The following is a 57671-nucleotide window of genomic DNA, read 5'->3' on the forward strand; positions in this document are numbered from 1 at the left end:
CCATGTACCACTCGTGGAGTGGTGGCTCATCGAGTGGGACCTGACGGCGGGAATTTGTCGCTGCCGACACCAGGTCCACTCGTGAGGGAGTGGCTTCTCTTAGAGGAGTCGGGGCCAGGCGTGCCAGCATTGGGTGCAGTCGGGGGCTCGGCAGTGCATCCAGCCGTCGCAGGTTTGGTCGGGTTCCCAGATTGTGTGGTCTGCGATGGGGTGTGGGCACTGCGTGCAGATTGCGGGGGTGGCCCATGGTTTGGTGGGGCCGTTCATGGGTGTTGCTCGGGGGCCGGGGTGTCGGTGGGCTTGGGGTGTCGGCGCGTGGCGTAGAAGTCGCGGGCGATGAGGAACAGCGCGGCGAAGGACCAGACTACGGCGTAGACAACGGCGCGGGTCGAGCTCCAGTTTGCGGCGAGTAGGCCGATGGCTACGGCGGCGAGGACGCCGAGAACCAGCATGGTGTTCTTGTAAGTCCCCATCGGGGGATCATTGCACGGTCTCGATGCGAGGGCTGTTCGAGACGGTGTAGACGAGTCTCACCGGGCAGTGGGCCGGGGCCTCGTGCGTCGAGCGAACTTACTCGCGGTCGCGGCGGCGGAGGAGCTCGTTGACGCTGACGGTGCGGCCGTCGCCGCCGCTGTGGCGTCCCTCCTCGGGCTTGCCTGCGCGGCGGGAGGAGCGGAGTTCGGCCATCCAGTTTTCGATGCTGTTGCGGTTCGGCTCGCCCTCGCCGTCGTCGGTGGAATCGGCAGGCGACGGGTCCGGTGCGGCGTGGTGGGCGGGCTGGTCGGCGGGGGCCTGGTCCGGCGGGGTGAATTCGGTGTAGGTCGGTGCCGGGGTCGGGTCGGCGACGCCGAAGGGAGCCACGGACGGCGTGGGTTGGGTCGGCTCGAACTTGGCCTCGGGGCGTCTGGTTGGGTCGAAAGCGACTGCCGGAGGGGTGGGTTGAGGTGTGCGCGGCTCGCTGGGAGCGGCGGCGGGCGGCTCGAAGCTTCCTGCGGTCGGCTCGAAGGGGCGCGGTGGGAAGCCACCTGCGATCGGTTCGAAGGGCCGTGCGGCGGGGGGCTCGAAAGGCCGTGCCGCTGGCGGTTCGAAGGCTCCCGCGGGCGGCTCGAACGCCGTTGCGGGCGGCTCGGCGAACGCCTCGAAGGGGACGCCCGACGACGCGTCGGCATGCGCGGGCGGGGTCGGCCGCGGTCCGGTGGGATCGTGCGGTGTTGCCGAGAACGGGCGCTGCGCGGGCGATTCCGTCGGCGTTGGCCGTGGCCCGGTGGAGTCGTGCGGTGTTGCCGAGAACGGGCGCTGCGCAGGCGGTTCTGTGGGCGTTGGCCGTGGCCCGGCGGGATCGTGCGGTGTTGCCGAGAATGGGCGCTGCGCGGGCGATTCCGTCGGCGTTGGCCGTGGTCCGGTGGGGTCGTGCGGGATTGCCGAGAACGGCCGTTGCGCAGGCGTTTCCGTGGGTGTTGGCCGGGGACCGGTCGGGTCGTGCGGGGTCGCCGGGAACGACGGCCGCTGCATGGCCGGGTCCGACACGAAACTCGAAGGGGGCGTTGGCCGTTGGCGGGTCGGGTCGAGCGGGGCCGGCGCCGGGGTGGTCGGCGCTTTGGGGGCCTTCGGCACTTTGTTGAGGTGCCTGGTCGGCGCTTCGGCTTCGATTTCCTCGACGGTGCGCGGACGACGCGGCTTGCGTGGTCGGTTGGCGTCGGCGATCGCGGGGATCTGCATGGTGACCGGATCGGTGATCGGGGTGGTCTTGACCAGGTCGACGAGTTCGCCGCCGCCGGGGCGTTCGTCGTCGAGGATGGGCTCGCCGAGGCCGATCTTCTCCTGGATCTTCTTCATCCAGGCGGGCGCCCACCAGCAGTCGTCGCCGAGCAGCTTCATGGTGGCGGGCACCAGCAGCATGCGCAGGATGGTGGCGTCGATGAACAGCGCGGCGATCATGCCGTACGCGAGGTACTGCATCATCACCAGGTCGGAGAACGCGAACGCGCCGGTGACGACGAGCAGGATGAGCGCGGCGGCGGTGATGATGCGCCCGGTCTGCGCGGTGCCGATCCGAACGGCCTCGGTGGTCGACGCACCCTGGGTGCGCGCTTCGACCATGCGCGACAACAGGAATACCTCGTAGTCGGTCGACAGGCCGTAGATGACGGCGATGATCAGCACCAGCACCGGCGACATGATCGGCTGCGGGGTGAAGTTCAACGTCTGTGCGGCATGCCCGTCGACGAAGATCCACGTGAGGATGCCGAGCGTTGACCCGAGCCCGAGCGCGCTCATCAGCGCGGCCTTGATCGGTAGCACCAGCGAGCCGAATGTCAGGAACATCAGCAGCGTGGTGACGAACAGCACCAGCGCGATCATCCACGGCATCCGGTCGAGCAGCGCGTCGATGCTGTCTTTCTGGATGACGGGCTGTCCGCCGACGTACATGGTGACGCCGTCGGGTATGTCGATCGAGCGCAGATAGTCGATGGTCGGGTCGGCGTCTTCCGAATCCGCCAGTGTCGCACTCGTTCTGAAGACGGTTTGATCGTTGGTCGATCGCGACGGCACCTCGAAGCTGCCGGCGAGGCCCGGCGCGTTGTTGGCCTCTTTCCACACCTTGCCGACGTCGTTGCTGTTCTCCGCGACGAACACCAGCTGGATGGGGTCGGACTTGCGCAGCGGGAAGATGGAGTCGAATTTGGCCTGCGCCAGGCGAGTCGAGTTGTCCGGCGGCAGGTATCGCTCGTTGATGCCGCCGAAGGCGAGGTTCTTCACCGGGATGATGAGCAGCAGCAGGCCGATGCAGATCGGGATGGCGATCTTGAGCGGGTGCCGCATCACCCAGCGGGTGATGTTGCCCCAGAAGCCGTTTTCCACCTGCTCGGCGGTCTGGGTCTTGCGGAACTTCTTGAAGCCGAGCATGTCCACCTTCGGCCCGAGCACGCCGAGGATGGCGGGCAGGATCGTGATGGAGGTCAGTGCGGCGAGCGAGACCGTCGCGATGGAGCCGTAGGCGATCGACTTGAGGAAGCCCTGCGGGAACAGCAGCATGCCGCCGAGGCTGGCGATGATCATGGTCGCGGAGAACACGACGGTGCGGCCAGCGGTCATCACCGAGCGGCGCACCGCGGCGGGCGTGCTGTAGCCCTCGGCGAGTTCCTCACGGAACCGGCTGACTATGAAAAGCCCGTAGTCGATGGCCAATCCGAGGCCGATCATCGAGACTACGGGCGCGACGAACGAGTTCACCTCGGTGAATCTGGTGATGAACAGCACGATGCCCTGTGCGCCGATCACGGTGAGACCGCCGACGATCAGCGGCAGGCCCGCGGCGACCAGACCACCGAAGATGAAGAACAGCAACACCGCAACGGCGGGGATGGCGAGGATCTCCATCCGGTGCTGGTCTTCGGCCATGGTGTCGTTCAGCGTGCCCGCGACCGCCTGCAGGCCTGCGACCTGAACGTCAACGCCCGGAATGCCGAAGACACCCTTCACTTTCCGGAAGTTGTTCAGCATTTCCGTGTCGTTGTCGCCCTTGATGGCGATCGACGCGAAGGTGTATTTCTTGTCCTTGGAGCCGAACACGATCGGCGAGGACTGCCCGGTCTTGGTCGGCCAGTACGCGCCGTTGATCTTGCTGATCTCCGGGTACTGCTCGGGCAGGCGATTCAGGCTTTCGAGGACCTTCTCCTTGAAAGCCGGGTCATCGATCGTCTTGCCCTCCGGCGCGGTGTACAGCACGATCACGTCGCTGCTGTGGTCGCGTCCGAACGAGGCGTCGGCGATCTTCGCGCCCCGCGAGGACTCCGAGGTCGGATCGTCCCATCCGCTGGAGCTGAGGTGGTCTCCCAAGCCGAGGCCGTATCCGCCCAGCGCCAAAAGAGCGGCTGCCACGATGCCGATGACGGCAAAGCGCAGCCGGAAGACCAGATCGCCCCAGCGTGTGAACACTTTAAGCGACTCCTTGCGCGGGGCGAGAGGTGAGCAGCGCCGACAGCGGCCGGAACGGCTGCAGCCAAGCGCCCTCGTCGGGCAGCGAGTCGAGGCTCACCCTGGGCAGCGGTTCACGGAACACGCCCGGGATGTCCTCGAGATCGATGAACTCGAGAGTATCGGATGTGACGGCCCAACTCGCATGCTCGCGGAAGCCGAGCACCTGAACGGGGATTCCGGCGGCGGCGAGTTCTTCGAGCGGTTCACGGAATGCCTGGCCGTCGGCCGAGGCGACCATGATGCCGGCCAGCCCGGCGCCCCGGCTGCGCAGTTCGATGTGCGCCAACATGTCGGCGTCGACGTCGGAGTCCTCGTCGATCTTCGGCTTGGCGAAGACCGCGTACCCGACGTTGCGCAATGCTTCTACCCACGGCCGCACCACATCCGCGGTGCCCGGCGCGATGTTGGTGAAGACGGTGGCTTCAGGTTCTACCCGGTGCACGGTGCCGACGGACAGTTCGGCGGTGCGCGCCAATAACCAGCGGCCGAGCGCGTCGAACCGCGGACGATAAGCGGCGGTCGGCCGCCCACCGAGGATGGCCCCGAGGCCCATGTCGAGGTTCGGGGCGTCCCACACCAGCAGGACCCGGCGCACGTCCGGCGTTACGCCACCCAGACCTTCCGATCCGGTTCCCTGCACCTCCCCGGCAACATCGACCACCTCGTGGGCCATCTCACTGACACTCATATTTTGATCTTCCCCCATATGAGCTCTGTGATGGCGCTACCGGCACGATGTGCCTTGCCTTCGAATTTCGTGACCGGCCTTTCGAAGCCGATCGGCGCGGTGTCTCGATGCTCCGCGCTGACCCCTCCCGTGCCCTCATTCATGCCTTTGAGCAGGGGTTCTTCCGCGCCGACCGCGGCAATGTGTTCTGCGTAGTCCGCGTGGTCGGTTGCGACATGCAACACGCCGCCCGGTCTGAGTCGATTGGCGATCAACGCGAATGTCGTGGGCTGCAGGAGTCGGCGCTTGTGGTGTCGCGCCTTCGGCCACGGGTCGGGAAAGAAGACTCGGACGCCAGTCAGCGACTCTTCAGCAATCATGTTTTCGAGCACGTCGACGGCGTCGCCGCGCAGCAGGCGGATGTTGTCGATCTGTTCACGTTCGATGCGCTGCACCAGTTGCGCGAGCCCGGGCTGGTACACCTCGATGCCGATCAGGTTCAGGTGCGGTTCGGCCTGTGCCATCGCGGCCGTCGCTGTGCCCGTGCCGCAACCGATTTCGATGACGAGTGGCGCCTCGCGGCCGAACCAGGCGGCGGCGTCCAGCGGTTCGTCGGCGACGTCGCGGCCGATCGTCGGCCACATGCGGTCCCACGATTGCTGTTGGGTCGGGGTCAGCGCGCCACGGCGGGACCGGAAACTGGTCACGCGTGGGTACAGGCGGGAGCCGGTGCTGTTCCGTTGCCTGCGCGCAGGAGCACGGTCGGCGGCGGAGCCAATGGGGTTGCTTTGCTCAGCCGGGGCCGATCCTGTGGACGGCGGGCCCGGAACTGACTCGGCAGTATTGTTCGCGGCGTCGTTCACGGCGTCCATTGTCCAGCATCGGAGGAGTGATGCGGCAATCGACTGTGTGCTTACCGCCCAGCGGGAGGTCAGGCGGCGCGTGCGGTGGCGATCCTTGCCACCGGTTCGCTCTGCTGCCGCAGCGGGCGGCCGAGTGCGACCTTGGCTGCGGTCACCACCATTTCCAGCAGGCCACGTGCGCCCGTCGGTGACGCGGCCACCGACCACACGGTGGTGTCCCCGCCATCGCCAACCGGTTGCCCGGCCAGCCGGTCCGCCAGCCATTCCAGGCTGAGCGGGGTGGAGAGCGGCAGCAGCGAGAAGTGCTCGCTCAGCCGGTCACGGACGTAGGTGACCAGCGCACCGCCGCGGCGATAGCGGTCGACCTGACCGTCGACGCCGTCCATGTGGATGACCTGGTCGTGCACCGGCTGCAGCACCAGCAGCGGGCAGGTCGGCGTCGAATTGCCAAGGCGCAGATCGTCGAACATCGCCTGGAACTCCGGGGTGGCGATCACCTCGTCGAGCGGGCGGCTCAGGTAGTCGTCCATGCGCTTGTTGGCCAGGCCGAAGATGGCGCCGAAGGGCGTCGAGCTCTCCGCACGGGCGACGAACCGGTGGCCGTCGAGGGTGAGTTCGTTCTGCAGCACCGCGCCGAGCGCGGGATACAGCCTGCGCAGGGCCGCGATCACGATGGCGGGCAGGCCCGCGTACTTGCCGCCGTTCAACCGGGCGAACACCTGGCCCGGATCGCCGACCGGTGCGCCGAGCACCGCGCCGACGATATCGAGCTCCGGTGCGTAGCTCGGCGCCATCTCGACCGTCCATGCACTGGCCATGCCACCACCGGAATAGCCCCACACCGCGATTCGAGTGTCCTGGCGCAGGCCGAGCGGCGTGAACCGCAGGGCCGCACGGATGCCGTCGAGGGCGCGATAGCCGGGTTCGCGTGGGGCGCCGAAGTTTCCGCGCGGACCCTCGTGATCGGCGATGGTGACGGCCCAGCCGCGGCGCAGCGCGTTCGCGACGAGCAGCCATTCGAACTGGGTGACCGAGCCGAGCGCGCGGGCGCCGTAGCGCAATGCGTAAGAAGGAGAACACCGCTCGGCGACCGCGTCCATCGCGGTCTGAAAGGCCAACAGCGGCCGGTCCTCCCGAGGATCGGCGTCGAGGGGCAACAGCACCGTGGTGATCGCGACCTCGGGTGTGCCGTGCATATCACTGCTGCGATAGAGCAGCTGCCAGGCCGAGACCTGCTGGGGCACAACACCGAACAGAGCGAGTTCGATCTGCCGGGTGCGCAGCACCGTGCCTGGTGGTTGTGCCGCATAACCCTTCGGCGGCCGGAGGAACGGGTCGGTGCTCGGTAGCAGCGGTTTTCGGTCCGCCGCTAGGGCGGGCTCCGATTCGACACCACCGATGGCGTCGGCCGTCATGGCAACCTCCTCATCGGGTTCCGTCGGAACCCGTCGGTATGAGGTCGTTGCCGCGTTCGAAAAGCGAAGTTGCGCACTGGCACTGGCGCCGACCACTGCCAAGCAGGGTAAATGACCGGCGGCGGGTCTGGGAAGACGGGGATAAGGGGGTTTTCCAGCACTAGACTCCGCGGTATGCGCAGACCGACAGTGTTCATCACCGGCGCGGCAGCCGGGATCGGCCGGGCGACGGCACTGCTTTTCGCTGCGCAGGGGTATCACGTCGGCGCCGTCGACATCGATGAGGTCGGGCTGACCAGGCTCGCGGCCGACATCACCGGCAAGGGCGGCAGTGTGCACACCGCGGTACTCGATGTGACGAACGACACCCAGTGGGCTGAGCGGCTTGCCGAGTTCCACGCGGACGCCGGACGGCTGGACATCCTGATCAACAACGCGGGAATCCTGCGCGCCGGTTCGTTCGAGACCTTGGCGCTGGCCACGCACCAGGCCATCCTCGACGTCAATATCGGCGGTGTGCTCACGGGAACGCACACCGCCTTTCCTTATCTCCGTGACACTCCCGGCGCCCAAGTGGTGAATCTCTGCTCTGCCTCGGCGATCTACGGCCAGGCCGAACTCGCGAGCTACGGCGCGAGCAAGGCCGCCGTCAAAAGCCTCACGGAGGCACTGGATCTCGAATGGGAGCGGCACGATATCCGGGTGATCGCGATCTGGCCGTTGTTCGTGGACACCGCGATGGTGGACGGGGTCGAAACCGGAACGACGAAGTCGCTCGGTGTGCGGCTCACCGCAGAGGACGTCGCGTCGGGCATCTGGGCGGCCACCCGCAAGCGCGGACGACTGCCGAGGGTGCACTACGAGATCGGCGCCCAGGCCAAGGTGTTGGCGACCGCCGCCAAGTACGCGCCGAACTGGGCGGTGCGTACCGTCAACAAGTACTTCAGCGGCAGCTGACCGGTTATCCACGACTTCTGCAAGAATTGCGCACCGTAAAGGGGGTGCAGCCCATGCCGACAGGCACGGAGACCGACGGACCGTTGCGCGAACGCGGCGTACCAGCGCGCGAACAGGACCAGCTCGACCAGCTCCTCGCCGATCTGCGGTTCGGTACCGGGCAGGACACACAGATCGGCTACGCAGCGATCGCCGCCGTCACTGCCTGGCGCAAGCCGCCACGCATCCAGGTCACCGGCCGCGCGCACGCGGGCCGGACATCGGTGCTGCACGCACTCGCGCTCATGTCCGCCGTCGAGACCGATCCGGTCGACGAACCGGACGCGCCCGATCCGGTGCTCGACGCCGACATCGTCGTCTATGTGCTGTCCACCGCGCCATCGCCCGCGGATCGGCGGGTGCTTGCCACGCTGGCTCCGGAGCGCACGGTCGTCGTGTTGAACAAGGCCGACGCGATCGGCGGGCGCTGGGCCGACGCGGTCGCCGCCGCCGAGCAGTACGGACGAGAGCTCGGCATGCCGGTGCTTCCGGTGGTCGCCTCGCTGGCCGTGCGCACCAAGTCGGGTGCGATGACCGACGACGACCTGGCTGCCCTGCGCAGAATCGACCCGAATGCCGATGCGTCGCTGATGCTTTCACCGGACCTCTTCGTCGCGCCTGGCCCTGATCTCGCCGACCGCGAGCAGCTGCTGCAACGCTGGGATCTCTACGGCGTCGCCTGCGCGCTGGCCGCACTCGACCACGACCTCATGCTCGCGCCGCAGACACTGCTGCAAATCCTGCACGGCGCAAGCGCAATCGACGCGGTGCACCAGCTGCTGCATCGCCGCTACGAGCAGGTCTCGGCGCTGCGCGGCGGCGAACTTCTCGACGAGCTGGCCAGATTGGCCGCCCGGGCGGTGCCGGCGGACGGCAGCCATGCCCGAGATATCTTGGAGGCCTACCTTTTCGGTGATCACGCGCGGTGGCTCGGCCTGTGCGCCGGGCTCGCCCATCCCAGCGTCGCCCACCTGGCCGCGGGGTATCGGGCCCCGGCACCCGCCGACGCCGATGACGCAATGGCCCGCGCGGACCGTTGGCGTGCAGTAGTTTCCAGCGATATGCCTCCCGTGGCCCGCCGTGCGGCCCAACGCGTCCATGACGGTTACATCCGACTATGGGAACGGATGAGCAGTGCCGGTCTCTGAACCCCCGCTCGACCCGACACTCGACGCCGAGCGGCGAGCGCACGCGGACACCGAGCCGATGCACGGTTCCGCGCAGGGCACCGGACCGGTCGCCGGCGGGGACCGCTCGCTCAGCTTGCCCGGCGACACGGCAACGCCGCCCGACCTGGCCGCAGGCCCATCGGCCGAGGTGGAAGCCGTGGTGGCGCGCTGGAATCCGCAGGGCACGGCGCTGTTGCGCGCGGTGCGCGGCAGCGGCGCCGCGGGCACGGTCATGCTGATCGGGCCCGCCGACGCCGCAACCACCCTGTTGCGGACCGAGCTGGCGCGGTTCGAGCCCCGGATAGATCTGTCCGATCCGGTGGCCGACGCGAACGCCGCGGTGGAGACGACCTCGCCGTCCGGGACCGCACCGGCGGCGGTCGCGCTGGTCCTGCTCGATGCCGGAACCACGATCGGCGCCGACACCTTGCGCGTCATCCACCGGCTGCGCGCGGACGGCACCCGCATCCTGCTCGCGATGAACGGCATTCACGCGCATCAGGATTGGCGCTCGGTGCAGACCCGCGACCTGGACTTGCTTGCCGCACAAGAGATGAACGACCTCGACATCGTGCCCGTCTCGGCCAGACTCGCGGCGGCCGCGCGCACCGCGGGCGATGCCGGACTGATGGACCGATCCGGGTTGGGCGCGCTGCACGCGGCGCTGGCCGCGACGGCCGCAGGCGCCGAAGCCGACGGCGGTGACCGGATCGCGGCCGTGACCGCGCGGGTGCTGTCCGATACCAGGCAGCGGGTCGTCGAACAGGTGGCGACGCTGCGCTCCGGCGGCGAACCGGCCAGGCTGCGCGAGGAACGCGCGGTGCTGCTCGCAGGCCGCGACGGCGGCCGCGCCACAGCCATGTCCACGCTGCGCGGGCAATTGCATCTGGCGCGCGTCGACCTGATGACCGAGGTCGGCGCGCGAATCAGGGCGCTGCACACGGTGACCCGCGGCGACCTCGACCGGCTCGGCCGTGCTGCGCTCGGCGCCTATCCCGAGCGCCTGCAGCAGGCCGTCACCGAATTGACCGGCGCGGTCGACCTCGCCATCGACCGCAGGCTCGCCGAACTGTCGGCGCAGATCGACGGCGCCGACGAGCAGACAGCACCCAGCCCGCCGCGCCGCCGCGACCCGGCGCCGCGGGTCGGGCCCGACCCCGACCCGCGCCACCGTGGTGTCGAAGATCACCTCATGATCGTGCTCGGCGCGTCGGCGGGTGTCGGCCTCGGCAGGTTGCTCGTTTCGCCCCTTTCGCTGGTGCCCGCCTTGGATTTCGCGAGCGTGCCGGTGACCCTGCTGCTCGGCGGCGGCGCAGCGGCCTGGGTGGTGCGGGCGCGCGGCCAGCTCGCCGAGCGCGCACACATGCGTCAATGGGTCTCCGACGCGCTGGTCAACGTAAAGGCCCAGCTCGAGCAGCGGGTCGCGACGGCACTGGTGGAAACCGAAACCGCGCTGGCCGACCGGGTCGTCCGGGTGAGCGCGACGCGGATGGTGGACACTGATCGTCGAGTCGCGGAAGTCGAGGCCCGTTTACGGCGCACGGTTGCCGAACAACCCGGACAACTTGCCGCGTGTGAACGCGATATCGCGATCCTCGATCGATGGATCTCCTCGTTTGACTAAGTCTTAAGAATGGGTACAAAGTGACGAACCCGATTCCGTAGGGGCCGTCACAGCGCGTTAACCTCTAAACAGGAACCAGGGCGTCCGCTAAGTCCTCGTCCGCCGTCCAGCCGGGGCGCGCTTTCGATTGGTCGTAGCGGGTGCCCTCCCGCCAATGGTGGCACTAGGTGCGTTCGCGCTGGTCAAGGGCCGCAGCGTAGCGACTGCTCGCAGGTCGCTCGAAACGGTCAGCCCAGCGGGCGAAGCATTGTAGGGACCGCCCATCTCAGGAGAGTTTTCATGACCTCAGCGACCATTCCTGGTCTTCGTGGATCCGACGGCAAACAGCCGACCGAGCACAGCGAACTACTCGCCTGGGTACAGGAAGTCGCCGAACTCACTCAGCCGGAGCGAGTGGTCTGGGCGGATGGTTCCGACGACGAATGGGACCGCCTGACCGCCCAGCTCGTCGAGGCAGGCACCTTCAAGCGCCTCGACGAGAAGCGGAAGCCGAATTCCTTCCTCGCGCTCTCCGACCCCTCCGACGTGGCCAGGGTGGAGTCGCGCACCTACATCTGTTCCAAGAGCGAATCCGACGCCGGACCGACCAACAACTGGGTCGACCCCGCCGAGATGCGCGCGACCATGACCGAGCTGTACCGCGGCTCGATGAAGGGCCGCACCATGTACGTGGTGCCGTTCTGCATGGGCCCGCTCGGTGCCGAGGACCCCAAGCTGGGCGTCGAGATCACCGACTCCGAGTACGTGGTCGTTTCGATGCGGGTGATGACCCGCATGGGCAGCGCGGCGCTGGAGAAGCTCGGCACCGACAAGCCGTTCGTGAAGGCGCTGCACTCCGTCGGCGCGCCGCTGGCCGACGGCCAGGCCGATGTGCCGTGGCCGTGCAACGACACCAAGTACATCACTCACTTCCCTGAGGACCGCGAGATCTGGAGCTACGGCTCCGGCTACGGCGGCAACGCGCTGCTCGGCAAGAAGTGCTACTCGCTGCGTATCGCCTCGGCGATGGCCCACGACGAGGGCTGGCTGGCCGAGCACATGCTGATCCTCAAGCTCATCTCGCCGGAGAACAAGGCCTACTACATCGCCGCGGCGTTCCCGAGCGCCTGCGGCAAGACCAACCTGGCGATGATCCAGCCGACCGTGCCCGGGTGGCGCGCCGAGACCCTCGGCGACGACATCGCGTGGATGCGTTTCGGCAAGGACGGCCAGCTGTACGCGGTGAACCCGGAGTACGGCTTCTTCGGCGTCGCGCCGGGCACCAACCGCAGCTCCAACCCGAATGCCATGGCCACCATGGAGGCGGGCAACACCGTCTACACCAACGTCGCGTTGACCGACAACAACGACGTGTGGTGGGAGGGCCTGGAGGGCGAGCCCGATCACCTGATCGACTGGAAGGGCAACGACTGGTTCCTGCGGGAGACCGAAACGCTTGCCGCCCACCCGAATTCGCGCTACTGCACGCCGATGTCGCAGTGCCCGATCCTGGCGCCGGAGTGGGACGACCCGCAGGGTGTGCCGATCTCGGCGATCCTGTTCGGCGGTCGCCGCAAGACGACGGTTCCGCTGGTCACCGAGTCGTTCGACTGGCAGCACGGCGTTTTCATGGGCGCGACGCTGTCGTCCGAGCAGACCGCGGCGGCCGAGGGCAAGGTCGGCACCGTGCGCCGCGACCCGATGGCGATGATCCCGTTCATGGGCTACCACGTCGGTGACTACCTGAACCACTGGATCAACCTCGGCAAGAACGCGGACGCGACCAAGCTGCCGAAGATCTTCTACGTCAACTGGTTCCGGCGTGGGGACGACGGCCGCTTCCTGTGGCCAGGCTTCGGTGAGAACTCCAGGGTGCTGGAGTGGATCGTCGGCCGGGTCGAGGGCACGGCCGAGGCCGAGGCCACCGCGATCGGCAATGTCCCCGTCGCCGCTCAGCTCGACCTGGAGGGCCTGAAGGTCGACCCCGACGATGTCGACGAGGCGCTCAAGGTCGACGCCGCGGAATGGCGCAAGGAAATCCCGCTCATCGAGGAATGGTTCGAATTCGTCGGCGACAAGCTGCCTTCGGGCGTCCGCGACGAATTCGAGGCACTGAAGGAACGCCTCGGCTGATCGACGCGAACAGCGAACCGCCCGCACCATTTATCTCATGGTGCGGGCGGTTTCATTTGTGGGGCAATATTATTCGGCGAAGGGCGAGGCTTCGATCTTCGGAAGTGCGCCTCTGCCGATCAGCCAGCTGGTTCGGCCGTGCGGCACCGCGGCGGCCTCCGCGGTGAGGGCGGCGATCATGTGGCGCTTGAATTCGTGGCGCGGGTGCCGTTCCAGGAGTTCCGCTACCCAGGCGGGGTCGAATTTGGACAGGCGGGCGCCCGCGACGTCCGCGGAGGCGCCCGCGGCGATGAAGCCGCCGGCGTTGCCGAGGTCGGCGTCGGTGCCGGGGGTGATGTGCGCGGCGATGGCCGCGCCGATCGCTTGGGCCACCTCAGGGGTGGCGCCTGCCGAGGTCACGAATTCGATGGCACGATGCGCGCCTGCCACGGCGAAGCAGCGGCCGGGCGTTGGATGTTCGAGCTGTAGATCGTGCAGCAGGCAGGAGACGTAGCAGAGTTCGTCGTCGTAGCGGACGCCTGCGAGGTCGGCGAGGACGCGGCCGAAGAAGTACGTGCGGTAGGAGTGACCGAGCACGTGGCTCGAGAGTTGTTCGCGCGCCTCGGTTTCCGCGGCGCGCGCGAGCGACGAGTCGGGTAGCCGCAGATCGGCGAAGTCGAGCCGGCCGGTGCCGCGCTGAGCGCCTGCGGTCCGCGGCCGACCAGCAACCAATCCGGTCACCACCCGCTCCATGTCGAGTGAAAGCTTGCGGCGCTGTGCATCCGACAGCAATCCGTCTGTTCGAACAGCCCATTCCCAATCGATCTCTGTTGACGCGCGCACAATGCTCACCTCTCGTTGATCCGGATTTCGGGCAATCACCTTCGCCAGCAAGTTAAGTGCGCTTGCGGCGGCGCCGGGGAGTGGGAAAAGTGCCACCATGCCACGGATTCCGGCCAAGCGGCCACGAAGCGTTCGCCCTGGCGTATACGCATGGCGTCCGGTCACGATGCTGGAACATCCGACCGGGTTGTGCGTGTTTCTCATCGCGGTGGACCGGACGTGTGGTGCTATGGGGAGAAGTCGACGGACACGACTTGCGAGCACCCAAGGTTTGTCGAGGCGCGGCATTGCCTAGTTGCCCGGTGTGCGAGGTTTGTACACCAGTGGCCTATGCTAGGGCCGTGTTCTTGGTCTCATGACCTGCCAGTCCGATTGCTAACCGTTAACTGATCGACTGAACTACTTCCCTATCGACATCGCGTCCCGCGGCACCCGCGGCGCACGAGGAGATCGACGCGCGAGAGGTGGTTGGAAGCATGACCGATCTGGAGACCGGCGCGTCTATCGCGCCGTTGGTGGCCGGCTTCGAGCTGGCGACCGCAAGCACGCCGCTACGCCGGGCCGCCGGGCGCCTGCAGGCCGTCCTGCCCCCGGGCTGGCGCGTCGAGATCGTCGACGCGCCGACCCTGACCGGCAAGGAGAGCGAGCCAGCGCTGCGCGTTGTCATGCCGACAGAGTGATCACCCGGTCCAGCCCATCGGCATGAGCAGCGACTTCTGCTCGCAGAACGAGTCGAGCCCCTCCGGCCCGTTCTCCCGGCCGAGCCCGGAGTTCTTGTAGCCGCCGAACGGTGAGCTGGGATCGAAGGCGTACCAGTTGATGGCATAGGTCCCGGTCCGCACCCGCGCCGCGATCTCGGCGCCGTGCTCGACGTCCGCGGTCCACACCGACCCGGCCAGGCCGTAGACCGAGTCGTTGGCGATGGCCACCGCCTCGTCCTCGGTGTCGTAGGGGATGACCGAGAGCACCGGGCCGAAGATCTCCTCCTGGGCGATGGTCGACTTGTTGTCCACGTCCGCGAAGATGGTCGGCTCGACGAACCAGCCGCGGTCGAGACCATCGGGGCGGCCGCCGCCGAGTACCAGGCGGGCCCCGTCTTCCTTGCCCTTGGCGATATAGCCCTCGACCCGGTCGCGCTGGCGTTCCGAAATCAACGGGCCCAGTTGCACACTCGGGTCGGCGGGGTCGCCGACCTGCATCGTCCGCACGTGCGCGACCAGTGCGTCGAGGATCTCGTCGTATCGGCTGCGCGGCGCGAGGATTCGGGTCTGCGCGACGCAGCCCTGGCCGCTGTTCATCAGGCCGGAGAACGCGAGCACCGGGATGCTTGCCGCGATGTCCATGTCCGGCAACAGGATTGCCGCGGACTTGCCGCCGAGTTCGAGCGAGACGCTCTTCAGTTGTCCGGTGGCGATGGCGCCGATTTTGCGGCCGACCGCGGTGCTGCCGGTGAAGGTGACCTTGTCGACGCCGGGGTGTGCGATCAGGTACTCGGCGATCTCGGGGTCGGCGGGCAGCACCGACAGGACGCCTTCGGGCAGACCGGCTTCGGTGAAGATGTCGGCGAGCAGGTTCGCGGTGATCGGCGTCAGCGGTGCAGGCTTGAGCACCACGGTGCAGCCTGCCAGCAATGCCGGGGCGAGCTTGTTGGCCGCCAGGAAAAGCGGGACGTTCCAAGCGATTACGGCGGCGACGACACCGCGCGGCTCCCTGCTGACCCGGGCGGTGCCGAACAGTCCGGTGCGAGTTTCCTGCCAGGGGAACGACTTCGCGAGCCCGGCGCACGCGTCGAGCGCGGCGACCGCCGGAATCTGGTTGAGCGTCATCGCGATCATCGGTGGGGCGCCCATCTCCGCGGTGAGCGCGGCGAGCAGCGTGGCGGAGCGCTCCTCGATCAGTCGCGCGGCGCGGGTGAGCACCTGGGCCCGCTCCTCCGGCGGGGTGGACGGCCACGGTCCGTGGTCGAAGGCGTGCCTGGCCGCGGCGACCGCGGCGTCGACGTCGGCGCGGTCCACTGCGGGGACGCTGCCCACCGGCTCGACCGTGACCGGCGAGATGACCTGAACGCGCTCGGCGGTGGCTGGCGCGGTCCAGCGGCCGCCGATGAACAAGCTGTCGTAATGCATGAGAACACGTTACAGTTTTGTGCCTCCGTTGTCTGCAACCTGTTCTAGTTCTGCGGTCGGACCATCCCGCTGAGCAGGACGGATCCCAACCTGTCGGTTCGCTTTTCGGAGAACGCACTATTGCGTTCTGTTGCTGGAAGGAGGATGCTTTAGCTACTGATCAGCTCGCTCGATTTCTGAACCGATACCGCAATTGGGGAGACCGAGTTATGGCGGTGCAAGTAGTCGATCGGTCGCTGATGACCAGCGATCAGACCGAACACCAAGCGAAGAGTGTTGGCGCAGGCGGGTGGGTTGTGTCCTTCCTGCCCGGTCGCACACTCACCATCGAGCAAGCTACTGCAGCCATGCAGGCTGCCGAGGCCGTCGCCGTGGTCGGGGCTTTAGCCGACCTCGTGGGGCTCACCACGCTGGAGACCGTGGGGCTAGCCATTCAGGAATCACCGTGGAACAGGCCGCTGCACGAGAACTGCGGTAGGCGCTCCTGGCGACGCGGCTGGCTAGAGCACTAGCCTGCTAATTCTTGGTCGCCACCACGACGAGGTTACTCACCAATAGCTCGCGCACCAGCGGGATTCGGACCAACCACCAGGCCCAGCGTGGGTGGTAGCGCGGGAAGACCGACCGAACATCGGCGGAAGTGCCTGCCGCCCAACGCAATCCATCCGCCGCGCGCACCGCGAACAGCGATTCGCCGAATCGATTCTTCGGTTCCTTGCCGAGCTTGCGGCGATACCGGCGCGCGGCGTACTCGCCGCCGAGGTAGTGCCACGGGCCGGTCTCGTGCCCGCCGAACGGTCCCAACCACACGGTGTAGGACAGCACGATGAGCCCGCCCGGCCGCGTCACCCGCACCATTTCGTCGGCCATCTGCCACGGCTCCGCCACGTGCTCGGCAACATTCGAGGAGAAGCAGATATCCACCGCGTTGTCGCGGAACGGCAAGGCCATGCCCGAGCCGCGCACCGCGCCGGCCACCGACAGGCCTGCCGCGTGCATCTCCGACGGATCCGGTTCCACCGGGATGTACCGCGCGCCCGTGCGCACGAACTCGTCGGCGAAGTAGCCGGGGCCACCGCCGACGTCGAGGATGGTCGCTCCCGCCAGGTCCCTTCCGGTCACGTCGGTGTAGAAGTCGCCGATCATCGCGGCGCTGTCGGCCGCGAGGCCGCCGTAGAACACGGCGGGATCGGACTGCTCGAACCGGAAACTGCCGAGCAACCGCAGCGACCGGCGCAGCGTCGCCCGACGCGCGAACCGTGGTGCAGTGCCGGAGGGCGTTTCTTTGAGCACGGCGCCGAGTCTCGCACAAACCACCGGTGACCTTGCAAACCGCACTCGACCAGGCGCCGGTCGTTCGCGGCAGGTACTGCGGCGATCGAGGCGGCTGCCCGGCGTTCGGTAGTGCGCGAATTTGCCGATCATGTGCGCGTGATCGAGGTCGGTGATCGACTCGTCGGCGGGTGCTCGGGTTAGGGTGTAGCCCGATATCCGACGTCCCGACCGGGACCACCTGACCGAGAGAAGCTCGACCGTGCGCGAAGTCCTCCTGCTGTGCTGGCGTGACACCGGGCACCCGCAGGGCGGCGGCAGCGAACGATACCTCGAACAGGTCGGCGCACAGCTCGCCGCGCGCGGGGTCAAGGTCACCCTGCGCACCGCCCGCTACCCGGGAGCGCCGAAACGGGAACGCATCGACGGCATCGACATCAGCAGGGCGGGCGGCCGCTACTCCGTGTACCCGAGGGCACTGGCGGCGATCGCGCTCGGCAGGCTCGGCCTCGGGCCGCTGCGCGGCGTGCGACCCGATGCGGTGATCGACACCCAGAACGGCATCCCGTTCTTCGCCACCGCCGCGACTGCCGCGCCGTCGGTCGTGCTCGTGCATCACGGGCACCGGGAGCAGTGGCCGGTGGCAGGCCGGTTGGTCGGCCGGATCGGCTGGTGGATCGAGTCGCGGCTGTCGCCGCGGGTGCATCGGCGTCACCAATACTTGACCGTCTCGCTGCCCTCGGCCGAAGAACTCACCACGCTCGGTGTGGCGCAGACGCGGATCGCGGTGGTGCGCAACGGCGCCGAACCGGTTCCAGTGGACGCGCCGACCGGCGCCGCCGAAACGCGCACCGAGAACCCACGCATCGTGGTGCTCTCGCGCCTGGTGCCGCACAAGCAGATCGAGGACGCGCTCGCGGTCGTGGCACGACTACGCACCCGCATCCCTGGACTGCACCTCGATGTAATCGGCGACGGCTGGTGGGCCGACAACCTGAAGGCCGACGCCAGCGAGCTCGCCATCGCCGACGCGGTCACCTTCCACGGTCACGTCGACGAGCGCCGCAAACACGAACTGCTGTCCCGTGCTTGGGTGCATGTGCTGCCCTCCCGCAAGGAAGGGTGGGGGCTCGCGGTCATCGAAGCCGCGCAGCACGGTGTGCCGACCATCGGCTACCGCAGTTCCCGAGGGCTCACGGACTCCATCGTCGACGGTGTCACCGGAATGTTGGTCGACGATGCCGCGCACCTCGCCGATGCGGTCGGTGAACTGCTCGACGACCGTGCCGCCCGCACCGTGATGGGGGAGAAGGCGCGGTCGCGTGCGCGCGAATTCTCTTGGGAGCAAACCGGAAACGGTGTGTATGAGGTGTTGGCGGCGGTGGCGCGTGGTGAGCACACGTCAGGGTTGATCGCGCCTCGTCCCGCGGACTGAGTTCGACCGACGGGTTGTATCGGTGGTGAGAACGACCCGGAGTTGTCAGGTTCGTGTCGCGATGGCTTTGCGGCGCATCACTGTTGCGGTGACTGCTCCGCCGATGAGTAGCACCGCCCACAGTGCGTGGGCGACGATGGATGAACGGCGATGTGTTGACGACGCACTGTGTTGATCGATCGGACCCGGCACGCGGTACAGGGTGAGATCGGCGTCCGAGTACGCGGGATCCAGTTGTGCGATCGTCGTTTTGGACTCGCCGAGCGGGCCGGGAGTGCCGTGCTCGACCAGTACCCAGCCGACGCCGTTCCGCGCCAGTTCCTGGGCTGAACCACCGTGCAGCAAAAGGTTTTCCACTTTTTGGGCGCGCTTGCCTTCGCCGGTGACGGTCCGTCCGCGCACTGGTAGCTCGCCGGTCTGCAGCACATCGTTGGGCAACATCCGTGGAGCAGGATCGAGGACGGGGGCGGTTCCGCTGTACCGGAATTTTCGGAACATCCCGCCAGGCAACACGGCGATATCGCCTGGCCCGTCTATCTTTTCGGCGACCTGTTCCCATCCGGCGGGGTAGTGCGCGGCGCGGACCGCTCCGCCGACCCCCCAAGCGAGATCAAGGAGCGGCAGTACGAGTGCGGCTATGAAAATCATGGCGAACCAACGCGACGCGGAGGCTGCCGGGCGCGTGAAGTCCCCATGGTGCGCAGAGGTTTCCGTATGCGATTCATTCGCTGGTCGGCCCGCACCGGCGATCGAGAATCGCCGAGCCAGGGCCATACCGCCTGCGGCGGCGCACAGGGCGTAGGCGGGCATCGCCAGCGCGACGTACTTCTGGGTATCGCGCAGCAGGCCTGCACCGGGCACGTGCGCGACGAGCCACTCCAGCACATGCATGCCCCACGGCGTCGCGCCGAGTGCAGGCAGCAGGATGGCGAGCGCTCCTAGCGCGACGAGGGTGCGGCGGACGCGCCGAGAATCCGTCGGTGATGCAGTCGCCCCGCTGGTATCCCGATCCTCGGCGGTGTCTCGATCCGCAGTGGTGTCTCGATCCGCGGCGGTGAGGACAGTGCGTAGGCCGGAGGCAACGATGACGAGCAGCAGTGCTGTCCCCAGTACCGCGAGAAGGGTTGTGCGGGAATCGGGTACCGCGTCGCCGTTCCAGATGCCGCCGAGCCCGGCCAGACTGCCCAAGGTGCCGAGCCAGGGTTCGGCCCGGGCGGCGAACGCGGCAATGCCCGCCGGGTCGGACGGTTCGCTGCCCGCGCCGGACAGCGCGGTGGCGGTCAACCACGGCGCGGATGCGGCGACGAGAAGCGCCGTCGCGCCGGCGAACCGGCGCCACCCCAGCAATGTGAGTGTGGTGACGCCCGCGAGCAGCGCACCGGTCGGCGTGAGTCCCGCTGCGGCAAAGGATCCCGCCAAACCCGCCCACGTGCCAGCGGTCTCGCGCCATCCGTCACCACGGTCCGCCGCTAAACGAATCCGCCACGCGGCCAAGGCAACCCAGGGCAGTGCCGCATATCCAGCGAGCAAACTCCAATGCCCCTGCAACAGGCGCTCGGCCACATACGGATTCCACACCGCCACCGTGCACGCAACCAGCTGCCCAGCAACAGGCGCTCCCAACAACTCCCGCGCGAGGACCGCAGCCCCATACCCGGCAGCCCACAGCGCGAACACCAGGATCGCCTTGACGATCACCCCACCATCGACCACCGGCGACAACACCGCCAGCAACGCATCCTGCGGAACCGCCCGTGGCGCCGCATCCCCGAGCCCGAGCGCGGAATCCGTCAAATACGACCGAGGCGTACTCACCGCATCCCGCAACAGCAAATACCCCGGCCCGAGCAGCGGCCCGACAATGACCAGCGCAAGCACCGCGCTGTACCCGGCAGGCCAAGCCCACCGGCCGCGTTGTCCCCAGCCGCTCGCAGTCACGCTTGTGCACCCTACGTTCCGCATCGCTCTCGACCCCACTCGCGCACCGTTGGCGGGTTGGATGCGTCGGACGTGCTGCGGATCCGGTCCGAAAACTGCGGGTCTCGGCACGAGGACTTGGGCACTGAGGTGGGGCGAGACCAGGGTGACGGGGTTGAGGTGGGACGATGGCTGGCGTGTCTGCGGTCCGTCGGTTTCCTGTGGTGGCGGATCTGACGTTGGTGACGGCGGGGGCGATGACCGCCAATGTGGCGGGGTATCTGTTGCAGCTGCTGGCTGGGCGGTGGCTCGGGGTCTCCGGATACAGCGAGTTCGCGAGTCTGCTCGCGGTGCAGCTCTTGTGCGCGGTGCCTGCGTTGGCCTTGCAGAACGTGGTGGCCAGAGAGTTGGTTCGCGGCGCAGGTGCGGCGGCGCTGCGGGGGTTGCAGTGGCGGTGTGCGGTGATCGTTGCCGTCGTGGTCGCGGTCTTGGTGCCGGTGGTGACCGCGGCGTTGAACGTGGGGGTTGCTGCCTGCGCGGCCGCGCTCGGTGCGGCGCCTGCCCTGGTGCTGTTGTCCGGGGAGCAGGGAGTTCTCCAGGGCGGCAGGCGGTTTCGGGCGTTGGCCGTTGTGCTAGGTGCGGCGGGTATTTTCCGGGTCGTGCCCGCGCTGGTGGTGCTCGCCGTAGGCGGTGGCGCCGCGCTCGCCCTGTGGGCGGCGGCAGCAGGCATCGCGGTGGCGGCGGTGTTCGCCAGGTTCGTCGCCGGATCGCCCCGGGTACGCGCTCGCGCGGATGAGGGCGACGCGGTGCAGGCCATCGGCGTGCTGCCGGTGCTGCGGGCCGCGCAGGTGCAGGCGGCGCTGATGGCGTTGTCTTCTGCGGATCTGATCGTGGTCCGGATGGTGCTCGACGACGCGGACGCCAGCCGGTACGCGCTCGGCACCATCGCGACGAAGATCGCGTTCTGGCTGCCGCAGGCGGTCGGCGTCGTGCTGTATCCGCGGATGGCGCAGCCGACACATTCGGCGCACGCGATTCGGTCGGCGCTGGCCGTGCTGTCGGGTATCGGCTGCGCGGCGGTGCTCGGCGCCGCCCTCGCCGCGCCGCTCGCGCCGCTGTTCGCGGGCCAGGACTACGCCCCGATCCAAGGCCTGCTCTGGCTGTTCGCGTTGCACGGCGCCATTCTCGCTGTCTTGCAAGGCGTGATGCTGTCGGCCATCGCGGTCGACCGCACCGCACTCGCCACGCTGACCTGGCTCGGCCTCGCCGTCGAAGTGACACTGATGGTTTCGTTCGCGCGCTCGATCCCGGCGCTCATCACCACGGCCGCGTCGGTCGCCGCCGTCACCACGTTGCTGGTGGCGGTCATCGTCCTGCGCACTGCCGATCGCGACCAACCCCGGACCTCAGTGCACTGACCCGACTTCGCCACATCGTGCGGCCCAGCGGCCTACGCTCACGCGCATGATCACAGCTGTGCACACACTCGTCTACGCGACGGACGCGCAGGCCGCTCGGGAGTTCTTCCGCGACGTGCTGGAGTGGCCGCATGTCGACGCACGCGGCGGCTGGCTCATCTTCGCCACCGGGCCGAGCGAACTCGGCGTGCATCCGGCGGAAGACACACCGAGCCACGAGATTTCGCTGATGTGCGACGACGTCGAACAGACGGTGGCCGAATTGGCGGAGCGCGGTGCGGAATTCGCGAGCGAGATCGTCGATCGCGGATTCGGACTGTGCATCGATATGCGGGTGCCGGGCGCCGGGACGATGCTGCTCTACCAACCGCAGCATCCTGTCGCCTACCCGCTCGCCGAACAATAAGGGCCGGAAACGAATTCGGCCCCCGGTCAGGAACCGGGGGCCGAATTTCGCTGTGTATTACTTGGTGATCCTGATCTGCTCGGTCGGCGGATCATTGTCGGGCCGCCGTCCACCGGACTTCTGGCTCAGCGCACCGCCGGCGGGAGCCGGAGTCGATCCGCTGCCGCGCACTCCGAGGATCGCACCGACGATCAGCGCGATCACACCGATGACACCGAAGACGATCGGCATGGTCCGCCCGTACAGCGACAGCTTGTCGATGTTCTCCTTGGCGACCGAGATCTGCGACTCGATGGTGTTCTCGTCGAAAACGATGTGCGACTTGAGCGCGGTGACCTCGGGCTTCTCGCCGCTGCGCGCGTAGAACAGGTGCAGCTGCTCACCGCCCTTGATCACGGTGCCGGTCTGCGGCTCGACCCACACTTCGCGGGTGTTGGTGTACCAGCGCGACATGGTGATGTCGCCTTCGCCGGGCACGCCCCACTTGGCGGCGGGGAAGGTCAGCTTGTTGGTCGGCGTCTTGACCACGTTGTTCAGGTCGGTCGCCGGAATGGACTGCTTGAAGTGGTAGACCTTCAGGTTGTTGATCTCGGTCTCTTCGACGAAGTTGATGTCGAAGGTCTTGCGCGCGTTGAGATCGAAGTACGGGTAGGACTTCTGCTCGGTGCCGATGGGGAACCGGTACTGCAGGCCGGTGTGCTGGACGGGGTCGGCGACCGGCTGCATGTCCTTGTTCACATTGACGGCGATGGAGCCGTTGGGGTCCTTGTCGACGGGCTCACCGGTCTTGCGGTCGATGGTGACGCGGTCGATGGTCGCGGTTAACAGGCCGGTGTCGCCCTGCTTGTCGATCCGACGCAGCGTCTGACCCGCCTGGACCGTCATCTCGGTGGCATCGGAGGGCTCCTCGACGGTGAGGAACCGCTGGGACACCAGCGGAACGTTCGTGTCGATCTTCGCGGCGCTGTCCGGCGAGGTGAGCGACTTGGAGTCGAGCACCAAGCTTTCCTCGCCCGGCTGGTTGGTCGCGATCGTGGTGATCTCGAGATCGAGAGGAGTCTTCGCCAGTTTGCCGACGGTGTAGGTCGGGATCAGCAGCGCGGCAACGATCAGCAGCGCGCCGAGACCCACGAGCAGGCAGGCAACCGTCCTTCTGGTTCCGGCACTCAGTGCCATGCAAACACTCCTCGTCGTAGAACAGGGTCGTTCCGGCGAGCACGCGGCACCCCCGCTGCGCTCGTGAGCCCCGACACTAACAGTCCGGTGTCGTACCATGCGGCGTCGAGGCCGGAAACGGCCGAGAAATCGCCCGAGTTTAGCGCGAAATCTGAAACGTGGAGTTATCACCTGAGAATCGGCAAGGCAGACTGGACCTGATGACCGCAACCGCGCCCGTACCCGCCGATGTCGTCGCCCCTGCGGCCGAATCGGTCCGATCCCGCGCCTTCCTTCCCGCGCTGGAAGGTATGCGTGGAATGGCCGCTCTCGGTGTGCTGTTGACGCACGTCGCATTCCAGACCGGCGCCGCGGGCACCCCGGTGATCGGTCGGGTGTGGGGACGATTCGACATGGCCGTCGCGGTGTTCTTCGGGCTCTCCGGCTTTTTGCTCTGGCGCCCGCACGCCGCCGCGGCCCGCGGCGTGCGGCCTGCGCCGTCGGTCGGCTATTACCTGCGGCATCGTGCCGCGCGCATTCTGCCTGCGTACTGGGTGGTGGTGTGCGCGGTGCTCGTGCTGCTGCCCGGTGCGGCCGGGACGGCGGGGCTGCGGGTCTGGATGTCGAATCTGGCGCTGCTGCAAGTGTTCGTGCCCTTGACATTGACCGACGGGCTGACCCAGATGTGGAGCCTTTCGGTCGAGGTGGCTTTCTATCTGGTGTTGCCGATACTCGCGTTCGCGGTGGTGCGGTTGCGTGGCGCCGCCGCCCGCCTGCGGGTTCCGGTGATTCTCACGGCGGCCGTCGTGTGCCTGGGTTGGAACTTCATTCCGGTGCCGACGCCCGACGCGATTCATTCCGACAATTGGCTGCCTGCATATCTCCCGTGGTTCGCGATGGGAATGGTGTTGGCCGAGTTGTCTTTCGATAGCGAACGGCTATCACAACGATGGCGGTTCCTCGGCAAGCAGCCGCTGATGTGGGCCATTGCTCTGATCGCCTTCCTGGTCTCGGCAACCGATGTCGGCGGGCCTGCCGGGCTCACCCACGCTGCGCCGTGGCAGTACGCGGCGAAGATGGCACTGGGTGCGATCATCGGCTTCGCGCTGCTCGCTCCGCTGGTGCTCGGTGCCGCAGACCGATCGCACCGCTGGCTGGAATCACGGGTCGCCGCGACCATCGGGCGCTGGTCCTACGGCATCTTCCTCTGGCATCTCGCGGTGCTGTCGGTGGTGTTCCCGGTGTTCGGAATCCTGCCGTTCCGTGGGAACTTCGGCTACGTCCTCACCCTGACGATCGCGCTGACGCTGCCCATCGCGGCGGCCAGCTACGCATTGATCGAGGAACCGATTCGGCAGTGGACGCGCACCTGGGACAAGGCCGAGCCGGTGCGGGAGTAACCCGCACCGGCGGTCCTGATCAGACGGGGCTGGTATCCAACTGCCGATGCATGTCGAGCAGGTGGTGGCGGAGCTCGTGCAGGGTGTGCACCGCGAGCCAGCGCAGCGTGCGTTCCTCTCGCTCGGGGAACGGGAAGACCAGCGTCCGTTCCCAGTCGGCGGCATCGAGTCGCTCGAGCACGTTGGCGAAAAGCAAGGCCGCGTCCCTGAGTTGGCGGCCGACGTCCGAGGGTCGTTGCTCCGCATAGCCGTCGTGCTCGACCCGCTCGTCGCGACCCATCGGGATGGCCTCGGGCGTCGTGGCACGCCGGGCCGCCAGGACGCGTTCCCGTTGCGCGAGAAGCACATCCCGCATGTGGCAGGCGTACTCCAACGGCGACCACACTTCGGGTTCCGGCCGCTGCCGCAGCTTCGGCGAATCGGTCAGGAGTAAGTCGGCGTACTCAACGGCGTGCTCTCTGGCCAGCGACGCCACCTCCGGCGCGCGGGTCAGATCGTAGACGAAACCGCATTCGGCACAGGTACTCACGCGTCGTGACACTAGCAACGAGGTACGTTGCAGCGCAGCCCAACTGACGGTCCGCGCAGGTCGGCCTGCCGAATTCGCTGAGTGTGGACCTGCGCTGGGCTGCTTTGATCCCGGAATATCGGAGTTACTCGGTCTTGCGGCGGGGAGGCAGCGCGGCAACGCCGACGGCGATCACCGCAAGCAACCCCGGCACCTGCGCCCACAACGAACCACCCATGTATCCACCCGAAGCGCGCCACGGACCGGTGGACAGCGCCGCCGCCGACAACGCCGTGCCCATCCCCGCGACGATGACAAGCGCCTTCGGCGTCCACTGCGGCAGGAAACGGGCGGCTGCGATGGCACCGACAGTGACAACGGTGCCGACCGGACCCGCGATGAGCGTCGCCGCCGCGCCGAGTCCGAGCGCGCCGACCCAGCGGGTACCCCACGTCGGTGGCGCGGGTTTCGCTTCGGAGTCAACCGTTTTCGTGGCGCGCGGGCGCCATGGAACGGCAAGGGCGATCAGGGGAAGCAGGAGCAGGAGGCCGCCGAAGATGCCGAGGCGATACCAGCGGTCGACCGGAAAGGAGACGGTGATCGGGCCCGTCGCGTCGGCGGGGAGCAACCACGCTTGCTGCCAGCCGTCGATGACGAGGGGCGCCAGGGTGCGTCCGTCGGAAGTCGTTGCACGCCAGCCGACGTTGGTGCTCAGCGGCAACACCAATACTTGGGTGCCCGAGGTCGATTCGGCCGGGACGGGGACGCCTGCCCGGTCGAGGCGGAGCCGGTCGACGAAGAACAGCTCGGTCGGTGCGACGGCGACATCGGCGCGCCCTGCGGCCAGCCCGAAGGTCGTCGACTCGCCGGAGTCGAACTGGGCAGGGCAGACGCGGGCGGAAACCGGTGCCCCGGAGCGCAGTTCGCCTGCGGTCGCGGTGACGGTGGTGCGCAGGAGCTGGCCGCCGACGTTGATCACCGGGCCCGTCTCGCACGGCACGGTGATCTCCCGGTCCAGCGCCGCAGGGGCCGGGTACTCGGGGCCGAGCACCGACACCTCGGCCAGCCCGGTGGGCTGCGACAGGGCGAAACCGAGTGCGGTCCGGTCCAATACCGGCTGCCATGCCTGGATGCTGAGCTCGATGCGGTCGGTCACCGTCGGGTACAAAGAGATCCGGGCAGGCACGCCCGGTTCGGTCTTGTCCAGCGCGCTAACCTGCGGTCCGGCACCGAGGTTCACCACCACCGAGGTCGGCGCGGCGGGCAGACCGCCTAGCGACGGCGTCAACTCCAGTCCGGTCACCAGCGTCGGCGCGGGCAGCTCGAGCGTGAGTGTCGGCTTGGCGCCGGTCAGCACCCGTACCGACTCTTCCGGCGCGGTCCAGCTGGTGCGCGGATCACCGTCCGTCGCGGCGAACGCGGCACCGCGCAGGTCGCCGACATCGCCCTTGCCCCGCGCGACCGGGCGTTCGTGGTCGGTGAGCAACGCCTCCAGCGCAGGGCCCTGCCTGGTGCGGACGGTCAACTCCGGGGTGACGAACATCGGCTCGGGCACCGACAAGGTGCGTTCGAAGGTGCCGGGCTCCTCCGGCGCCAGCGCGAGTCCCTTGCTGCACCGCACCCGATTCGGCGAATCGAAACAGGCACTGCGCCCGGGGAATTCCTGCCCGAGATCCCACCCGCGCACCTGCGCGCCATGCTGGGTCGGCGGCAGCACCGTCCGATGCCGGATATCGACGGGGACGGGCTGGTCGTGGACGGAGTAGTCCTCCAGCGTCAGCTCGCTGATGCCGAACTGTGCACCACGTTTGCCGTTTTCGGTGCGGATGGCGGTCATCGTGATCCACTGCGTCGTGCCGGGCGGCAGCGAAACCGATACCGGTGCAACGGGTTCGGGTATCCGGGTGGACACGGTGCCGTTGGCGGTGCGCACCTCGACCCACTTCACCGGGTCGCCGATGGCGGCCGCGCTGGTGCGGAAGCTCAGTTGGCCCGCCTTGATCGGCTGTGCCAAATCGAGCCGAAGCCATTGCCCCAGCGCGTATTCGGTTCCGTTGCTGATCCAGGCCGTTGCCGGGTCGCCGTCGACGACGGCCGCGGTCGAGCTGCCCGGCGCCGCGCCGCCTAGCTGAGTGGCGTCGGCGGCGGAGCTGGACGCCGTGATGGTGGCGCCCGACCATTCCCCGCGCATTGGTTCGGCGCCGGGCACCGGATAGTCGGGTACGAGATTGTGAGTGCGGCGGGCATCGTCGGGCGCGCGGACGGCCGAATTGTGGTTGTCCACCCGACCGAAATCGGTTTCGCGATCCATCGGAGTGTCAGTGACGGTCATCGGGCCGATGGGCAGCCCGGCGCGCGCCGCGTCGGCGGCGAGCAGGGTGGGGGTTTCGGTGCCTGCACCGTCGCGGTGCAGGCGTTCGAGCACCTCGGGCCCGCCCTGCACGACAGGAAGCGACTCGAGCGGAACCGTGTAAGCGCCCGGAAACGACGGCGGCGCACCGGTTCCGGAGCGCACCTGGGCCGGTGTGCCCGGCGTCGGCGTCTCGACGCGGTAGATCTCGACGGCCGGGTACGCGGGGCGCAGGTCGCCGTCCGCGACCAGATCCTCGGCGATGACGGCAGGCTCGATCGGATCGCCGAACGCCGCCACCTCGGTCAGTCCCGGCGAACCATCGATGGCCCGGTGCGCAAGCATCGGGCGGGTGGACCGCGACGTCTCCGGGTCGAGATCGTTGCGCAACACCAGGATTCCGATGCCCTGTCCGGCCAGCGTCGCGGCGAGGCCGGTCGACGGCCGTCCGTCGGCGATCAGCCGCTGCACGGAATCCATCGCGCGGATGGTGCCCGGCGGGTTGAGCGGCACGGAGTCGCGGACCGCCCACGGTGTGCTCGCCAAGGCCTGCAGCGGCTCGTCGCGGGTCAGTCCCCACACCTGGCTGCCGAACGGCGCACCGGGCACGACCAGAGCGCGGGTGTCGGAAGCATTGCGGTGCAACCAGTCCGCGGTCTGCTCCCAGTACGCGGGTACCCGGTCGTAGGCGCCGCGCGGGGCCAGCTTGCCGGTCCAGGCCAGCGAGGTGGACAGGGTGAGGGCGGTCAGGATCAGGGCGGCCACCGCGACCGCGCGATCGCGCTCGGGATGCGCGAACGCGCTGCGCCACACCGGCATCGGCACCGAGGCGGGCAGCGGCACCCTGGCCAGCAGCTGCGCCAGGCCGAGCACCAGCGGGATGCGGATCAGCGGCTCCAGCTTGTGCACATTGCGCAGCGGCGCGCCGCCGGAATCCAGGAACAGGCGCACCGATTCCGCGAACGGTCCACCGAGCTCACCGACGTACCCGGCGCAGATGCCGACCAGCCCGACACCGAGGATCAGGGTGAGCCGACCGCGATAAGGCATGGAGCGCAACGCCAAACCGGCCATGCCCGCCGCGGCGAGCAGCCCGGTGGCGAGCACGGCGGCGGGCTGGGTCACCAGCACCGCGCCCGCGATGCGTTCGGGCGAGACGAACGGTGTCCAGCTGTCCGTGCCGCGCAGCACCTCGGCCAGTGACGCCCATTGCGTTGTCACGCCGGAGGATTCGATGTAGTCCAGGAACGGCGGACTCACCTTGCCGAGCAGCAGCAGCGGCACCGCCCACCAGAACGTGGCGAGCACGAGCAGCGGCGCCCACGTGATGGTGAAGCGCCACCATGCCCGATTCGGGCGGTACGAAGCCCACCAGAGGAACGCGGGCAGAAACGCGGCAACGGTCGCGACGGCGTTGACCGACCCCATCAGCGCCAGCGCGAGCGCACTACCGGCCGCGGACCTCGCACCGCCGCGCCGGAGCCTGCCGAGCGCGGCGGGTGCGAGCAAGACCCACGGCGCCAACATCATCGGCAGCGTCTCCGACGAGATCGAGCCGAGCGTGGTGAGTACGCGCGGTGACAGCGCGAACGCGACCGCCGCGATGATGCGGGAGCCGCGGGTGCCGATGCCGAGCGTTTCGCAGAGCCGGATGATGCCCCAGAAGCCGGCGAGCAGCAGCAGCGCCCACCAGATGCGTTGGGTGGCCCAGGCGGGCAGGCCGAGCACGTGCCCGAGGGAGAAGAACGCGCCGTGCGGGAAGAAGTAGCCGTAGGCCTGGTTCTGCACCTGGCCCATCGGGGCCTGGCTGCTCCACAGATGGCTGGCGCGTTCGAGGAAGCCGAGCGGGTTCTGGGCCAGGTCGTATTTGGTGTCGGCGACGGTGAGGCCCGGCGCCTGCAGGAAGGTGAGCAGGAACGCCATGAGCACCGTCGCAGCGAACCAGCGCCTACCGAGCGGTGCGGTGTCCTGCTGCTTCAGTGCGGATTCCGACCGCCGCCGCGCAGCACTGTGCCGCCGTGGCGCCGCGGACGTTGCGGGCGAATCGGCAGGTGAAGCGGGGGTCAGTGGCTCAGCGACTGCCGTACTCGACGTTGTTCAGCAACGAGGAGTCCTTGTCGCCGCTGCGGTCGATGTCCGGACGCGAGTTCTGCTGCACCGCCACCGTCACGAGGAGCACCGCGATCACGCCGAGCACAGCGCCGCCGACAGCACTCGCAACACCAGGAACAGCAAACTTCATTGCGGTACTCCAATACATCGATGCAGGCACATTCCCGGTCAACCTAGCAGCCCACGCCCGTATCCGGTGCGTTCAGCCCGCCGATTGGCGATGTCGGTGCGCGGACGCCGCGGCTGTGGCACCGCTCACTCGAAGATCGGAAACGTCCGAAGGGCCACGGGTAGGAGCTCGGGACGGTTGGGCGGACCGAGCTTCCTAGTGCGCGGGCACCGCGCAGTTCAGACTGCCGAGCAGCGTGCGGAGTTTGGCAGTTGTCTCGTCGAGTTCGGTTTTGGGATCCGAGGCAGCGACGATGCCGCCGCCCGCGTAGGCCTGCACGGTCCGCCCGTCGGCAGACAATTCCGCGCTGCGGATCGCGACCACCCATGACCCGTCGCCGTTCGCGTCGCACCAGCCGACAGCGCCACCGTAGAAGCCGCGGTCCTCCTCCATATCGGCGATCGTGTCGAGCGCCAGATCGGTCGGGGTGCCACAGACGGCGGGGGTGGGGTGCAGCAGCAGCGCGAGGTCGAGCGCGGTGGTCGCTGAGTCGCGCAGCCTGCCGGTGATCGGGGTGGCGAGATGCCAGACCTCGTGCGTGTGTACGAGTTCCGGGCCGTCGGGGATGGACAACTCGGCACAGAGCGGGCTGAGCTGCTCGCGGATCCATTCGATGACGAAGGCGTGCTCATCGCGATTCTTGGTGCTGGCCAGCAGTTCTCGTGCCTGGGCTGCGTCGGCGTCCGGATCGGCACGCCGTGCCAGGGTGCCTGCCAGCGGGCGCAGTGTCACCGTGTCGCCGTGCCTGGCGATCAGCACCTCGGGGGTCGCGCCGATCAGGGTCGCTCCGGTGCGCCCGGCCGGTGTCAGGTCGACCGCGAAGACATTCGCGTGTGGATGCCGCGTAAGCAACTGTGCCGCCACGAGTTCGGGCTCCAACGCCGAGGCCGCCTCGGCGAGCACCGATCGCGCAGCGACCACTTTGCGCAGCGGCTGCGCCGGGTCGTTGAGCTGCTCGACCAGCTTGGTCACGCGCGCGATATGTTCTGCCGCACTGGGGATCTCGGTGACAACCTGGACGGCGGGCAACTCGGGCAGCGCAGCGGGCCGCCACGGGCCTGCGGTGTGTTCCACGCGTTCCGGCACGCTGAGCGCGGCAGGCCGACGCGGATCGAACGGCAGCGCGCCGACGATCCAATCCGCGCTGCCCGCGCGCAACGCGGCCACTGCGCGATCCGCCTCATCGAAGGCGACCCGGCTACCGAATGCCCGGACGACCCCGTCCGGCTGTGCAAGCAGGAATCCATCCATGATTCCTCGACCCTAACTCCGCTCCCGCCCCCACAACCCGCAGAGCGACCCACATCTCACCCCACCCATCCACGACAACCGCAGCTGCACCGACCGCGAGACTGTGCGTCAGCCCGGTTGTTGGACCACAGCGGTTCCATACGGTTCACAGAGGCTGCAGGCCCTGTGAAACATGTGGACGGTCTGTGGGTAGTCCACCGGCCAACCCGCTAGCGGGATTTCGCAGGCTCCTTACCGGGCGGGACCATGAGGACCGGCCGGTGGCAGTGCTTGAGGACCGCGTCGGCGACGCTGCTGTGCATGAGGGCGCGGATGCCGGTGGCGCCGCGGGTGCCCGCGACGATGATGTCGACGTCCAGGTCGTCGGCGCATTCGACGATGGCGTTCCAGATGGTCGTCGTGCATTCGGCGGTGCGTGCCTCGGCGTTGAGTCCGGCGAGCTTGGCCAGCCGGACGCCCTCGGTGTTGATCGTGCGGGCGTCGACGTAGGCGACGTCCTCGATCTCCTCGTCGGGTACCCATTCCGGTTGCATCACCCCGGACAGGCCGGACAGGCGAGCGGCTTGCCGCACCATCGGCTCCCACGCGGTCAGCACGATCGCTCTGTTCGCGCTGAGGAACCGCCCGGCGTATTCAATGGCCCGCTTGGCGTTCTCGGACCCGTCGTAGGCAATGAGCATCAGATCGCAGGGCACGGGACCTCCTGGTGGGAGACTCACGGCTATCCAACAAGGTTACCCTCGGTGGGCCGTCCGCACCGGCTGGCGCGCAGGATCGAACCGCAAACCCCGCCCACCCGACCGCGCCGTGACGGCGGGTGAACAGTACGGTTGTCCCCCATGCGGAAGACGCCCATGCTCGTGCTCGCCGTGCTGGCCGCCGTCGCGACCGCCTGTTCGAACGGTGGTGGCAGCGGCCCGACCCCGTCCACGGAGGCGGTGCCCGGCGTGACTCCCGGATCGTCAACGCAAGCAACCACATCCGTGCCGCCGGATTGCTCCGCCGGCTATCTGGCGCAGTTCACCCTCCGCCAGAAGCTGGCCCAGTTGTTGACCGTTGGCATCACCGGCAAGGCCGACGCGACGAATGTGGTGTCCACCGAGCAGGTCGGCGGGATCTTCGTCGGCAGCTGGACCGAGCCGTCGCTGCTCGCCTCCGGTCAGCTCGCGCAGGTCAAGCAGGCGGCCAAGGTGCCGCTGATGGTGACCATCGATGAAGAGGGTGGTCGCGTCTCGCGCGCCAAGAATCTGATCGGGGTAGCACCCTCGGCCAGGTCGACCGTGCAGTCGATGACGCCAGAGCAGTTCCGCGACGCGACCGTGACCAGGGGCCGTGCCCTGAAGGACCTGGGCATCACGGTGAACTTCGCCCCCGATGTCGATGTGAGCAGCCAGCCGGGCGACTCCGTCATCGGCGATCGTTCCTTCTCCGCCGACCCCGCCGAGGTCACCCGCTACGCCGAGGCCTACATCCAGGCGATGCGCGAGGTCGGCGTCGGCACCGTGATGAAGCACTTCCCCGGCCACGGCTCCGGCTCTGGCGATTCGCACCGTGGCGCGGTCAGGACGCCGCCGCTGGACAGCCTGCAGACCGTCGATCTCGTCCCGTTCCGCGCGCTGATCGGTTCCGGCGCCGCGGTGATGATCGGTCATCTCGACGTGCCCGGTCTCACCACCCCTGACGTGCCTGCGAGCATCAGCCCCCAGGTGATGGCGCTGCTGCGCGAGGGCAAGGGCTACGGTGCCGCGCCGTTCCAAGGCCCGATCTTCACCGATGACCTCGGCGGCATGGCCGCGATCACCAACCGGATGTCCATCGAGGAGGCGGTGGAGGCCGCGCTGGTGGCTGGGGCCGACAACGCACTGTGGATCACCACCGACGCGGTGCCGAGCGTGCTCGATCGGCTCGAGCAGGCCGTCAAGGCAGGGCGTCTGCCCGCTGCGCAGGTCGACGCGTCGGTGCTGCGGATGGCCAGGTTCAAGGGCGCGCTGCCGCACTGCTGAGGTGTGGTTCCCGCGACTGGGGAGCAAATCCAACCCACGGAACTTACCTTGGAGTAATATATGAACTTCACCATGCGGTAGGAGAGTGGATGGCGGGCGGAACGAAGCGACTTCCTCGGGCGGTTCGTGAGCAGCAGATGCTCGATGCCGCTGTCGAGGTGTTCTCGCGGAAAGGCTTCCACGATACGTCGATGGATGCCATTGCCGCCGAGGCGAAAATATCGAAGCCGATGCTGTATCTCTACTACGGCTCGAAGGACGAACTGTTCCGCGCGTGCATCCAGCGCGAGGGCCTGCGCTTCATCGAATCGGTGGTTCCCGCGGGCAACCCGCAGCTCTCGCCGCACGAGCAGGTGCGCGTCGCGCTGGAGGGATTCCTCGGTTTCGTCGACCGCAACCGCCGCTCCTGGCAGGTGCTCTACCGCCAGGCCATCGGCCAGCAAGCGTTCGCGTCCGAGATCGAGAACGCCCGCGAGCGCGTCATCGAACTCACCGCCAAGCTGCTCGAATCCAGTGCCAAGCACGCCGAGCCCGGCACCAACTTCGATGTGGTCGCCGTCGCGGTGATCGGCGCGGGCGAGGCCATCGCCGATCGGGTGGCCAGCGGCCGCATCGAGGTCGCCGAGGCCGTCGATCTGCTCGACGACCTGGCCTGGCGCGGTCTGGCCGGACGCAAGAAAGCCGAATAACGCCGGGAATTTCGGCGTTGCGGTTGCCGCGTCGGCAACGGCCTGCGAGAGTGCCGGAGATCAACACGTACAGACGATCTCGGGTCGGGGAGAAACGGGGCGGAATTGTTCGGCTTGCTCAGGCCGTGTGCGCATGGTGCCGCGAAGTACGGAATCGATAGGGCCGAATGGCGCGCGCATCTGTGCGGACTGTGCCTCGGCCTACGCGACGGGCATGGGCAGTTGGCCCGTGCGACAACCAATGTCGACGCGATCGTGTTGAGCATGCTCACCGAGGCGCAACTGTCCGGTGACGTCGAGCGGACCACTGCGGGACGCTGCGCCCTGCGCGGCATGCAACGCGCATCGGTGGCGACGGCGGATTCGCCGGGCGTGCAGCTGGCCACGACCGCGTCGCTGTTGTTGGCGTCGGCCAAGATTCGCGATCACGTGGCAGACGGCGATGCGCGTGCATTGGCGCGAACCCCGATGGCGAAGGCGGCGAGCAGGTGGGCCGGGCAGGCGCAGGACAGTGCGCAGCGGATCGGCCTCGACGTCGAATCCTTGGTTGCCGCGCTCGGTGCCCAGACGCAGCTGGAGGCGGCGGCGCTGGTCGGTGCGAACCAGACCCGTGTTTCCGAATCCTTGGCTGCGTCCCCGTTATGGCGCGAAGCGATGAGTAATGACGCCGAGCCGTTGGCGTGGACCACCGCACCGACTCAGCTCTGCGCATCGGAATTCTTCGCGCACACAGCGGTATTGGCCGGTCGCCCGGACAACGTCGATGCCATGCGCAGTGCGGGTTGGCAATTCGGCCGGATCGCGCATCTCGCTGACGCCGTGCAGGACTTCGAGCAGGACCAGGCGCGTGGCCGGTTCAATCCGCTCGCCGCCACCGGAACCAGCATGCCGCAGGCGTATGACCTGCTGCGCGAATCGAATGCACGGCTGCGCGATGCGGTCGCGGCGGCGGAACTCGACGAGGTCCCCACCGTCCGCTGGATGCTGCTCGATCCGCTGAGGGCGGTGCTCGGCCGGCTGGGGCGGGGTATCGGCGCAGGTATCGCACACAGCTGCAACGTCTCTCGCCACACCAACGAGGCCGGGGACGCCGTAGTGCCACAGATGCTCGACCTCGTGACACCGCAGGCGCACCTACCGGGGAATCGTCGGCCGACGCGCCGTCCGGGAATCGGCGAGTCCCTCACCTTGATTCTCGGCGCCTACTGCACCGGGTACGCCTGCTGCGCCGACCACACCCGGCCGTGCAGCGGCGAGCGCAAGGACGCCTGGATCAAGAGATGTGACTGCAGCGGTTGCAGCGATGGCGGCTGTGGCGGCTGCTGCGATTCCTGCTCCTGTGACTGCTGCGGCTGCGACTGCAGCTGCTGAACGAACAGAGCCGCACCCGATGGAACAGGGTGCGGCTCTGTCGTTTCCGTACGTCAGCGCAGAGTGGCGGTGAGGTGCGGGAAGCCCTTCTTCGGGTTGAGCACGGCCAGATCCCAGCCGCCCTCGACCTGATCGGCGTACACGTTCACCGTCGAAGGCAGGAAGATCGGCTTGCCGAACTTCACCTCATAGGTGGCCTTGCCAGGCACCCGCCCCTCGATCGTGCCGAGAATATGCGCGGCCGACCACATCCCGTGCGCGATCGGCTTCTGGAAGCCGAAAGCCTTGGCGCCCAAGCCCGAGGTGTGGATCGGGTTGTGATCGCCGGAGGCCGAGGCGTACTGGTTGATCGTCTTCTGATCGACCCGCCAGGTGCGCAGCGGCGGCGGCGGAACCTCGTCCGGCTTCGGCTCCGGCTTCGGGCCGCCCGACAGCGAGGTGCGCTGCTGGTGCAGGAAGGTGGTGACCTGTCGCCAGACCAGCTCGCGGCCGACGCTGATCTCGGTGATCGCGTCGACGAGCAGCCCCTTCGGGTGCTCGCGCAGGTTCTCGATGTGCGACTTGATGTCCAGCGGCTCGCTCACCGAGATGTCGCGGGTCCGCTCGATCACGTTGTTCGCGTGCACCGCACCGACCGCGACGAACGGAAAGTCGCGCTGCACAACGAGTTGCATCACGATCGGGAAGGTGAGGACGAACGGATAGGTCAGCGGCAGCGCATCGTTGAACCGCAGCCCGGTCGCCCGGCAGTAGGCAGCCAGGTGATCCGGATCCACCTTCAGGCCGTCGAGCTGGATCGTCCGATCCGGCAGCTTCGGCTTGCGCGCCGAAAGCAGCGGCAGCGGAACCGCGCCGAGCGCCGCCTTCACGAACAGCGGGCCGTTCTTCGGCGGTGTCTTCAGCGTGATCTTCTGGGTCATCATGCTCCGATCAGGCTCTGCCCGCAGACCCGAACGATGTTGCCGGTCACGGCATTCGACGCCGGGCTGGCGAAGTAGGCGATGGTCTCGGCGACGTCGACGGTCTGGCCGCCCTGCGACAGCGAGCTCATCAGCCTGCCTGCCTCACGGGTGGCCAGCGGGATGGCGGCGGTCATTGCGGTCTCGATGAAGCCGGGGGCCACCGCGTTGATGGTGATGCCCTTCTCCGCCAGCTTCGGCGCCTCGGCGTCGACCATGCCGATGACACCGGCCTTGGAGGTGCCGTAGTTGGTCTGGCCGCGGTTGCCCGCAATGCCTGCGATGGAGGAAACGTCGATCACCCGGCCGCCGTCCTTCAGCGCACCACGGGACACCAGGCCCTCGGTGATCCGGTGCGGCGCAGCGAGATTCACGTTGAGCACCGAGTTCCAGCGGCCGTCGTCCATGTTGGCGAGCAGCTTGTCGCGGGTGATGCCCGCGTTGTGCACGACGATGTCGATGCCGCCGAAGCGCTCGGTGGCGAACTCGGCCAGCTTCTCCGCGGCGTCGGGCGAGGTGACGTCGAGGGCGAGCGCGGTGCCGCCGACCTTGTTGGCGGTCTGCGACAGTGCCTCACCGGCGGCGGGGATGTCGGCCACGATCACGGTGGCGCCGTCCCGAGCGAACACCTCGGCGATGGTGGCGCCGATGCCGCGCGCGGCGCCGGTGACCACGGCGACCTTGCCGGCCAGCGGCTTGTCCCAGCTGGCAGGCGCGGTGGCGTCGTCCTTGCCGACCCGGAGCACCTGGCCGTCGACGAACGCCGACTTGCCCGACAGCAGGAAGCGCAGCGTCGACTCGAGGCCGGTCGCGCCGGTGGAGGCCTGCGGGTGCAGGTACACCAGCTGGGCGGTGGCGCCGCGCAGCAGTTCCTTGGCCACCGAGCGGGTGAAGCCCTCGAGCGCGCGCTGCGCGATCTGCTCGTCCACGCTCGACGCCAGCTCCGGCGTCGTGCCGATCACCACGATGCGCCCGGAGGCGGCGATGCTGCGCATGGCGGGCTGGAAGAACTCGAACAGCTGCGACAGTTCCTCGATCGAACCGATGCCGGTCGCGTCGAACACCAGCGCGCCGAGCTTGGTTCCGGCACTCGGCGCGTCGACGAACGTGTAGTCCGACAGCAGCAGTCGCACCGGCTCGGCGACCCGGCCCTTGCCGCCGAGCAGCACCGGGCCCGGCAGTGCGGGTTCGCCCGCGGTGTAGCGGCGCAGGTTCTCCGGCTGCGGCAGACCGAGCTTGCTCGCCAGGAACTGTCCGGGGGAGGAGTGAACGAACGATCCGTAGAGGTTGGGAGCACCCTTGCTCTTGCTGGCTGCCACTGTTCCTACCTTTTCTGTGTTTGACAGGCGGCGGTCACGATCCTGACGTTGGCACGCAAGCTACCGCCGCCGGGACTGTCGCGCACGCCGCGATGTTCGGGTCTGGTGGCCCCGTCAGGTCTGCTGGCGCACATTTTGCGGGGTACGGTGTCGACAACTAACTTACTCCAGAGTAAGTTTAATGTAAACCAACCGCGACGGGGCGCCGATCAGTGGAGATCTCCACCGGACTCCGGAGCGCCGGACACCCCCAACGAGACCTGGAGACTCGAGTGACAACCAAATCCCGTTCGGCGAAGAGCACCGCCAAGACCGGTAAGACCACCCGCCCGGTCGCGATCGTGGGCGGCAACCGGATTCCGTTCGCTCGCTCCGACAAGGCATACGCGCACGCCTCCAACCAAGACATGTTCACCGCCGCGCTGGACGGCCTGGTCAGCCGCTTCGGCCTGCAGGGCGAGCGGCTCGGCATGGTCGTCGGTGGCGCCGTCCTCAAGCGGGTCGGCGAGCACGGCATGATCCGCGAGAGCGTGCTCGGCAGCAAGCTGAGCCCCTACACCCCGGCCCATGACCTGCAGCTTGCCTGCGGCACCGGCCTGCAGGCCGTCGTCACCGTCGGTGACGCAATTGCTCAGGGCCGCATCGAGGTCGGCGTCGGCGGTGGCACCGACACCACCTCGGACGCCCCCATCGGCGTCAGCGAGGGCATGCGCGAGTGGATGCTCGACGCCAACCGCGCCAAGACCAACAAGGACCGCCTCAAGCTGGTCGGCCAGCTGCGCCCGAGCATGCTCGGCATCGAGATCCCGCGCAACGCCGAGCCGCGCACCGGCCTGTCCATGGGCGAGCACGCCGCGATCACCGCCAAGGAATTCGGCGTGCCGCGCGAGGCGCAGGACGAGCTGGCCTACCTGTCGCACAAGAACATGGCCGCCGCCTACGACCGTGGCTTCTTCGACGACCTGATCACCCCGTTCCTCGGGCTGACCCGCGACGACAACCTGCGTCCCGGTTCGACCATCGAGAAGCTGGCCACCCTCAAGCCGGTGTTCGGCGTCAAGGCGGGCGACGCGACGATGACCGCGGGCAACTCAACCCCGCTGACCGATGGCGCCTCCGCGGTGCTGCTGTCCAGCGAGGAATGGGCCACCGAGCGCAACCTGCCGGTGCTTGCCACCCTGGTCGACAGCGAGGTCGCGGCGGTCGACTACATCCACGGTCCCGACGGCCTGCTGATGGCGCCCACCTACGCGGTGCCGCGCCTGCTCGCCCGAAACGGCCTGACACTGCAGGACTTCGACTACTACGAGATCCACGAGGCGTTCGCCTCCGTTGTGCTCGCGACGCTGTCCGCGTGGGAGTCCGACGCCTACTGCAAGGAGCGCCTCGGCCTCGACGGCGCGCTCGGCGCGATCGACCGCAGCAAGCTCAACGTCAACGGCTCCTCGCTCGCGGCGGGCCACCCGTTCGCCGCGACCGGCGGCCGCATCGTCGCCTCGACCGCGAAGATGCTGGCGGAGAAGGGATCCGGCCGTGCGCTGATCTCCATCTGTGCCGCCGGTGGTCAGGGCGTCGTGGCGATCGTCGAGCGGTAATCGTCAGGTGCGGAGGCGGTACTCGGTCCACGGCGACCGGGTACCGCCTCCGTCGTCTGTCAGCGCACCAAACTCGCTCGGGCTGCGGCGAATCGGACGACACCGGGGGCGATCCTGCCGAACAGGTACTGCGCCTTGGCTTCCGGTGTCACCGGGACCACGTCCTTGTTCTTGCGCACTGCCCGCACGATCTGCGCGGCGACCTTGTCCGGGCCGTACCCACGCAGGCGATAGAGGCGGTCGTAGCGCTCCTGTCTGCGCTGCTCTTCTTCGGCGGAGACACCGGACATCTTCGTGTTCCGGACGATAGCGGTGTGCACGACGCCGGGGCAGATCGTGCTGACACCGATTCCGTGCTCGGCCATTTCGGCGCGCAGGCAGTCGGAGAACATGAACACCGCCGCCTTGCTCGTCGAGTACGCACTGAACGCCTGCTGCGGGGTGTAGGCCGCCATGCTTGCCAGGTTGACGATGTGCCCGCCGAGCCCACGCTCGACCATGGCCGCGCCGAAAGCCCGGCAGCCGTTGACGACTCCGTGCAGGTTGACGTCGAGCACCCGGTCGAAGTCCTCGGCAGGGGTGTCGAGGAAGCGCCCGGCCTGTCCGATGCCCGCGTTGTTGATCAGGATGTCGGGCACGCCGTGTTCGCGGAGCACACCGTCGGCGTGCTTGCGCATCGCGGTCTCGTCGGACACGTCCACCTCGTAGGCGTGGCCGACGCCGCCCGCCTGGGCGATCAGTGCCACCGTCGCCTCGGCCGCGATGCCGTTGACATCGGAGACCACGATCTCCGCGCCTTCGCTGGCGAAGGCGAGCGCGGTCGCCCGGCCGATGCCGCTGCCGCCGCCGGTGAGCACGACGAGGCGGTCCTCGAACGCCGTGCGCGGCACGCCCATTCGTGCCCGGCGCAGCGTCCTGGCCTGCGGTGCGCCGGTCACCGCTTCGATCAATTCGACGGTGGCCGATGCGAGCAGGCGTGGATGCGAGAACGGTAGCCAGTGCCCGCCTTTCACCACGCGCAGCCAGACCTGGTCGGCCCAGCGGTCCTCGTCGGCGTAACTCGACTGGCGCACTGCGGGATCGCGGGTGCCGATGATGATCTGCGTCGGGACCGTGGTGAACGCCTCGCGGGACCGCAACGGGTTCGCGGCCCAGGTCGACCGGTAGATGCGCAGGCCGTTCGCCATGTCCGTGGTGAAGGTCGGAGCGAGGTGGATGTCCTCCGGCGCGGCCCCCTCGGCAGCGGAAAGTGCTGCGCGCCAGCGCTGTTCGCTGACCCCGGCTTTGATCACCACCTTGGGCAGTACCGGCAACGCCAGGAAGGTCGAGTAGGCGAACGACCCGAGCTGGGCCAGTGGCAGCGCGATATTGCGCGGCGTCGGCCGGGAGAGCCGGTCGCGGGCCCAGGTGCCGACGTGCGCGATGCTCGGCCCTGACACCGAGGTGAAGGACGCGACCAGGCGCTGTGCCTCGGGGCCGCAGACGATTTCCCAGGTGGCGACGCTTCCCCAATCGTGCGCGAGAATGTGCACCGGCGCGCCGTTGCCGAGCGCCTCGATCACCGCCACGTAGTCGGCGGCCAATGTGGTGGTCGAAATGGCCGAGGTGCCAGGCGGATTGGAAGACTCGCCATGTCCGCGGTTGTCCACAGTCAATACCCGGAATCGGGTGCTCAGCTCCGGAACGACGTTGTCCCACAGGTGATGTGAGTCCGGCCAACCGTGCAGCAGCAGGACCGTCGGACCCTCCGGATTGCCTTGCTCGTAGACGGCGATGTCGACCTCGCCGTTGCGGACCACATGCTTCTCGGCCATGGATTCACCCCACTATCCGGTCCGCGCGGGTCGCGGTCCGTCGCTCTGGGTCCATTCTGTCTGAGACGGTGCGATTCGGGTAGCCCCTGGTCGCGTCGGCTGTCCCGCTTGTCGGGCTTGTGAGTTATCTCATGAATTCCGATTCACATTATCGGCGGATTTGCCACGTCCTTCTGTTGATTTTCTAGCTACTAGCAGGCAACTTCGCCGTTACAGATTTTATTCGACCGCCTGCTATCTGTTGCATGGCTCATTGCGGCGGGTCTGATCTCTGTGTTTACCTGCACGTCACCTACTCTGCTAGCGGAGTCGGGTAGTCGTTGCGGCGCTATTGGTGCGTCCTATCGACATACAGCTACTGACAGGACATCTCTTCAGATTCAAGAACTCTTCGAATCGTGCTAGTAGAGGAAGGCTGAACAGCTGATGCGTATCGGTATGGCGTTGCGCGCCACGGCACTGGCTCTCGCGGCCGCGATCGGTCTCGGACTGGCGTCGACGGCCCCGGCAGGAGCCATCGGCGAGCTGGACCGTTACCTGGATCTGCCGCTGGTGAACCGGGATGCCTCGGTCAGCCCCGGCGGCGTCAACCCCGAACTCCCGTACGACGCGGCCCAGCTGCGCGCGCTGTTGGATGACGCGCGCGCCCAAGGTATTGCGCCGACCCGATACGCCGCCCTGCTCTACCAGTACTGGCTCGTCGACGCGACGAACCAGGCAGGCATCGACCTGCGTTCCTGGGATCCGCGCGCCGGTGTCGAGGCCAACCGCGCCAACCTGATCAACTCCTACCGCTACTACGAGAACCTGCAGCTGAGCCACCGTGAGCTGCAGTGGGCAGGCATGGGCGGTCAGGTCGGCGCCGACTTCGGCGGCGGTCTTGTCGATTTCGAGCTGATGGGCAACATCTACGCGCTGCCCGGCCTCTCCGAATCCGCGCGCGGCGTCGTCGCCGCGGTCGACCAGGCGGCGGGCCCGCAAGCGGTGGCCCAACTTCCGCGCGGACTGCTCGCGTTGGCCGAGGCGGGCTCGCTGATCACCCCGGACGATCTGCGCCACCTCATCGGGATGATCCTGGTGATGCAGAAGAACATCTTCTCCGACCTCATGCCCATGCACGACGCTTATGTCACCGGCGGTCTGCCCGCGTTGGCGGAGTTCCAGGCGGCCGGGCTGTTCGATGCCGACGTGATGCAGGCCTGGCAGGACGTGGCCTCCGGCGACGAGGGCCGGATCGCCGCGGGCAACGCGGCCTTGCTGCGCCGCGAACAGTCATGGGCGATCCGTGACCAGTGGGATGCGACGCGCAACTACAAGGGCAGCGTCGGCGAGGCGATCACCTACGCCAGCGGCGCCGCAGGCTCGCCGTCGGTCGCCGGTGTCGCACCACCGCGCCAGTTCCGTCCGGTGCGCATGCCGATCACCATGGCCGACGGGCGGCCGGGAATCTTGACTTTGCCACTGCCGGAATGGAATTGGTCGGATTTCGATTCCCGCTGGGACTACATCACCTCGGAGCTGCTGCCGAAGTACACGTTCCAGGTCGAGAACAACTGGCCCGCACTGGAAGCCGTGATGCGCACGCCCTACGAGATTCAGATGGAGACGCATCGCCCGCTGTTCAACGTGCCGCAACTGCTCGACTCCGCGGCCAGGCAGCTCGACGTTTCCCCGGTCGACGCGACGGCGGTGCGCTGAGATGAAACACCGCACCCTTGCCCTCGCCGCGGCCGTCGTGGCAACGCTGTACACCTTGACCGCGGGAACCGCTGCGGCGGAACCGGAACCGGCGGGCACGCCCGGCCTGGACAAGGTGTTCAACGGTTTCGTCATCGGACAGATCCAAGGCGCCCAACCGGTTCCACCGGACCAGGCGTTCCAGGCGCTGCTCGCGAACGACCCGTTCTACCAGGAGCCGCCACGCACCGGCGCCGAGGCGCCGGGAACCCTGTTGAAGGCCAAGAAGGTCGACGTGATGTTCCTCGGCATCACCCCGCCCGACATCGAGGCCTACAAGCTGATGTACGTGACCACCGGCATCGACGGTGTCACCCCGGTGGTCAGCACCGGCATCGTGATGATCCCCAATCACGGTGCGCCCGTTGGGGAAAAGAAAGTGATCTCCTATCAGGAGGCCAACGACAGCGTCGGCTGGTCCTGTCACCCGAGCACCCAGTGGACCGGCGGTGATCCGCTCGACGGCTCGTCGTGGTCGGCGCTCGGCCCGCTCGCGTTGATGTTCGACAAGGGTTACGCGGTGATGATCTCCGATGTCGGCAATGACGGAGATCGCAACCCGCACGCGGTGTTCGCGGGCAAGTTCGCCGCGCACGCCCAACTCGACGGTGTCCGTGCGGCATTGGCCTATCAGGACGCCGGTCTGAATCCCGAGGCGCAGGTCGCCTTGTTCGGCATCGCGGGCGGCGGTGTCGGCGCGGCCTTCTCCGCCGAACTGCAGCCGACCTACGCGCCCGAGCTGAACGTGAAATCGGCGCTGCTGGAAGGGATGGTCGTCAACCCGCGCAACTTCATGCGGGTCGCCGACGGTTCGGTGGGGTCCGGTTTCGCGCTGGCGACGCTGCTCGGCCTGGAACCTGCGTACCCGGAAATACAGGTCAACGCGAAAATGAACCCGGCGGGTATGGCGCTGGCGAACGCCTTCCGCACCCAGTGTCAGACGCCTGCCTACTTCGGGCTGCCGTTGTTGCCGCTCAACACCCTGTTCAATTCGGGTCTGAGCCCGGCGGACGAGCCTGCGTTCCAACGCGCGTTCGAGGACAACATTCTCGGGCGCTCGGGGACCCCGAAAGCCAAGGTGGCCATCACCTCCTGCGCCGCCGACGACTCGTTCATGTCGCTGGTGCCCGCTAAGGACGCCAAGGATCTGGCCGACACCTACCGGGCCGGTGGCACCGAGGTGACCTACCAACCCACCAACTGCAGCATGGTCCGCATGCTCACCGATATGTACGGCTGGGGCACGGACCTGTTCGGCATGCAGACGATCGACTGGATCGACAGCACCTTCGAGTGAAAGGAACTGCCTGCCATGGCATTTCTCTACGGAATCAACTATCTGTTCTGGTTCGGCCCGCTGGCGGTCGCAAAGCTGCTGGCTCAGGCCGCGGGCTTCTGACCCGCCGGTAGCTACACCCGTCGCGGCTCCCGCCGCATCCGGGAGCCGCGACGGTGCTACTTCCCCGGCAGCTCGTGATGCCCGCCGAACGCCTGGCGCATCGCCGAGAGCATCTTGTCCGCGTACAGCGATTCGCCGCGTGAGGAGTACCGCTGGAACAGCGCGGACGCCAGCACCGGTACCGGAACACCGGTGTCGATCGCGGCGTCGACCGTCCATCGGCCTTCCCCGGAATCCGAGACCCTGCCGTCGAAGGAATCGAGGTTGGGATCGGCGTACAGCGCACCGGCGGTGAGGTCCAGCAACCAGGAGGCAACGACCGAACCGCGCCGCCACACCTCGGTCACCTCGGGGATGTCGATGTCGTACTGGTAGTACTCGGGATGCTCGAGCGGGGTCTCCTCGGCGGAGAACTCACCCGAGTGCTCGGCGCCGTAGTTGGCCTTGTGCAGAATGTTCAGGCCCTCGGCGTAGGCGGCCATCGCGCCGTACTCGATGCCGTTGTGCACCATCTTGACGAAGTGGCCTGCACCGGCCTGTCCGCAGTGCAGATAGCCCTGCTCGGCGGGCGAGGGTTCGCCGGTCCGTCCCGGCGTCCGCGCCGCGGCCTCGACGCCGGGAGCGATGGATTTCAGCAGCGGATCGAGGTACTTCACCGGCTCCGCCTCGCCGCCGATCATGAGGCAGAAACCGCGGCTCAGGCCGAAAACGCCCCCGGAGGTTCCGATATCCACGTAGTGGATGCCCTTGGGGCGCAACTGTTCGGCGCGCTTGATGTCCTCGTGGTAGCGGCTGTTGCCGCCGTCGATGATGATGTCGCCCGCCTCGAGCAACTCGGCGACCTGGTCGATGACGGCGCCGGTGGCGCCCGCCGGGATCATGACCCACACCACCCTCGGCGTCTCGAGGGCGGCGACGAACTCCGCGAGATCGGTGCTGCCGTGGAAGCTCTCGCCGAGCTCCTGGCGCAATATGTCGATCTGATGCGCGCGGCGTTCATAGCCGACGGCGGTGTGCCCGTCCTTGACGATGCGGCGCACGATATTGGCGCCCATCCGGCCGAGTCCGATCATTCCCAGCTGCATGCCATCCATCTCCCTCGGTATGTGGTCGCGCCGGAGGTCCGTCCTAGCGAGCCCTGGTGGCGAGAGGTCTGTTCGATTGTCCCGCGTCGGTTCGATCCTGCTTCGTCCGGCTGTGTAACGCACGGTGCCCTACTCCGATAATCAGATCGGCTCCGCGTAGTTGCCAGACCCCCGACCCGGCAACTGCGCGGGGCCTTTGCATGTGGCTTCTGGAACATTGCAGGGTATTTGCTGGTCATCAGCGCTCCGCTGACGTTGTCGGCGGGGCGCACTATCGTTGGCGGAGACTCGCACGGTGCGGGTCCCAACTCAACCGAACGGGGAGGACGGTTCGTGACGAGCCAGTCGAGCACCGGACGCCGCGGCCAACAACCAGCAGGCGAGGTCGGCCTACGCCAGCTGCTCGAATCGGCCCAGGCACACGGGGCGACCCGGCCACCGGAATGGTCCGGCGACTCGGCACCCACCGAACCGCTGCAACACTCCCCACGGGCAGGCCACCGCGCCAAGCACGGTGAGCGCCCGGCCGGACAGCGTCGGCCGGTTTCCGGTCCGCCGCCGAAGCGGTTGAACCGCACCGTTGTTCGGGTCGGGATCGCGGTCGGCGCGGTGTTCGTCGTTGCCGGCATTGCCTATGGCGTAGACCTGGCGCTGTCTTCTGGACAGGTGCCGCGGGGGACGGTCGTCGCGGGTGTGGACGTCGGCGGTATGACTACCGCAGCGGCCGATGCGAAGCTGCGTGCCGAGCTCGGCCCCAGGTCGGAGCGGGAATTGCCGCTGCGCATCGGTGACGTGCAGACTCGGCTTGTCCCCGCCGCCGCGGGCCTGGGTGTCGACTGGGACGGCACCTGGGCCCGCATCGGCGACCAGCCGCTCAATCCGCTCACCCGTCTCACGTCGTTCTTCAGCAGCCGTGACGTCGCGGTGGCCAGTGCGGTCGATGATCTCGCACTGGATCGCCAGCTGACCGCGCTGCGGGTGCACGATCGCCCCTCGGTCGAGGGCACCATCGCGTTCGACAAGGCACGACCGGTGGCCGTGCCGCCGGTGCCCGGCCGCGTGCTCGACATCGCCGCCGCCCGCGACGAGCTCATCGATCAGTGGATCGCCGGTGCGGTACTCGATCTTCCGGTGCATCCCGCGCCGCTCACGGTGCGGCCGGAGGCGGTCGACAAGGCATTGCGTGAGGTGGCCGAGCCCGCGGTGCGCGCGCCGATCACGTTCGCGGGTAAGGGCGCTGCCGCCAAGCTGGATCCGGAGCAGATCGCGTCGGTCGTCTCCTTCGTGCCCGATGGTCAGGGCGGCCTCGGACTCACCGTCGATCAGAACATCGCGGTCGGTTTGCTGGCGCCGCAGCTCGCGGCTTCCGAGGTCGAGGCGAAGGACGCGACCTTCGCGCTGACCGGCGGCAAACCGACGGTGGTGCCCGCGGTCGTCGGCGACAAAATCAACTGGCCGAAGACCTTCGAACAGTTCACCGCGCTGTTGGCCGCGCCACAGGAGCGGACCGGCCAGGCCGTCTACGAGAAGGTCGAGCCGAAGCTGACCACCGAGGCGGCGCAGGGGCTCAACGTGGTGGAGACGATGGGGTCGTTCACCACCAACGGGTTCAGCGGGCCGTCCGGTGTCAACATCAGGGTCGTCGCCAGGAAGGTGAACGGCGCGGTGGTCAAGCCGGGCGACACGTTCTCGCTCAACGACTTCACCGGGCCGCGCGGCACGGCGGAAGGCTACGTGGAGTCCGGCATCATCGACCACGGCAGGCCGAGCACCGCTGTCGGCGGCGGCATCAGCCAGTTCGCCACCACCCTCTACAACGCCGCGTATTTCGCGGGTATGGAGGACGCGGGGCACACCGAGCACAGTTACTACATCTCCCGCTACCCGGCGGCGCGCGAGGCGACCGTCTTCGACGGCGCGATCGATCTTCGCTTCCGCAACAACACGCCGAATGGTGTCTTCATCGAGGCGGTCACCACGGATTCGGAAGTAACCGTGCGACTTTGGGGGACGAAGACGCTCAACGTCGAATCGATCACCGGCGAGAAGAGCAAGCCGACCGAGCCGACGACGATCAAGTTGCCGAAGGGTAAGGACTGCATCGCCTCCGAGGGGGCGCCCGGATTCACAATTTCTGACACGCGGGTGATCAGTGATCGGCGCTCCGGTCGTGAGGTTTCCCGGGCGACTCGGACGGTCAAATACGATCCGATCCCCGTCGTGAAATGTGAGTGAGCGTAAAGCTTTTGGGGCCCGCGCGCGGCACTCGGTGAAAGGGCGCGCGGCGTTCTCTACCAATAAGTAGCGAACACATAGCTATCTCTCAATGCGGCGCTGGTTGGCGCGGGGGGCCGTGAAACATCGTGCGGCAGGGGGACTTTGGTGAGCGACCCCTCGGCGAATGGGATATAACTACGCCAGATTCCGGGACGCCAGTCCGGTTCTGTTTCGGAGTGGGGCTCAAGGTAGAGCAAAGTGAAGGGGAAACAGTCGTGGAGCAGATCGACTCAGTCAGACCGTTTGCCGCAGGGCGGGCAGCAGATGCGGCAGTCATGCTGGGTGCGACCATCGGGGGCGACGTTGCCTTGCGAGTTGTGCAGGGCAGTGGAACGTTGTGCGATGTCGTTCTTGCTGCGTGGGCGTTGGGGGTTGAGCCGATCGAAGCGGTTCTCCAGTACGCAACGGCGGCCACCGGCGTGATCTTCGAGAACCTGGCGGTGGTGGACGGCGGCGCGGATCCCCGCTGCGCCTGACGATTTCGTGCCGTGCGGCATTCGGGGTGCCCGCACGGTCGGGTGGTCGGCGTTGATCAACTAGGTGTCTCGGCGGCGTTCGCAGCCTTCGTGGTTCGCAGAACTGCTGCTTCGGCCCTGTTGCTTGCGCCGTAGGCGTGACACGGTGCGCCGCAACAGATCGCACGACGTCATCTCGACGCACGGTCTCGGGCAGTCGCTTTCGCGCTGCCGGGATCGGATGACGCCGTCGGTGTGTGCGGTGCTGGGTTACTCCTCGGGACGTTCGACGTTCTGCAGTGCGGCCGTCACGAACTCCCGCATCGGGATGTCCAGTGCGGTGCACAACGCGTGCAGCTGCTGCATGTCCGGCGAGCGGTCGCCGTTCTCGAAGCGCTGAATAGTGCTGACGCCGAGGCCGGTCAGCGCGGCGAGCTGTGGGCGCGTCAGCGCGCGCCGAGCCCTGGCGGCGCGGAGCTCTGCCCCCACCGCATGGTTAATGTCCGAAGCCACCTTTTTCACACCCATACGGACCATTCTGAGGTCCGATTGGCTACCTGGCAAACGACATGCCGAACGGAGTGTGCTTCGGCGTGCCGCGCATACCCCCAGCTAGCGGGGCATATCGCCCATAACGGTCCACGATGAGTTGCAACAGGTCCGAACGGACCTTAGTGTGCTCCGTATGGAACACCTAGACCACGTGGTTGCCGAGCGAGTGCGGCGCGCCATGTCCGATGCGGGATTGTGTCCCGAGGACCTGGCCGCGCGTTCCGGGCTACCGGCGTCCGACCTGCGCAGTCTGCTCGCCGCGCACGGCTCGTTCACGGTCGACGAGCTCAATCGGATCGCCGCGGCAGTGCATTGCCGCATCGTCGACCTGCTGCCTGACGACGGGGATTTGTTATGAGTTCTTCACCTACCAGGCCGCCGTTCGGCGAGTCGCATCAACGACCTTCGGCGTGTCGTACCAAACATTTTGTGATGCGAATCACTCTGTCGCACGGGGTGGATGAGCGTTCATGAGCGATCGATCAGCAACCGCTCAGAGGGCGCTCGATGAGGTCGCGCGCAACGTGCCGCGGCTAGACGGATTCGGCGCCTGGCGTTCGGGAACCCCGGACTTGCCGTACCGCACCGGCACGGAAGCGCATGCCGTCGCCCTGGTGCTCATTCATGATCCCCGCGACGCCCGCGTCCGCAGCACGACACTTATTGCCACGCCCCAGCGCTCGACCGGCGTGCCCGCCGAGCGAGGCCTCCGATGACCCGCAGGGCGCGGACCCGCCGCGCAGACCCGGCCCTCGACGCGTTCCGCAGGCACATCGGCGCCCGTGTTGTCTTCACGCCGGCGACTCCGGAACGTGGCGGCGTCGAGCACGGCGTCATCGTCGACGTCGACCACCGCATGGTGTACGTCGACTATGGCTACCGCAATCCGGTATGGCCCGAACTGGGTTACGCCATCGCCACTCATCCGGCGAACCTCCGACTGGAAACCCCTGTCGCACAAGTAGATACCTGCGATCACTGTGGATCCGCCGAACGGCGAGATCCGGCCTTTCTCGCCGCCCGCTGATACCAGCGCATCTCCCATTCTCATCTGTCCGACGTCGAGCGGACGTGCTCTGTCATGGGCTCGTCCGGTCGCGTCGTCCACGAAAGGAAAGCCCCCGTGGCTGTTTTCGGGCCGTATCGCCGTTTGTTCGGCAAGCTGATCGCCGTCGACGAGGTCATCGATGTCCTGATCGTTGGTGGTACCTGGAACCCGAATGGGGATCCGGTCACCGCGGCATTCGCAGAGGCGTTGGATCCCAAGCACTTTCGAGTCCAGATGGTGCCCTACCCCGCCGACTACGGTCGCCGGGTCGCCTTCGCCGACAGTGTCGCTGTCGGCAGGAAAGCGTTGATCGAGGCAGTCGAGGCGACGCCGAATCGGGTAGTGCTGGCGGGATATTCGCAGGGCGCGGCTATTGCGGGTGACCTGGCCGCGGATATCGGACAAGGTTTGTATCCGCACTTGGAGGTAGTGGCCTGCGCTCTCATCGCCGATCCCCTCCGCCCGCAGGGCCGGTGCATCGGCGACGATCCCGGTGGCTACGGCGTCGTCGGTCAACGCCGGATCGAGAACATTCCAACGTATTGGGCTGCCGCGCAAGGTGATCCGATCACCGCACTGCCTGCGGGAAACCCGCTGCGGCTGATCGCCGATATCACCGCATACTTCAGCCTCACCAGCCCGGAAGCCATGCTGCGCTGGGGTAGAAGCATCATCGAGGTCGCGACCAGCCGCCAATTACAGCGCTGGTGGTCACCGGCGAACTGGCGCACCTGGGGTGGCGCCGTCGCCTACGCCCGCGGGTACCTGTTCGACGGGCGGCACACCGACGACTACGTCCGGCACGGCCATGCCCGGCGGCTCGCCGAGGCGGTCAACCGTGCGGTGGTCGAGGGGGCGGCCTCGGGCCTTCGCGGCTCGCAAGCGCGCTGAGCCCGCTGATGCCCTGGTTCCAAGTCGACGATCAGCTCGGTTTCCATCCCAAGGCCGTCGCGGCAGGCAACGCCGCGATGGGTCTGTGGGTGCGTGCGGGCTCCTGGTCGATGCAGCAGCTCACCGAGGGTTTCGTGCCGGCGGCGATCGTGCGCGGCCTCGGCTCGGCCGCACAAGCGAAAAAGCTTGTGGAAGTAGGCCTGTGGACGGCTGTGGATGGCGGCTACCGCTTCCACGACTGGACCGAACGGCAGATGTCCAAGGCCGAGATCGAAGACCGGCGCCGCAAACGAGCCGCCGCAGGCCGCAAAGGCGGACAGGTTTCCGGGCAGGCGCGCCAAGCACGAGCGCAAGCACATGCTTCGACACCTGCTCGAACAAGCTCTGCCCCACCGGCTTCAGCCCCTGCCGCACCAGTGGCCAAGCAAACCGGAACCCCTGTCCCTGCCCCTGACCTTGGAAAAGCTGCCAAGGGAGGGCAATCCACGCCACCGTCCCGGCAATGCGTTATCCACCGAAACCACTCGGCGCCCCCACCGTGCGGTGGCTGCGCCGAAGCGCGGCGCACCAGGGAGCGCTGGGATGCCGCCCACAGCAACGACCTCCGTGCCGACGCGGTGCACCGCCGCGAGGCCGCCAGACATTGCCCGATGTGCGACGACGCAGGGTGGCGCAACCCGCCGCCCGAACTGCTCGCCGTCAACCCCGATCCGCCGGTGCTGCGCTGCGACCACCACACCGCGACCACGCTCGACCACTGGCATTCCACCGAAGAGGAAGCGACACCATGACGACCTCCGCCGCCACCCGTGCCACGCCGGTCGGTTCCCGATGACCGAGAACCCGAACCACCTCTACCTCGATCGCGCCGACATCCTCGCCCTCGCCGACCTGCTCCGCGAAATACCAGACCTGGCAGAAGATCTCGCCATCTCCCTGACCCGGCAATCCCGCCTCAGCACGCGCGGCGACTACCGGATGAACCGCAGGCCGAGTGAACAGCCACTGCCCTACAACCCCACAGCGTCCCGAGCCACCGACGAACTGCATGCGGTACTCGTGTCATGGGTGCGTTTGGTTTGTGAACAACGCGCCATCGAATACACAGGCGCTACCTCCACGCCCGGCCTGGCCCGCTGGCTCGACCGCAATATCATCGCGCTCGCCATGACCGAAGGCGCGGAAGGCGCACTCCCGGAGATCCGTTCGGTGGTACAAGCCGCGGCATGGATTGTTTGTCCACCCGCCGCGCCGACCGTGCTGGACGACCGGAAACTCGAGCAGGCGCGTCGGCACCGGCTCAACGCGTCCGGGATCGCCATGCTCGCAAAAGAACTCGGTGAACCTTTCCGAGCCCTCACGGTCCGGCGGATCCAAACCTTGCGTGACGCAGGCAAGATCGCCCCGCTCCCCGGCCCATGGGCGCCGGGGTGGCCCGAGCTGTATTTGGTCGGCGACGTGCTCGACGGGCATCTGGCACACCCGATTCGCCGCCGGGTTCGCGCCGCAGCTTCGAATTGAGTTGCGCGGAAATACGATTCGACATCGGCCTGATCAACTGGCGTGTTACATATACACCATATGATGTGAATCACACCATAACCCTTGAATTGCTGAGGCTTCAATCTTGCGGCGTTGCCGCCGTGCATGATGCCTGAGGATTGCCGGGCGGTCGAATCATTTTGCTATCAACTCCTTCGGGGCGTGCCGACAACATGGTGCACAAGGCGCAAGAGTGCTGATCACGGCTGTGTGGTGGCCCGATGGGCGTAGAAAACGCGGTAGGACAACGGGTTTGTTGACATTAATTCGAAATCCGCATGGCGCATGACCCGTTACCTTCGAGCAATCGATGGCCGTTTCTCGCGTCTGCTGAAGGGTCGCTGGTCGAAGAACCCTGTGATAGAAAACTTGTGATCGGTCACCATCGGGTGGTCGATAGAAGGACCAATTCTTCTAGGGGAAGACTTTTCATGAGCAAATTGCGTGTGTTCGGCGTTGTCCTTGCTGCCTCTGGCATCATTCTGGCCGGTTCGGGCATGGCGGCAGCGGCGAACCTGCCGCTCGAGCCGGCCAGCCCTGCAGCGGTCGCTGGCGAAGACACGGGTTCGGCCAAGCTCCTCGAGGGCCTCGCCACCGGCTCGAAGGGCAAGACCGCGGGCACCGAAGAGACGACGGGCTCCGCTACGGGTTCGGCCGCGCTCCTGACGGCGCTTGCCACCGGTTCCGCCGGGAAGCCCGCGCCCGCGCCCGCCCCCTAATCGAAAGCCGGAGAGGCGCACTAACCCATCAAGTGAGCCTGTCCGTTTCGGAGGAGACATGATTGCCCCGCCTCATTTGAGGTGGGGCAGTTGTCGTTTCGGAGGGTTGTAGCCTGCCGGTGCTCGACTGCCAAAAATGTTCTCTACCTGCGTCTTTCGCTACTCGATGAACTTCGGGGTTGACATCCCCGGTTCGCTTAGGTGAAGATCTGTGCAGCGCCATAGCTGCGCCTTCCTCCCGCTTTACCGGGAATCTTTCCTTCTTCCAAAACTTTTCATAGTTCGCCGTTCGTGGCCCCGGTCCCCCATGGGACTGGGGCCACGAACGTTTGCGCACCAGGACATTCCCTCGTCCTCCCTGATCCCGTGTGGCACGCCCCCGAAACCTCTTCAACGTCAACGACGAGCGGGCCAGAGCCTGCCACATGCCCGCCCCGGAAACCACGCTCCCGTCTCCCGCTGACCCCTCACGCGCGGTCGTAGACGGACGAAGCATCCGGGGCGTTCCGCCCCACCCCGGTCACCCCTGGCCGGGGTGGGGCTCCAAACCTCTCCGATCACCGGCGCCGAAATCACCTGTCGCCAAACCCTTCTCAACGATCGAGGCCTGACATGGACATCCCCGTGCTCGAACAACTGGAGCTGGCAAGCCACGCCACCCCCAAAACCCCGCTGACCATCGACCACGCCCACCAGGCCATGCGCATGCACCGCGCCTGCGCCGTTGACCACTGCCATCGAAAAGCACTCGCCTTCGCCACCCTCATCGCCGCAGGCCGCATCGTCCCCGACTCATCCCGCCAGCGCTGACGAGAGGAGGTGATTCCCTTGCTGACCATCGTCCTCGACCTCCTGAAACTGGCCTACGACCTCGCGCCCTTCATCCTCCCGCTCCTTGGCCTGTAAGGCCGGCTCGGCTGAGGTCCACTCCGGCGAAGCCGACGCCCATCGAACGAGGCCGACCTATCGCCCGTCCCAAAGGCAATGATTGGAGCTGAAATGTTCAGCCACGCAACAGTAATGGAAGTCACCCCCTCGCTGTACGGGGAGACGCTCTACGTCCCCGGCTTCGACGGAATCCTGAAAACCGAATACGACGCGGGGTACAACACCCTCCGGCTGGTCGTCGGGTACAACCTCGAGAAGATCACCGAAATCCATCGAATCCGCGTCAGCGCAGGCCCGCTCACCAACAACGGCGCCTGGCAGATCGGCCCGATCCGCGTACGCGACGGCTGGCAGAACTTCTTCTACACCCAACAGTTCCTCCGCAACGGCAGCTGGATCGCGATCGATCCACCGGCCGCGTAGGTCGCGCAGCAGACCTGAATTCCCAGTCCGGATTCCGACCTCACCCCGCCGCCTCACGGCTGGGTGAGGTCATCTCCGCAGTCGGTTCGGCGCCAACGACCCATTGCGGTCGGCACCTGCCCGTTCGGGCCGAATCAGTTAGCGAGGTTCCGCCATGGCGACGGATACTGTCCGCCCGACCGCTGAGTCCTTTCCGCAGTGGGTTCCCGCGCGTGCCTCGAACCTGTCGGCAATGTCGAACAACGGTCTGGCATCAGAGTATTCGGACCGCGCCGATGCGCAACGCGGCGGGCGAGTACACAACTTCCATGGCATGACGCCGAACTCGTCGGCTCGCATGGTCGACCGGCTATTTGTCCGTATGGACCTGACGGCCGGAAGCGACGAAATGCGCCGTGCGGCAGGCGTTGCCGACTCACTTGCGGTGGACTATGCGGAGCCCGTTCCGCAAGCGCAGCCGATCAGCGATCCTGTCCCGGGCATACCGCCAACCGCGCCTGTGGTGTTGCCCCGCGCGAAGGAAATCGTTGACCCACAAGCCTTCACACCGATGGACGAGTTCGGAAACCGGCCACCCCAGCCCGACACCGTTCCGAACCCGAACAACACCGCGCTTGCGCCGGGACCCGCACAGGCTGCCCCGCCGCAGAATGGTCCTGCCACCGCGCCGCCAACTGTGCCCGTTGCGCCGGCCCAGCAAGCCCCGCCCGCTCAGCCAGCACAGCCGGCGGCCACACCGGACCCGGATATTTTTGGTTTGCCGGACACCACAGGTCGTCAGCCTGGTGACGAGTGGGACTCGACGCTGCCTGACGGCCGGATCGTGCATAACCGAATTCCGTTCGGAAACGGGAATCAAACCGTTGACCAAACGATTCCCGATGGCAAGGGCGGTTTCACCCAATCGCGTGTTGCGGGTAACGGTGCAGGAGGGTGGCAGCGCTGGAATGTCAATGCAGACGGCACTGCCTTCTACGGCAGCAAAGACGACCGTGAATCCGGCATGTACGCCCAAGATTTCGACGCGGGCTCTTCGACATCCGGAGCCCCGGATCGGGTGCATGTTGCGACGCCGGACTACAAAGGCATTCAGAATCCCTCCTTCGATGCTGACGGAAACTTGGTCGGTGTCGACATTGCGGTGCCGAACAAGTACGGGATGTACGACAACTACCACTACGACAACTACAACAACCTGACGATATCGAGTGCCAGACCTGATGGAAAGGGTGGTATCGAAAGCATATTCATCGGTCAGTTGGACAGCAACAATGAGGGTTGGCAACTGGGACCCGACGGTAAACGTTGGGAAGTGGGCAAGGATCTCCATGGCCGTACCACAATGGGTCGAACAGAACAGTTGGTCACCGGTACCCACATCTACTTTGTCGACCACCGTGGCGTTCTTTTCGATACCTTCAACGGTATCGGATCGGAGAAGTCTTACACCGATACCTACGACGACAAGAATGCATTTGTTCGAAAGTATCGAGATGGCGTTGTCGTAAACTACGACCCGAATGGGAAACCCCTTTCGGTGCAGCTGCCGCCGGACCGCCGTGATGCCGTACAAAAGGGCTGGGATTGGTCTGTCGGCGTCGGTAGCAGCCTCAAGAACTGGGGTGCGGACCTGGCGTCGAATTTCAATTTCGCTCCCGGTCTGCTCGCTGCCAGTAATCCGATGAATCCTGCCTACCAGGCTGCCGCAGCCGATCACTACGACCGAACGGCGAATGCAGTCGCCGCGCCTGGCCGTCTGCTGTGGAATGGCGTCGTAGATTCCGCCACAATCGTTTCCGACTGGTGGCGCTACAAGATTGTCGGCGCAATGTACGGCTTGGGCAGCGATCCCGTCACTCCTTCTGGGCGGGCTCGTATGCAATTTTCGCAGCAACAGATGGAGAAGGCGCCTGCCGATTGGGAAGCCGCGCTGGCCCTCACCACATTCCTGCCGATCGGCGGGGCATCTGTTCGTGTCGGGACAACTGCACTACGGAGTGGTGAGATCGCTGTCGCAGAGGCGGCCGCGGCGGCGGCAGCTCGACGGAGTCTGCCAGCGGCAGTCAGTCGGACGCTGTCCGATTTGAGCGCCTACAACCCCTTGCGCAATCTTCCTGATTTCGCGAAGAACAGCTTTGACTCCATGCGCAATCTGCCTGGTTTCGCCGCCAACGGATTGCGAAACGTCCCTGGTGTGACCAGCGCTGGTGCAGCGCTGCGGAACATCCCGGGCAACTTGATGTCGGGTCTCGAGCGATTCCGTACCGTTCCTGAACGGTTCCAAGTCTGGCGCGATGCGAAGATCGAGAGTCTCATCGAGTCGGTCGCACACCTTGAAACGACTGCTCGCGTCGGCATTTACAATACCGGTGCCGTATTGGATAGATTGCGGTTCCGCCTCGGTTTCACCAGCCTCGAGCCGCAGCTTGCCACCGGAGTTCGCGCCTTCTCCGAGGTCGATAACCTTTTGGCAGATACCCTGCGAGCGAGGTTTGCGGCAACTCACGGTCCGGGAGCTGGGTTCATCCCACGGTCCGGTGGCTCTGTTTCCATGCCGAACAATATGCTTGGGCCGGTACGGCCTCGGACAACGCAGAAGCATACAGTGAATTTCAACCGTGGTAAGACCGTAAATACCCGGACCAAGATAGGTGAGACTGTCCGTCAGGTCGACGGCCAGATCGCCGGCGTGAACAAGATGACCGCCAACGAGTTGCTGCACAACATGAAGACGGTCTCGCGAAAGGGTAAGGCTCAAAAAGCGGCAAACAAGACCTACAAGGATGCGATTCGCGACGAAGAGTTGTTGAAAGCCCTTCAACTGCAGCGTGACAATCCAGCACAACTGGGCGGCAAGAAGCCGGCCCGTTATGCCGAAGAACAGATGAAGACGCGCACGAAGGACTTGGCGGCACTTCATGAACAGGACATCGTGGCTGGTGGCCTGGACGTGATCGGTCTCGACGTCACCGGGCTGCCCAAGATGGGTGACACATTTGTGAACTCTTCGCTGGGCAGCCAGTGGGCGCATCGCGGGTTGGCGGACGACCTCAGACGGTACGCTGAGGACTTGGTCCGAGCGGGCCAGGGCGATTATCTGTTGAATGTCGAGTGGATTCTGAGGTAGGGGATGTCTTTTCCGGTCAAGGATGTAACCCGCAAGTGGGGTCGTCCGAGTTTTTCGGTTCCCGCTCCCGAGGAACGGTTCGAGAAGTACGCAGGTCAGGTTCCTAATTTTCTGCTCGACCTGTGGCGAGAGGTTGGCTTCGCTGGTTTCCGGAAGGGGCTGCTATGGCTGTGTGACCCTGAGGAGTGGCAGTCGGTGGTGGATGAGTGGACGTCGGGTATCGACTTGCCGTTCGGTGACGACAAGTGGATCGCGGTGACCAGATCGGCATTCGGCAAGATGGCACTCTGGGGGCAACGGACCGGATTGAGCCTGACGATCACCCCCCACTACGGCTGGCTGCTGCCCATGGACAAGTCGGACTATATGTCGGACGACTACTTGAGGGACGCACAGATTCTCTCCTCATTGCAGGCGGCGACCCAGGACACCTTCGACGTGGATGGTGATGACGACAAGCCGCTGTTCAAGCGGGTGTTGAAGCGGTTGGGGTCGGTTGGTCCGGACACCATGTATGGATTCGTTCCCGCTCATGCACTCGGTGGACCGATGCTGCCCGACCACGTGCAGATCGTGGACGCGGCGGTGCACATGCAGATCCTCAGCCAGG

49 protein-coding genes (1 of these 49 running past the window's edge) are annotated in these 57671 nt (G+C 67.0%); 29 read left to right on the forward strand and 20 right to left on the reverse strand.

Annotated features, from left to right (window positions below):
* Positions 1–263: 263 nt before the first annotated feature.
* The 5 genes from NA11_RS17415 to NA11_RS17435 form a co-directional block, all read right to left on the reverse strand.
* A complete protein-coding gene (locus tag NA11_RS17415) occupies positions 264–473 on the reverse strand; it encodes a hypothetical protein (protein WP_069162970.1) in 210 nt (69 codons plus the stop codon).
* Between the two features lie 97 nt (positions 474–570).
* Complete coding sequence (locus tag NA11_RS17420) at positions 571–3939, reverse strand: MMPL family transporter (protein ID WP_069162971.1); 3369 nt, start codon at positions 3937–3939, stop codon at positions 571–573.
* Between the two features lies 1 nt (position 3940).
* The gene (locus tag NA11_RS17425; protein ID WP_069162972.1) at positions 3941–4669 is read right to left on the reverse strand and encodes an NYN domain-containing protein; all 729 of its coding nucleotides are present in this window, start codon (positions 4667–4669) and stop codon (positions 3941–3943) included.
* Positions 4666–5520 carry a tRNA (guanosine(46)-N7)-methyltransferase TrmB gene (gene trmB, locus NA11_RS17430; RefSeq protein ID WP_141717658.1) on the reverse strand — a complete coding sequence of 285 codons (855 nt, stop codon included), beginning with the start codon at positions 5518–5520 and terminating at the stop codon, positions 4666–4668. Before trmB ends, NA11_RS17425 begins: the two co-directional genes overlap by 4 nt.
* Positions 5521–5579: 59 nt before the next feature.
* On the reverse strand, positions 5580–6926 hold the full coding sequence (locus NA11_RS17435) for a lipase family protein (protein ID WP_069162973.1): 1347 nt from the start codon (positions 6924–6926) through the stop codon (positions 5580–5582).
* Between the two features lie 174 nt (positions 6927–7100).
* On the opposite strand from NA11_RS17435, the gene NA11_RS17440 reads away from it, so the two are divergent.
* The 4 genes from NA11_RS17440 (at position 7101) to NA11_RS17455 (ending at position 12827) form a co-directional block, all read left to right on the forward strand.
* Positions 7101–7883, forward strand: coding sequence for an SDR family oxidoreductase (locus NA11_RS17440; protein WP_069162974.1), 783 nt, complete (start codon positions 7101–7103; stop codon positions 7881–7883).
* A gap of 53 nt (positions 7884–7936) precedes the next feature.
* Positions 7937–9070, forward strand: coding sequence for a hypothetical protein (locus tag NA11_RS17445; protein WP_069162975.1), 1134 nt, complete (start codon positions 7937–7939; stop codon positions 9068–9070).
* Positions 9057–10715 carry a hypothetical protein gene (locus tag NA11_RS17450; protein WP_245745925.1) on the forward strand — a complete coding sequence of 553 codons (1659 nt, stop codon included), beginning with the start codon at positions 9057–9059 and terminating at the stop codon, positions 10713–10715. Before NA11_RS17445 ends, NA11_RS17450 begins: the two co-directional genes overlap by 14 nt.
* 279 nt (positions 10716–10994) lie before the next feature.
* Positions 10995–12827: a phosphoenolpyruvate carboxykinase (GTP) gene (locus NA11_RS17455; RefSeq protein ID WP_069162976.1), complete on the forward strand. Its 1833-nt coding sequence runs from the start codon at positions 10995–10997 to the stop codon at positions 12825–12827.
* A 69-nt stretch (positions 12828–12896) separates the two neighbouring features.
* Here the strand turns inward: NA11_RS17455 and NA11_RS17460 are convergent, their stop codons facing one another.
* Positions 12897–13649 carry an HD domain-containing protein gene (locus NA11_RS17460; protein ID WP_439957078.1) on the reverse strand — a complete coding sequence of 251 codons (753 nt, stop codon included), beginning with the start codon at positions 13647–13649 and terminating at the stop codon, positions 12897–12899.
* Between the two features lie 476 nt (positions 13650–14125).
* Between NA11_RS17460 and NA11_RS17465 the strand changes: the two genes are divergently transcribed.
* Positions 14126–14329 (forward strand): hypothetical protein, encoded by a 204-nt coding sequence (locus NA11_RS17465; protein ID WP_069162977.1) that lies wholly within the window; start codon positions 14126–14128, stop codon positions 14327–14329.
* Here NA11_RS17465 and NA11_RS17470 read toward each other — a convergent pair whose 3' ends face one another.
* Complete coding sequence (locus NA11_RS17470; RefSeq protein ID WP_069162978.1) at positions 14330–15775, reverse strand: aldehyde dehydrogenase; 1446 nt, start codon at positions 15773–15775, stop codon at positions 14330–14332. It lies immediately after the preceding gene.
* Between the two features lie 209 nt (positions 15776–15984).
* On the opposite strand from NA11_RS17470, the gene NA11_RS17475 reads away from it, so the two are divergent.
* The gene (locus NA11_RS17475) at positions 15985–16287 is read left to right on the forward strand and encodes a hypothetical protein (protein ID WP_069162979.1); all 303 of its coding nucleotides are present in this window, start codon (positions 15985–15987) and stop codon (positions 16285–16287) included.
* Positions 16288–16291: 4 nt separating this feature from the next.
* On the opposite strand, the gene NA11_RS17480 is transcribed toward NA11_RS17475, so the two are convergent.
* Positions 16292–17068 (reverse strand): class I SAM-dependent methyltransferase, encoded by a 777-nt coding sequence (locus NA11_RS17480; protein ID WP_069163071.1) that lies wholly within the window; start codon positions 17066–17068, stop codon positions 16292–16294.
* A gap of 241 nt (positions 17069–17309) precedes the next feature.
* Between NA11_RS17480 and NA11_RS17485 the strand changes: the two genes are divergently transcribed.
* Positions 17310–18482: a glycosyltransferase family 4 protein gene (locus NA11_RS17485; RefSeq protein ID WP_069162980.1), complete on the forward strand. Its 1173-nt coding sequence runs from the start codon at positions 17310–17312 to the stop codon at positions 18480–18482.
* Between the two features lie 45 nt (positions 18483–18527).
* Here the strand turns inward: NA11_RS17485 and NA11_RS17490 are convergent, their stop codons facing one another.
* The gene (locus NA11_RS17490) at positions 18528–20420 is read right to left on the reverse strand and encodes an MmpA family trehalose lipid delivery protein (protein ID WP_069162981.1); all 1893 of its coding nucleotides are present in this window, start codon (positions 20418–20420) and stop codon (positions 18528–18530) included.
* Between the two features lie 167 nt (positions 20421–20587).
* On the opposite strand from NA11_RS17490, the gene NA11_RS17495 reads away from it, so the two are divergent.
* Both NA11_RS17495 and NA11_RS17500 read left to right on the forward strand, forming a co-directional pair.
* Positions 20588–21817 carry a polysaccharide biosynthesis protein gene (locus NA11_RS17495; RefSeq protein WP_069162982.1) on the forward strand — a complete coding sequence of 410 codons (1230 nt, stop codon included), beginning with the start codon at positions 20588–20590 and terminating at the stop codon, positions 21815–21817.
* Positions 21818–21863: 46 nt separating this feature from the next.
* Positions 21864–22223 carry a VOC family protein gene (locus NA11_RS17500; protein ID WP_069162983.1) on the forward strand — a complete coding sequence of 120 codons (360 nt, stop codon included), beginning with the start codon at positions 21864–21866 and terminating at the stop codon, positions 22221–22223.
* 57 nt (positions 22224–22280) lie between these two features.
* Here NA11_RS17500 and pgfA read toward each other — a convergent pair whose 3' ends face one another.
* Positions 22281–23399, reverse strand: a complete 1119-nt coding sequence (gene pgfA, locus NA11_RS17505) for a cell envelope lipid trafficking protein PgfA (RefSeq protein WP_069162984.1) — start codon at positions 23397–23399, stop codon at positions 22281–22283.
* A gap of 200 nt (positions 23400–23599) precedes the next feature.
* Between pgfA and NA11_RS17510 the strand changes: the two genes are divergently transcribed.
* A complete protein-coding gene (locus NA11_RS17510; protein WP_069162985.1) occupies positions 23600–24778 on the forward strand; it encodes an acyltransferase family protein in 1179 nt (392 codons plus the stop codon).
* Between the two features lie 19 nt (positions 24779–24797).
* Here the strand turns inward: NA11_RS17510 and NA11_RS17515 are convergent, their stop codons facing one another.
* The 5 genes from NA11_RS17515 to NA11_RS17530 all read right to left on the reverse strand — a co-directional run bounded on the left by NA11_RS17515 (position 24798) and on the right by NA11_RS17530 (position 31863).
* Positions 24798–25244, reverse strand: coding sequence for a DinB family protein (locus NA11_RS17515; RefSeq protein ID WP_245745930.1), 447 nt, complete (start codon positions 25242–25244; stop codon positions 24798–24800).
* Positions 25245–25431: 187 nt separating this feature from the next.
* Positions 25432–29559: an alpha-(1->3)-arabinofuranosyltransferase gene (locus tag NA11_RS17520; protein ID WP_084654713.1), complete on the reverse strand. Its 4128-nt coding sequence runs from the start codon at positions 29557–29559 to the stop codon at positions 25432–25434.
* A 148-nt stretch (positions 29560–29707) separates the two neighbouring features.
* Positions 29708–29878, reverse strand: a complete 171-nt coding sequence (locus tag NA11_RS43945) for a DUF2613 domain-containing protein (RefSeq protein ID WP_083894819.1) — start codon at positions 29876–29878, stop codon at positions 29708–29710.
* Between the two features lie 195 nt (positions 29879–30073).
* Positions 30074–31168, reverse strand: coding sequence for an isochorismate synthase (locus tag NA11_RS17525; RefSeq protein WP_069162986.1), 1095 nt, complete (start codon positions 31166–31168; stop codon positions 30074–30076).
* A 209-nt stretch (positions 31169–31377) separates the two neighbouring features.
* Positions 31378–31863 carry a universal stress protein gene (locus NA11_RS17530; RefSeq protein WP_069162987.1) on the reverse strand — a complete coding sequence of 162 codons (486 nt, stop codon included), beginning with the start codon at positions 31861–31863 and terminating at the stop codon, positions 31378–31380.
* Between the two features lie 144 nt (positions 31864–32007).
* On the opposite strand from NA11_RS17530, the gene NA11_RS17535 reads away from it, so the two are divergent.
* The 3 genes from NA11_RS17535 (at position 32008) to NA11_RS17545 (ending at position 35231) form a co-directional block, all read left to right on the forward strand.
* Positions 32008–33171 (forward strand): glycoside hydrolase family 3 N-terminal domain-containing protein, encoded by a 1164-nt coding sequence (locus tag NA11_RS17535; protein ID WP_069162988.1) that lies wholly within the window; start codon positions 32008–32010, stop codon positions 33169–33171.
* Positions 33172–33260: 89 nt separating this feature from the next.
* Positions 33261–33860, forward strand: coding sequence for a TetR/AcrR family transcriptional regulator (locus NA11_RS17540; protein WP_069162989.1), 600 nt, complete (start codon positions 33261–33263; stop codon positions 33858–33860).
* A gap of 114 nt (positions 33861–33974) precedes the next feature.
* Positions 33975–35231, forward strand: coding sequence for a DUF5685 family protein (locus NA11_RS17545; RefSeq protein ID WP_245745926.1), 1257 nt, complete (start codon positions 33975–33977; stop codon positions 35229–35231).
* 53 nt (positions 35232–35284) lie between these two features.
* On the opposite strand, the gene NA11_RS17550 is transcribed toward NA11_RS17545, so the two are convergent.
* Positions 35285–36151: a MaoC family dehydratase gene (locus NA11_RS17550; RefSeq protein WP_084654715.1), complete on the reverse strand. Its 867-nt coding sequence runs from the start codon at positions 36149–36151 to the stop codon at positions 35285–35287.
* Positions 36151–37509 (reverse strand): 3-oxoacyl-ACP reductase, encoded by a 1359-nt coding sequence (locus tag NA11_RS17555; protein WP_069162992.1) that lies wholly within the window; start codon positions 37507–37509, stop codon positions 36151–36153. Before NA11_RS17555 ends, NA11_RS17550 begins: the two co-directional genes overlap by 1 nt.
* 272 nt (positions 37510–37781) lie before the next feature.
* Here NA11_RS17555 and NA11_RS17560 point away from each other — a divergent pair, with 272 nt between their 5' ends.
* The gene (locus NA11_RS17560) at positions 37782–39104 is read left to right on the forward strand and encodes an acetyl-CoA C-acetyltransferase (RefSeq protein ID WP_069162993.1); all 1323 of its coding nucleotides are present in this window, start codon (positions 37782–37784) and stop codon (positions 39102–39104) included.
* A gap of 59 nt (positions 39105–39163) precedes the next feature.
* Here the strand turns inward: NA11_RS17560 and NA11_RS17565 are convergent, their stop codons facing one another.
* A complete protein-coding gene (locus tag NA11_RS17565; protein ID WP_069162994.1) occupies positions 39164–40918 on the reverse strand; it encodes an SDR family oxidoreductase in 1755 nt (584 codons plus the stop codon).
* A gap of 426 nt (positions 40919–41344) precedes the next feature.
* On the opposite strand from NA11_RS17565, the gene NA11_RS17570 reads away from it, so the two are divergent.
* Entirely contained in the window at positions 41345–42616 is a 1272-nt protein-coding gene (locus NA11_RS17570; protein WP_069162995.1) for a hypothetical protein, read from the forward strand.
* Between the two features lies 1 nt (position 42617).
* Positions 42618–43952, forward strand: coding sequence for a lipase family protein (locus NA11_RS17575; protein ID WP_069162996.1), 1335 nt, complete (start codon positions 42618–42620; stop codon positions 43950–43952).
* A gap of 158 nt (positions 43953–44110) precedes the next feature.
* On the opposite strand, the gene gnd is transcribed toward NA11_RS17575, so the two are convergent.
* Positions 44111–45139 (reverse strand): phosphogluconate dehydrogenase (NAD(+)-dependent, decarboxylating), encoded by a 1029-nt coding sequence (gnd, locus tag NA11_RS17580; RefSeq protein ID WP_069163074.1) that lies wholly within the window; start codon positions 45137–45139, stop codon positions 44111–44113.
* Between the two features lie 333 nt (positions 45140–45472).
* On the opposite strand from gnd, the gene NA11_RS17585 reads away from it, so the two are divergent.
* Complete coding sequence (locus NA11_RS17585) at positions 45473–47374, forward strand: VanW family protein (protein WP_069162997.1); 1902 nt, start codon at positions 45473–45475, stop codon at positions 47372–47374.
* Between the two features lie 257 nt (positions 47375–47631).
* Complete coding sequence (locus tag NA11_RS17590; RefSeq protein ID WP_141717660.1) at positions 47632–47892, forward strand: hypothetical protein; 261 nt, start codon at positions 47632–47634, stop codon at positions 47890–47892.
* A gap of 249 nt (positions 47893–48141) precedes the next feature.
* Here the strand turns inward: NA11_RS17590 and NA11_RS17595 are convergent, their stop codons facing one another.
* Complete coding sequence (locus tag NA11_RS17595; protein ID WP_167837664.1) at positions 48142–48384, reverse strand: helix-turn-helix domain-containing protein; 243 nt, start codon at positions 48382–48384, stop codon at positions 48142–48144.
* Positions 48385–48556: 172 nt separating this feature from the next.
* Between NA11_RS17595 and NA11_RS17600 the strand changes: the two genes are divergently transcribed.
* From NA11_RS17600 to NA11_RS17650, 11 genes are all read left to right on the forward strand, one after another.
* Positions 48557–48781, forward strand: coding sequence for a helix-turn-helix domain-containing protein (locus NA11_RS17600; RefSeq protein ID WP_069163000.1), 225 nt, complete (start codon positions 48557–48559; stop codon positions 48779–48781).
* 112 nt (positions 48782–48893) lie between these two features.
* A complete protein-coding gene (locus NA11_RS17605) occupies positions 48894–49139 on the forward strand; it encodes a hypothetical protein (RefSeq protein ID WP_069163001.1) in 246 nt (81 codons plus the stop codon).
* On the forward strand, positions 49136–49450 hold the full coding sequence (locus tag NA11_RS17610; protein WP_069163002.1) for a hypothetical protein: 315 nt from the start codon (positions 49136–49138) through the stop codon (positions 49448–49450). Before NA11_RS17605 ends, NA11_RS17610 begins: the two co-directional genes overlap by 4 nt.
* Before the next feature lie 96 nt (positions 49451–49546).
* The gene (locus NA11_RS17615) at positions 49547–50362 is read left to right on the forward strand and encodes an alpha/beta fold hydrolase (RefSeq protein ID WP_167837665.1); all 816 of its coding nucleotides are present in this window, start codon (positions 49547–49549) and stop codon (positions 50360–50362) included.
* An 8-nt stretch (positions 50363–50370) separates the two neighbouring features.
* Positions 50371–51153, forward strand: coding sequence for a hypothetical protein (locus NA11_RS17620; RefSeq protein ID WP_069163004.1), 783 nt, complete (start codon positions 50371–50373; stop codon positions 51151–51153).
* 40 nt (positions 51154–51193) lie between these two features.
* On the forward strand, positions 51194–51883 hold the full coding sequence (locus tag NA11_RS17625; RefSeq protein ID WP_069163005.1) for a hypothetical protein: 690 nt from the start codon (positions 51194–51196) through the stop codon (positions 51881–51883).
* Between the two features lie 452 nt (positions 51884–52335).
* Positions 52336–52623 carry a hypothetical protein gene (locus tag NA11_RS17630; RefSeq protein WP_069163006.1) on the forward strand — a complete coding sequence of 96 codons (288 nt, stop codon included), beginning with the start codon at positions 52336–52338 and terminating at the stop codon, positions 52621–52623.
* Positions 52624–53235: 612 nt separating this feature from the next.
* A complete protein-coding gene (locus tag NA11_RS17635; RefSeq protein ID WP_069163007.1) occupies positions 53236–53433 on the forward strand; it encodes a hypothetical protein in 198 nt (65 codons plus the stop codon).
* 210 nt (positions 53434–53643) lie between these two features.
* Positions 53644–53934 (forward strand): hypothetical protein, encoded by a 291-nt coding sequence (locus NA11_RS17640; RefSeq protein ID WP_069163008.1) that lies wholly within the window; start codon positions 53644–53646, stop codon positions 53932–53934.
* Positions 53935–54088: 154 nt separating this feature from the next.
* Complete coding sequence (locus NA11_RS17645; protein ID WP_141717661.1) at positions 54089–57061, forward strand: polymorphic toxin type 15 domain-containing protein; 2973 nt, start codon at positions 54089–54091, stop codon at positions 57059–57061.
* Positions 57062–57064: 3 nt separating this feature from the next.
* A protein-coding gene (locus NA11_RS17650) for a GAD-like domain-containing protein (protein ID WP_069163010.1) crosses the window boundary here: on the forward strand, positions 57065–57671 show its 5' portion. Its footprint extends 35 nt past the window's final position; the window shows 607 of its 642 coding nt (coding positions 1–607); it begins with the start codon at positions 57065–57067; its stop codon lies off the right edge, out of view.

It is taken from the genome of Nocardia altamirensis NBRC 108246 (assembly GCF_001612685.1).
GTDB lineage: Bacteria > Actinomycetota > Actinomycetes > Mycobacteriales > Mycobacteriaceae > Nocardia > Nocardia altamirensis.

Excerpts from the sequence above, each read along its gene's own strand:
- NA11_RS17520 (WP_084654713.1), bottom strand. The coding sequence starts at position 29,559 with ATGGCGTTCCTGCTCACCTTCCTGCAGGCGCCGGGCCTCACCGTCGCC.
- NA11_RS17475 (WP_069162979.1), top strand. The coding sequence starts at position 15,985 with ATGGCGGTGCAAGTAGTCGATCGGTCGCTGATGACCAGCGATCAGACC.
- NA11_RS17435 (WP_069162973.1), bottom strand. The coding sequence starts at position 6,926 with ATGACGGCCGACGCCATCGGTGGTGTCGAATCGGAGCCCGCCCTAGCG.
- NA11_RS17565 (WP_069162994.1), bottom strand. The coding sequence starts at position 40,918 with ATGGCCGAGAAGCATGTGGTCCGCAACGGCGAGGTCGACATCGCCGTC.
- NA11_RS43945 (WP_083894819.1), bottom strand. The coding sequence starts at position 29,878 with ATGAAGTTTGCTGTTCCTGGTGTTGCGAGTGCTGTCGGCGGCGCTGTG.
- NA11_RS17425 (WP_069162972.1), bottom strand. The coding sequence starts at position 4,669 with ATGAGTGTCAGTGAGATGGCCCACGAGGTGGTCGATGTTGCCGGGGAG.
- NA11_RS17445 (WP_069162975.1), top strand. The coding sequence starts at position 7,937 with ATGCCGACAGGCACGGAGACCGACGGACCGTTGCGCGAACGCGGCGTA.
- NA11_RS17495 (WP_069162982.1), top strand. The coding sequence starts at position 20,588 with ATGGCTGGCGTGTCTGCGGTCCGTCGGTTTCCTGTGGTGGCGGATCTG.
- NA11_RS17635 (WP_069163007.1), top strand. The coding sequence starts at position 53,236 with ATGGACATCCCCGTGCTCGAACAACTGGAGCTGGCAAGCCACGCCACC.
- NA11_RS17500 (WP_069162983.1), top strand. The coding sequence starts at position 21,864 with ATGATCACAGCTGTGCACACACTCGTCTACGCGACGGACGCGCAGGCC.
- NA11_RS17645 (WP_141717661.1), top strand. The coding sequence starts at position 54,089 with ATGGCGACGGATACTGTCCGCCCGACCGCTGAGTCCTTTCCGCAGTGG.
- NA11_RS17640 (WP_069163008.1), top strand. The coding sequence starts at position 53,644 with ATGGAAGTCACCCCCTCGCTGTACGGGGAGACGCTCTACGTCCCCGGC.
- NA11_RS17570 (WP_069162995.1), top strand. The coding sequence starts at position 41,345 with ATGCGTATCGGTATGGCGTTGCGCGCCACGGCACTGGCTCTCGCGGCC.
- NA11_RS17470 (WP_069162978.1), bottom strand. The coding sequence starts at position 15,775 with ATGCATTACGACAGCTTGTTCATCGGCGGCCGCTGGACCGCGCCAGCC.
- NA11_RS17535 (WP_069162988.1), top strand. The coding sequence starts at position 32,008 with ATGCGGAAGACGCCCATGCTCGTGCTCGCCGTGCTGGCCGCCGTCGCG.
- NA11_RS17540 (WP_069162989.1), top strand. The coding sequence starts at position 33,261 with ATGGCGGGCGGAACGAAGCGACTTCCTCGGGCGGTTCGTGAGCAGCAG.
- NA11_RS17465 (WP_069162977.1), top strand. The coding sequence starts at position 14,126 with ATGACCGATCTGGAGACCGGCGCGTCTATCGCGCCGTTGGTGGCCGGC.
- NA11_RS17610 (WP_069163002.1), top strand. The coding sequence starts at position 49,136 with ATGACCCGCAGGGCGCGGACCCGCCGCGCAGACCCGGCCCTCGACGCG.
- NA11_RS17510 (WP_069162985.1), top strand. The coding sequence starts at position 23,600 with ATGACCGCAACCGCGCCCGTACCCGCCGATGTCGTCGCCCCTGCGGCC.
- NA11_RS17600 (WP_069163000.1), top strand. The coding sequence starts at position 48,557 with ATGGAACACCTAGACCACGTGGTTGCCGAGCGAGTGCGGCGCGCCATG.
- NA11_RS17550 (WP_084654715.1), bottom strand. The coding sequence starts at position 36,151 with ATGACCCAGAAGATCACGCTGAAGACACCGCCGAAGAACGGCCCGCTG.
- pgfA (WP_069162984.1), bottom strand. The coding sequence starts at position 23,399 with ATGGCACTGAGTGCCGGAACCAGAAGGACGGTTGCCTGCCTGCTCGTG.
- NA11_RS17630 (WP_069163006.1), top strand. The coding sequence starts at position 52,336 with ATGAGCAAATTGCGTGTGTTCGGCGTTGTCCTTGCTGCCTCTGGCATC.
- NA11_RS17440 (WP_069162974.1), top strand. The coding sequence starts at position 7,101 with ATGCGCAGACCGACAGTGTTCATCACCGGCGCGGCAGCCGGGATCGGC.
- NA11_RS17415 (WP_069162970.1), bottom strand. The coding sequence starts at position 473 with ATGGGGACTTACAAGAACACCATGCTGGTTCTCGGCGTCCTCGCCGCC.
- NA11_RS17575 (WP_069162996.1), top strand. The coding sequence starts at position 42,618 with ATGAAACACCGCACCCTTGCCCTCGCCGCGGCCGTCGTGGCAACGCTG.
- NA11_RS17620 (WP_069163004.1), top strand. The coding sequence starts at position 50,371 with ATGCCCTGGTTCCAAGTCGACGATCAGCTCGGTTTCCATCCCAAGGCC.
- NA11_RS17605 (WP_069163001.1), top strand. The coding sequence starts at position 48,894 with ATGAGCGATCGATCAGCAACCGCTCAGAGGGCGCTCGATGAGGTCGCG.
- trmB (WP_141717658.1), bottom strand. The coding sequence starts at position 5,520 with ATGGACGCCGTGAACGACGCCGCGAACAATACTGCCGAGTCAGTTCCG.
- gnd (WP_069163074.1), bottom strand. The coding sequence starts at position 45,139 with ATGCAGCTGGGAATGATCGGACTCGGCCGGATGGGCGCCAATATCGTG.
- NA11_RS17455 (WP_069162976.1), top strand. The coding sequence starts at position 10,995 with ATGACCTCAGCGACCATTCCTGGTCTTCGTGGATCCGACGGCAAACAG.
- NA11_RS17625 (WP_069163005.1), top strand. The coding sequence starts at position 51,194 with ATGACCGAGAACCCGAACCACCTCTACCTCGATCGCGCCGACATCCTC.
- NA11_RS17525 (WP_069162986.1), bottom strand. The coding sequence starts at position 31,168 with ATGGATGGATTCCTGCTTGCACAGCCGGACGGGGTCGTCCGGGCATTC.